Annotated in this window: 47 protein-coding genes (2 of these 47 running past the window's edge); 29 read left to right on the top strand and 18 right to left on the bottom strand. The window is 58.8% G+C overall.

Annotated elements, in window-relative coordinates; genetic code table 11:
- Positions 1–626 carry the 5' portion of a PSP1 domain-containing protein gene (locus Pan189_RS03610; RefSeq protein WP_310821038.1) on the bottom strand. The gene continues 343 nt to the left of window position 1, outside the view, so only the first 626 of its 969 coding nucleotides appear in the window; it begins with the start codon at positions 624–626; its stop codon lies off the left edge, out of view.
- Between the two features lie 247 nt (positions 627–873).
- Complete coding sequence (locus Pan189_RS03615; RefSeq protein WP_310821039.1) at positions 874–1,935, bottom strand: DNA polymerase III subunit; 1,062 nt, start codon at positions 1,933–1,935, stop codon at positions 874–876.
- A 248-nt stretch (positions 1,936–2,183) separates the two neighbouring features.
- On the opposite strand from Pan189_RS03615, the gene Pan189_RS03620 reads away from it, so the two are divergent.
- The 3 genes from Pan189_RS03620 (at position 2,184) to Pan189_RS03630 (ending at position 5,088) form a co-directional block, all read left to right on the top strand.
- Positions 2,184–2,717, top strand: coding sequence for a QcrA and Rieske domain-containing protein (locus Pan189_RS03620; protein WP_310821040.1), 534 nt, complete (start codon positions 2,184–2,186; stop codon positions 2,715–2,717).
- On the top strand, positions 2,714–4,681 hold the full coding sequence (locus tag Pan189_RS03625) for a cytochrome b N-terminal domain-containing protein (protein ID WP_310821041.1): 1,968 nt from the start codon (positions 2,714–2,716) through the stop codon (positions 4,679–4,681). Before Pan189_RS03620 ends, Pan189_RS03625 begins: the two co-directional genes overlap by 4 nt.
- A 173-nt stretch (positions 4,682–4,854) precedes the next feature.
- Positions 4,855–5,088, top strand: coding sequence for a BON domain-containing protein (locus Pan189_RS03630; RefSeq protein WP_145362604.1), 234 nt, complete (start codon positions 4,855–4,857; stop codon positions 5,086–5,088).
- Between the two features lie 22 nt (positions 5,089–5,110).
- Here Pan189_RS03630 and Pan189_RS03635 read toward each other — a convergent pair whose 3' ends face one another.
- Positions 5,111–6,142 carry a zinc-dependent alcohol dehydrogenase gene (locus Pan189_RS03635; RefSeq protein WP_145362605.1) on the bottom strand — a complete coding sequence of 344 codons (1,032 nt, stop codon included), beginning with the start codon at positions 6,140–6,142 and terminating at the stop codon, positions 5,111–5,113.
- Between the two features lie 219 nt (positions 6,143–6,361).
- Here Pan189_RS03635 and Pan189_RS03640 point away from each other — a divergent pair, with 219 nt between their 5' ends.
- Positions 6,362–9,295, top strand: a complete 2,934-nt coding sequence (locus Pan189_RS03640) for a PVC-type heme-binding CxxCH protein (RefSeq protein ID WP_145362606.1) — start codon at positions 6,362–6,364, stop codon at positions 9,293–9,295.
- A 46-nt stretch (positions 9,296–9,341) separates the two neighbouring features.
- Here Pan189_RS03640 and ftsY read toward each other — a convergent pair whose 3' ends face one another.
- Together ftsY and Pan189_RS03650 are read right to left on the bottom strand one after the other, a co-directional pair.
- The gene (ftsY, locus tag Pan189_RS03645; protein WP_310821042.1) at positions 9,342–10,307 is read right to left on the bottom strand and encodes a signal recognition particle-docking protein FtsY; all 966 of its coding nucleotides are present in this window, start codon (positions 10,305–10,307) and stop codon (positions 9,342–9,344) included.
- Positions 10,308–10,363: 56 nt separating this feature from the next.
- Positions 10,364–11,854, bottom strand: coding sequence for a rhamnulokinase (locus Pan189_RS03650; RefSeq protein WP_145362608.1), 1,491 nt, complete (start codon positions 11,852–11,854; stop codon positions 10,364–10,366).
- A gap of 317 nt (positions 11,855–12,171) precedes the next feature.
- Between Pan189_RS03650 and Pan189_RS03655 the strand changes: the two genes are divergently transcribed.
- Both Pan189_RS03655 and Pan189_RS03660 read left to right on the top strand, forming a co-directional pair.
- A complete protein-coding gene (locus Pan189_RS03655; RefSeq protein WP_145362609.1) occupies positions 12,172–14,514 on the top strand; it encodes a DUF1592 domain-containing protein in 2,343 nt (780 codons plus the stop codon).
- Entirely contained in the window at positions 14,511–15,776 is a 1,266-nt protein-coding gene (locus tag Pan189_RS03660; RefSeq protein WP_145362610.1) for a DUF1552 domain-containing protein, read from the top strand. The genes Pan189_RS03655 and Pan189_RS03660 overlap by 4 nt, the downstream gene beginning before the upstream one ends.
- 31 nt (positions 15,777–15,807) lie before the next feature.
- Here the strand turns inward: Pan189_RS03660 and Pan189_RS03665 are convergent, their stop codons facing one another.
- From Pan189_RS03665 to Pan189_RS03675, 3 genes are all read right to left on the bottom strand, one after another.
- Positions 15,808–19,068: an error-prone DNA polymerase gene (locus tag Pan189_RS03665; protein WP_145362611.1), complete on the bottom strand. Its 3,261-nt coding sequence runs from the start codon at positions 19,066–19,068 to the stop codon at positions 15,808–15,810.
- A gap of 312 nt (positions 19,069–19,380) precedes the next feature.
- Entirely contained in the window at positions 19,381–20,964 is a 1,584-nt protein-coding gene (locus Pan189_RS03670; RefSeq protein WP_145362612.1) for a Y-family DNA polymerase, read from the bottom strand.
- On the bottom strand, positions 20,867–21,601 hold the full coding sequence (locus Pan189_RS03675; protein WP_145362613.1) for a hypothetical protein: 735 nt from the start codon (positions 21,599–21,601) through the stop codon (positions 20,867–20,869). The genes Pan189_RS03670 and Pan189_RS03675 overlap by 98 nt, the downstream gene beginning before the upstream one ends.
- A gap of 524 nt (positions 21,602–22,125) precedes the next feature.
- On the opposite strand from Pan189_RS03675, the gene Pan189_RS03680 reads away from it, so the two are divergent.
- Both Pan189_RS03680 and Pan189_RS03685 read left to right on the top strand, forming a co-directional pair.
- A complete protein-coding gene (locus tag Pan189_RS03680) occupies positions 22,126–22,479 on the top strand; it encodes a hypothetical protein (protein ID WP_145362614.1) in 354 nt (117 codons plus the stop codon).
- A gap of 24 nt (positions 22,480–22,503) precedes the next feature.
- The gene (locus Pan189_RS03685) at positions 22,504–22,959 is read left to right on the top strand and encodes a ribosome biogenesis domain-containing protein (protein ID WP_145362615.1); all 456 of its coding nucleotides are present in this window, start codon (positions 22,504–22,506) and stop codon (positions 22,957–22,959) included.
- On the opposite strand, the gene Pan189_RS03690 is transcribed toward Pan189_RS03685, so the two are convergent.
- Positions 22,956–23,372 carry a hypothetical protein gene (locus Pan189_RS03690; protein WP_145362616.1) on the bottom strand — a complete coding sequence of 139 codons (417 nt, stop codon included), beginning with the start codon at positions 23,370–23,372 and terminating at the stop codon, positions 22,956–22,958. The genes Pan189_RS03685 and Pan189_RS03690 overlap by 4 nt on opposite strands.
- Positions 23,373–23,557: 185 nt before the next feature.
- Entirely contained in the window at positions 23,558–26,329 is a 2,772-nt protein-coding gene (locus Pan189_RS03695) for a matrixin family metalloprotease (protein ID WP_145362617.1), read from the bottom strand.
- Positions 26,330–26,800: 471 nt separating this feature from the next.
- On the opposite strand from Pan189_RS03695, the gene Pan189_RS03700 reads away from it, so the two are divergent.
- From Pan189_RS03700 to htpG, 8 genes are all read left to right on the top strand, one after another.
- The gene (locus Pan189_RS03700; protein ID WP_145362618.1) at positions 26,801–29,647 is read left to right on the top strand and encodes a HEAT repeat domain-containing protein; all 2,847 of its coding nucleotides are present in this window, start codon (positions 26,801–26,803) and stop codon (positions 29,645–29,647) included.
- A gap of 116 nt (positions 29,648–29,763) precedes the next feature.
- Positions 29,764–33,972 (top strand): LVIVD repeat-containing protein, encoded by a 4,209-nt coding sequence (locus Pan189_RS03705; protein WP_310821044.1) that lies wholly within the window; start codon positions 29,764–29,766, stop codon positions 33,970–33,972.
- Positions 33,973–34,083: 111 nt separating this feature from the next.
- Positions 34,084–34,638, top strand: a complete 555-nt coding sequence (locus Pan189_RS03710; protein ID WP_310821046.1) for a hypothetical protein — start codon at positions 34,084–34,086, stop codon at positions 34,636–34,638.
- 399 nt (positions 34,639–35,037) lie between these two features.
- On the top strand, positions 35,038–36,069 hold the full coding sequence (locus tag Pan189_RS03715) for a DUF1559 domain-containing protein (RefSeq protein WP_145362619.1): 1,032 nt from the start codon (positions 35,038–35,040) through the stop codon (positions 36,067–36,069).
- 151 nt (positions 36,070–36,220) lie between these two features.
- Entirely contained in the window at positions 36,221–36,835 is a 615-nt protein-coding gene (nadD, locus tag Pan189_RS03720) for a nicotinate-nucleotide adenylyltransferase (protein ID WP_145362620.1), read from the top strand.
- Positions 36,835–37,083, top strand: coding sequence for a hypothetical protein (locus Pan189_RS03725; protein ID WP_145362621.1), 249 nt, complete (start codon positions 36,835–36,837; stop codon positions 37,081–37,083). Before nadD ends, Pan189_RS03725 begins: the two co-directional genes overlap by 1 nt.
- Before the next feature lie 146 nt (positions 37,084–37,229).
- The gene (locus tag Pan189_RS21205; RefSeq protein ID WP_310821047.1) at positions 37,230–37,406 is read left to right on the top strand and encodes a hypothetical protein; all 177 of its coding nucleotides are present in this window, start codon (positions 37,230–37,232) and stop codon (positions 37,404–37,406) included.
- Between the two features lie 52 nt (positions 37,407–37,458).
- On the top strand, positions 37,459–39,393 hold the full coding sequence (htpG, locus tag Pan189_RS03730; RefSeq protein WP_145362622.1) for a molecular chaperone HtpG: 1,935 nt from the start codon (positions 37,459–37,461) through the stop codon (positions 39,391–39,393).
- A 77-nt stretch (positions 39,394–39,470) separates the two neighbouring features.
- Here htpG and Pan189_RS03735 read toward each other — a convergent pair whose 3' ends face one another.
- The 7 genes from Pan189_RS03735 to hslV all read right to left on the bottom strand — a co-directional run bounded on the left by Pan189_RS03735 (position 39,471) and on the right by hslV (position 44,306).
- A complete protein-coding gene (locus Pan189_RS03735) occupies positions 39,471–40,286 on the bottom strand; it encodes a LabA-like NYN domain-containing protein (protein ID WP_145362623.1) in 816 nt (271 codons plus the stop codon).
- Between the two features lie 101 nt (positions 40,287–40,387).
- The gene (locus Pan189_RS03740; protein ID WP_145362624.1) at positions 40,388–40,990 is read right to left on the bottom strand and encodes a nitroreductase family protein; all 603 of its coding nucleotides are present in this window, start codon (positions 40,988–40,990) and stop codon (positions 40,388–40,390) included.
- A gap of 116 nt (positions 40,991–41,106) precedes the next feature.
- The gene (locus Pan189_RS03745) at positions 41,107–41,640 is read right to left on the bottom strand and encodes a hypothetical protein (RefSeq protein WP_145362625.1); all 534 of its coding nucleotides are present in this window, start codon (positions 41,638–41,640) and stop codon (positions 41,107–41,109) included.
- Between the two features lie 67 nt (positions 41,641–41,707).
- On the bottom strand, positions 41,708–43,093 hold the full coding sequence (gene hslU, locus Pan189_RS03750; RefSeq protein WP_145362626.1) for an ATP-dependent protease ATPase subunit HslU: 1,386 nt from the start codon (positions 43,091–43,093) through the stop codon (positions 41,708–41,710).
- 48 nt (positions 43,094–43,141) lie between these two features.
- A complete protein-coding gene (locus Pan189_RS03755) occupies positions 43,142–43,423 on the bottom strand; it encodes a type II toxin-antitoxin system RelE/ParE family toxin (RefSeq protein ID WP_145362627.1) in 282 nt (93 codons plus the stop codon).
- Positions 43,420–43,662 (bottom strand): hypothetical protein, encoded by a 243-nt coding sequence (locus Pan189_RS03760; RefSeq protein WP_145362628.1) that lies wholly within the window; start codon positions 43,660–43,662, stop codon positions 43,420–43,422. The genes Pan189_RS03755 and Pan189_RS03760 overlap by 4 nt, the downstream gene beginning before the upstream one ends.
- Positions 43,663–43,718: 56 nt before the next feature.
- Entirely contained in the window at positions 43,719–44,306 is a 588-nt protein-coding gene (gene hslV, locus Pan189_RS03765) for an ATP-dependent protease subunit HslV (RefSeq protein WP_145362629.1), read from the bottom strand.
- Positions 44,307–44,468: 162 nt separating this feature from the next.
- On the opposite strand from hslV, the gene Pan189_RS03770 reads away from it, so the two are divergent.
- From Pan189_RS03770 to Pan189_RS03820, 11 genes are all read left to right on the top strand, one after another.
- Positions 44,469–45,401: a FliM/FliN family flagellar motor switch protein gene (locus tag Pan189_RS03770; RefSeq protein ID WP_145362630.1), complete on the top strand. Its 933-nt coding sequence runs from the start codon at positions 44,469–44,471 to the stop codon at positions 45,399–45,401.
- Positions 45,402–45,469: 68 nt separating this feature from the next.
- Entirely contained in the window at positions 45,470–46,075 is a 606-nt protein-coding gene (locus Pan189_RS03775) for an anthranilate synthase component II (protein WP_145362631.1), read from the top strand.
- A gap of 179 nt (positions 46,076–46,254) precedes the next feature.
- Entirely contained in the window at positions 46,255–46,905 is a 651-nt protein-coding gene (locus tag Pan189_RS03780) for a CDP-alcohol phosphatidyltransferase family protein (protein WP_310821048.1), read from the top strand.
- Between the two features lie 177 nt (positions 46,906–47,082).
- Positions 47,083–47,694 carry a riboflavin synthase gene (locus Pan189_RS03785; protein WP_145362633.1) on the top strand — a complete coding sequence of 204 codons (612 nt, stop codon included), beginning with the start codon at positions 47,083–47,085 and terminating at the stop codon, positions 47,692–47,694.
- 23 nt (positions 47,695–47,717) lie between these two features.
- A complete protein-coding gene (locus Pan189_RS03790; protein WP_145362634.1) occupies positions 47,718–48,071 on the top strand; it encodes a four helix bundle protein in 354 nt (117 codons plus the stop codon).
- A gap of 43 nt (positions 48,072–48,114) precedes the next feature.
- Positions 48,115–49,029: a 16S rRNA (adenine(1518)-N(6)/adenine(1519)-N(6))-dimethyltransferase RsmA gene (gene rsmA / locus Pan189_RS03795; protein ID WP_145362635.1), complete on the top strand. Its 915-nt coding sequence runs from the start codon at positions 48,115–48,117 to the stop codon at positions 49,027–49,029.
- 6 nt (positions 49,030–49,035) lie between these two features.
- Positions 49,036–49,809 (top strand): phytanoyl-CoA dioxygenase family protein, encoded by a 774-nt coding sequence (locus Pan189_RS03800; protein ID WP_145362636.1) that lies wholly within the window; start codon positions 49,036–49,038, stop codon positions 49,807–49,809.
- A complete protein-coding gene (locus Pan189_RS03805) occupies positions 49,802–50,086 on the top strand; it encodes a hypothetical protein (protein ID WP_145362637.1) in 285 nt (94 codons plus the stop codon). Before Pan189_RS03800 ends, Pan189_RS03805 begins: the two co-directional genes overlap by 8 nt.
- A gap of 11 nt (positions 50,087–50,097) precedes the next feature.
- Complete coding sequence (locus Pan189_RS03810) at positions 50,098–50,421, top strand: type II toxin-antitoxin system RelE/ParE family toxin (RefSeq protein WP_145362638.1); 324 nt, start codon at positions 50,098–50,100, stop codon at positions 50,419–50,421.
- 117 nt (positions 50,422–50,538) lie between these two features.
- Positions 50,539–52,029, top strand: coding sequence for an IMP dehydrogenase (gene guaB, locus Pan189_RS03815; RefSeq protein ID WP_145362639.1), 1,491 nt, complete (start codon positions 50,539–50,541; stop codon positions 52,027–52,029).
- A gap of 16 nt (positions 52,030–52,045) precedes the next feature.
- Complete coding sequence (locus Pan189_RS03820) at positions 52,046–52,885, top strand: hypothetical protein (RefSeq protein ID WP_145362640.1); 840 nt, start codon at positions 52,046–52,048, stop codon at positions 52,883–52,885.
- Between the two features lie 6 nt (positions 52,886–52,891).
- Here Pan189_RS03820 and Pan189_RS03825 read toward each other — a convergent pair whose 3' ends face one another.
- Positions 52,892–55,018 carry an ATP-binding protein gene (locus Pan189_RS03825; RefSeq protein ID WP_145362641.1) on the bottom strand — a complete coding sequence of 709 codons (2,127 nt, stop codon included), beginning with the start codon at positions 55,016–55,018 and terminating at the stop codon, positions 52,892–52,894.
- Positions 55,019–55,417: 399 nt separating this feature from the next.
- On the opposite strand from Pan189_RS03825, the gene glgA reads away from it, so the two are divergent.
- The gene (gene glgA / locus Pan189_RS03830) at positions 55,418–56,962 is read left to right on the top strand and encodes a glycogen synthase GlgA (RefSeq protein WP_145362642.1); all 1,545 of its coding nucleotides are present in this window, start codon (positions 55,418–55,420) and stop codon (positions 56,960–56,962) included.
- A 67-nt stretch (positions 56,963–57,029) separates the two neighbouring features.
- On the top strand, positions 57,030–57,671 hold the 5' portion of the coding sequence (galT, locus tag Pan189_RS03835; protein ID WP_145362643.1) for a galactose-1-phosphate uridylyltransferase. 357 nt of this gene lie beyond the right edge of the window; 642 of the gene's 999 nt are visible here — the first part of the coding sequence; it begins with the start codon at positions 57,030–57,032; its stop codon lies beyond the right edge, outside the window.

The raw sequence follows: 57,671 nt of genomic DNA on the forward strand, positions 1-57,671 counted from the left end.
AATTTGGCCATCTTCATCGAAACCGGGGGCATCTCGGTCAGATGCGTATTGCAACAAACCGGCTTACCGCAGTCGCCGTAATCGGCGAGCAATTTCGCTTCGTCCCGGACGCCGATTTGCCGCAGTTCGATGCGGCACTTGAACCGCTTCGCCATCGCCTTGACCAATTCCCGAAAGTCGACCCGCTGCTCGGCGACGTAATAGAACAGGAGGCGTTCCCCGCCGAGTATCCGCTCGCATTCGACGAGCTTCATCTGCATCTTCCATTCGCGGATCATCTCATCCGCTTCACGAAAGAACTGGGTTTCGATCGGTGCAGCTTCATCTCGCGATTGCCGGTCCTGAACCGAGACTTCTCTCAGGATTTTCCCACTGCCGGAGTCGCCCCCGAGAAACTTGCGGGTGCGTTTTCCCGCCGGGCAGAGAACCTCACCCCATTCGACGCCGCGGTTGGTTCGAACGACGACCTCGTCGCCGCGACGATAGCGATCGGCTCCGCGGACGGAGAATTCCCCAAGGTGCCGCATGATCCCGTAGCGAACGACGTAGGCGGTGGGGGCCCGCTCCGGGGTCGCGGTCGCAACGTCGGCATCCATCGCGGTTGTAGTTGTGTCCGGTTTCGACATCCCGCTGGGCAATTTCTGGAAAGGGTTCAGCCACTCAATCGGGCGGAGGAAAAAATCAATTTGGCAACCCGACCGCATTTGGGGCCGAGCGAGATACCCGTTCGTTGCGATAATTACGTTACACGACGGAGCCTCACTCAGGGAAACGAGCGGCGTGCGAGTTTGTGCGAACTTCGATTGAAGTGACGATCGAAAAGCGAGCGGCGTCTCGCCGACATCAAACGTGATTCTGCGAATGTCGTCCGCGTTACGCGATCCGCCGCATGGCGCGCGCGAGATCGGCAAACAAGGTCTCGACGCACAGGGGCAGCGACACATTCCGCGAAATCGAAAGGTCGGCTTCCGCCAATCGTTCAATGCAATCACCGATGAAATCGGCCGATTCAACCGAATTGTTCCGAAGTTGAGTGCTCAGTCGTGAAGAATCAACGGCCCCGTCCGTCGGCGAACCGGACGCAGCGCGGAGAACGCGACGGTAGTGGTCGACGGCAAAGCGAATCACCCAGGACATCGCCGCCCGCTGGGCGGGCGTATCGCCGACGGCGTCGAGCTTCTCAGTCACCATTTTTGAAATGCTGGCCGCGTCGATCGGAAATTTATCGAGGGAGCGGTCGAGATCTGATTTGAGTTCTCGTAAGCCGGGGTCGAGCAAGGTTGCGGCCGTGTCGAGACTGCCCTCACAGAGCCGTCCGATCGAGATCGCTTCGTCACGGTTGTCGACCGTCTCGCTTTGAAGCAGTAGTTCCGCGACGATTTCGGCGGTCAGCGGCGGGAAAAGCACCGTTTGGCAGCGCGAAAGGATCGTCGGCAGGATCGCCGAGGTCGATTCGGCGATCAGAAACATCAACGCGTCGGCGGGCGGTTCCTCGAGCGTTTTCAAAAAGGCATTCGCCGCCTCCTCGCCCATACGATCGGCCGCATCGATCACGGCAACTTTGCGTCTGGCTTCCGTCGGAGAGAGGGCGAGTTCGTGGCACAAACCCTGTCGGCCCCGCGATTCCCGATCTCCCACGAACTGTTCGATCAGCAGTTGACGTTTTCCGTCAGGCAACCCGATCTCGACGAGATCGGGATGCGTCCCGGAGGCCATGCGCACGCACGACGGGCAATGGCCGCAGGCCTCCAATTCGTCCGGAGGCGTTTCCGTGCAGAAAAAACACTGCGCGCAAATCCGGGCGAACAACCGCTTACCAATTCCGCCGGGGCCGACCAGCAAATACGCTTGCGCGATCCGACCCCGAGAGGCCGCACGGCGAAACTGTTCGATGCGGTCATTGTGACCGCGGAGTGTTTGCCAGGGAGAGTTCACGAGTCGCAGTCAATCAAAATAGGCCGCATGATCGAATCCGTATCATCGATTTCGCGTGTCGATCTTTCGCTGCTTCCGACCGCCCGGTTGACGATCGACCGCATCGCTTCAAATAATCGATCAGTGATACGACGTGAGTTTACAAACGCCCCGCCGTTTTGTCCCTCCCTCGAATTGAATCGAGAGGTCTTCGACCCCTCGCACCTCCTATGACACGTCGCAACCTTCTCGTCTGGCTGAGCCGCGCGATGGCAGCCGCTTGGGCCGGGATGATCGGCATCCCGCTGTTCCGCTACGTTTCGTCGCCGCTGTTCACACAAAAGCCCGGCGAAACGGCGGAGAATTTTACCCGCGTGATCCCCGTCTCAAAGCTGACACCCGGTCAATTCGAGACGGTCTCCGTGCGAGGGGATCTCACCGACGCCTGGTCGGTCACGCGCGATCGCGCGATCGGACGCGTATTCGTCCGCCTGCGGGAACCGATCCCGAAAGGTGATCCGACCGAAGCAGTGATTGACGTCTTCACCACGATTTGCCCGCACAGCGGATGTGCCGTGCAATCGCGAGATGAGAAACCCACCTTCTATTGCGGGTGCCACGGAGCCTGTTTCGCCAACGACGGTTCGCGGGTCGAAAAGCCCGGCGGCGGTCCGAATCCGAGTCCTCGTGATCTCGATCAACTTCCGTATCGCGTGGAGCGGGACGAAGCGAGCAACACGCTTTGGGTTGCCGTCGATTATCGAGAGTATCTTCCCGGCACACCCCAACAGATACTCGCTTGAAACAGTTTCTCGCCCGATACCGGCGGCATGAATTGGATGACAACGTGAATTTTCTTGCGACCTGGATCGACGACCGCACCGGGTATCAGTCGGCATGGCAGTGGTGGGTCCGGCACTCCACTCCGGTCCGCCCGTCGTGGTGGAACGTCACCGGGCCCCTTCTGATCAGCGTCGCCCTTTTGGTTGCGATCACCGGGATTGGACTGGCCGCCACTTACAGCCCATCGAGTGATCACGCCTGGGCCAGTGTGCAATTTATTGAGTCGATCCCCGGGGGCGGTTTCCTGCGGGGTCTGCACTACTACGGCAGTCATGCACTGGTTGTGCTGTTCGGAGTTCACCTGATTCGATTGATCCTCACCGCGGCGTATCGCTCGCCGCGCGAGATCGGATGGATTGCATTCTTGCTGCTCATTCCGATCGTTGCGACCGCGGCCGTGACCGGAAATCCGCTTTCGGCATCGGGCAAAGCCGTCGCGCAGATCGAGGTCGAAGGCAACATCATCGGCGCCGCCCCCGTCGTCGGTCCGATCCTCCGGACCTTGTTGCACGGCGGCAGTTCGGTCGGACATCTGACGTTCATCCACTTGTATCTGTTGCACGTGCTCCTGCTGCCGCTGATCGGGATCGGGATCGGCAAGCTGCATATTTACCTCTGGCTGAGGAACTCACGGGCGGCTGAGCACCTCCCCGATGAAGAGCGGTCCGAAATCCGCGCGACGCAACGGTTCATGACCGCAATCGCTATTACCATCATGTTCGCCGCACTCGGCCATCTGGCGTACCACTATGGAGCACCGCTCGATGCCCCGGCTGATCCTGATCTCGCTCAGGAACCGCGCCCTGAGTGGTACTTCTTCGCGTTGTTTGAGTTGCGAAGCTACTTCACGGGCACCACGGAGTTCCTCGCCACTCAAGTGCTGCCGGGCGTGATTCTCGGGTTCCTGATCGTCCTTCCATGGATTGATCGGATCCTCGCGCGACCGGTGGCCAAGGGAATGCGAATGCTGTTAGTGATCATCGGGCTGGGCGGATTCGCCTACTTCACTTATTTGCCGATCTCTCGGGATCACGCCGACGAACACTACCAGGAGTTTCTGGTGGAATCGGCTGAACTCGGCAAGCGGGCCGACTTTCTTGCCAAGGCAGAGGGCATTCCTCCCGGCGGACCGGTCGAACTGTTGCGGAATGATCCTAAAACGCGAGGCCCCGCTCTATTCGTAACGCACTGCGCGAGCTGCCATTCGCACATCGGCAAAGACGCCCTCGATATCGTGGCGAAAAAGCCATCCGCCCCCAATCTGGGCTTCGTCGCCTCGCGAGAGTGGATCGCGGGTCTGCTCGATCCAGATCGTATTGCCGGACCGGAGTACTTCGGCAACACGGCGTTCGGCAAGGCTTATCGCGACGACGGCTACGACGAGATGATCAGCTACGTGAAGGAAGATTTGTACGGAGATCTCGAGGGGGACGAGTTAGCGGCTCGCAAGGAAGAGGTTCGCAAAATCGTACTGGCGCTCTCAGCCGAAGCCGAACTCCCTTACCAAGCGGGTGCAGATGCCGACGACATCGATGCGATCGGCGACGGACGCTTGCTGCTTTCCGGGGAAAAAGGCGAGGTCGGCTGTGCCGACTGCCATCCGTATCGCGGGGCGGGCTACGAAGGATATCCCGACCTCAACGGGTACGGCTCACAAAATTGGCTGGCTGAGTTCATCGCTAATCCGTCGCACGAGCGGTTCTATGGCGACCGCAACGACCGGATGCCCGCCTTCAAGCCGGAGCAGGGAGACTCGCCGCAGAACGTGCTGTCCGAACAGGAACTACTGCTGATCGTCGACTGGTTGCGACGCGACTGGCTCATGGAGCAACCGGACACGTCGGAATCCCCTTCGACGGACAAGAGCGAACCCTCCGGTTCGCCGCCGCCCGACGAAGCCGGGTCATCGACCGAAGCGGCATAATCGGCCGAGTCGCCTGCGATCGGCAAAGTCTTCGCCGTCTTCCCCGTGTTCGGCTCCTGTTGCTCCGCGCGCGAACCGATATCGAACTGTGCAGGGATGCGCGAGTCTCCCCCGGCCCGCGAAATATTCGGCGAACGTTTGCTCGTCTCGCCCCGATTGCGAAAGCGTTACCTATGCCCCCACAGTACGAAACCCATCAGCGACACACCCTCCGCGATCTCGTCCAGTCGACGTTGGAGCGCAACCCGCACTTGGCTCGACGCCGACTCCGCGTCGACCAGACCGACGACCGACTCGTCCTTAGCGGCAATGTCGATTCGTTTTACCACAAACAAGTGGCCCAAGAGTCGATCCGCGCGGCCTCCGGCGGACTCAGGATTGTCAACGATCTGACAGTCGCGGATTAGAGCGTTACGCCCTCATCCGACTTCAACCCGGCTCGACAATCACTTTCATCGCGCCCTTTTCGCCGGCGTAGAGACGCTCGAACCACTCGGGTGCTTCTTCGAGCGATGATTTCGCGGTGATCAGCGGCTCGACGCGGATCGCGCCTCGGCTCATTAGGTCGAGGCACTCCGGGTATTCGCCGGCCGAGGCGCAGCTCCCCAGCAGGTTAAGTTCCCGCGAGACGACGGCTTGCAATGGAATCTCGACGTGTGGGCTGACGTTGCCCACGAGCGTGACGGTGCCCCCTTTGCGAACGCAGTCGATCGCGGTCTGAATCGTACCGGTCGCTCCGACAACTTCGAGCACGACATCGGCTCCGCGACCGTTGGTGAGTTGCCGGACTTCCGCAGCGACGTCGACGTCGTCCGCTTTCAGTACGACCTCGGCTCCGAGTTCCTTCGCCAGCGAGAGTCGATCAGCATTCAGATCGACCGCGAAAACCGTCGCCCCCGCATGCTTCGCCGCTTGAATAGTGAGCAAACCGATCATCCCACTGCCGACGACCACGACGGTGTCTCCCTCCCTGATCGACGATCGCTTCACCGCGTGAACGGCAACCGAGACGGCCTCGACCATCGCGGCGTGATGAAAGGGAAGATCGTCGGGGAGCCGGTAGCAAATGTGTTGCGGGATGCTGACGTACTCGGCGAACGCTCCGTGCCGTCGGTATTCACCGCACGAGACACCGAGCACCATGCGGTGATCGCAGAGGTTGATTCGGCCGTCCCGACAAAATTCGCACTTCCCGCACGAGACCGTCGAGTCGAACGTCACTCGATCGCCCGGCTCGAAGTCGCTCACGTTGCCACCAACTTTCGACACAACGCCGGAGGCTTCGTGCCCCATCACGAGCGGCGGCACACGTCTTCCGGTGCTGCCGTCGTAACCGTGGATGTCGCTGCCGCAAATGCCGCAGGCTTTGACCTGCACAAGCACGTCATCGGGACCGCAGTCCGGCTCGTCAAAATCGGTGACGTCGAGCTTGCGGTACTTGGAAAGAAGCAGGGCTTTCATCGGATTCTCTGACGGAAAGACTCAACAGGCGGCTTGGAAAAGACGAGGACCGGTCCCTCCGATTCGAGGCGGCGAACAGTGCCGATTCGGTCGAGCAAAATAACGTGCGTCATTCGACCGATTGCACAGACACGTCCATCCGCCTTAAATAGAATGTCGCCGATATGATCGGACTTCTCAAACCACTCTTGGTTCACACGGTCTCACCCGCGCTCGCCGATGAAGACATTGCTTCGATTCTCCCCGCTGCTCCTGCTCTCGCCGGTGCTCGCGCTGCCGCTCTTGTTCGCTGCTGAAGAGCCGCAAAAACTTCCGAACACGGAAACCGATCTCTCCGCTCCACTGATGTCGGCTCAGGACGCCGCGTCAGGGATGAAGGTGCCCCCCGGCTTCGACGTCACGGTCTTCGCGTCAGAGCCGGACGTGCAGAATCCGATCGCGACGGCGTTTGACGACCGCGGCCGCTTGTGGGTTGCCGAGAACTACACGTATGCCGAGAAATCGCAGCGGTTTGACCTCTCGCTCAATGACCGCGTGCTGATCTTCGAGGACACCGATGGCGACGGCCGGGCCGATGAGCGAACAGTCTTCACCGATCAGGTGCAGATGCTCACGAGCGTCGAAATCGGCAAAGGGGGCGTGTGGCTGATGTGCCCGCCGCAGGTGCTCTTCATTCCCGATGCCGATGGCGATGGCGTGCCCGACGGGCCGCCCCAGGTCGTGCTGGACGGCTTTACGGTCTCAGATTCCAACTATCACAACTTCGCCAACGGCCTCCGCTGGGGCCCGGACGGATGGCTCTACGGACGCTGCGGGCATTCCTGTCCCGGCAATCTCGGCGTGCCGGGGACACCGGACGAGGATCGGATTCCGATGGATGGCGGCATGTGGCGCTTTCATCCCGAGAAAAAGATCGTCGAAGTCCTCTGCCACGGCACCACGAATCCGTGGGGGCACGACTGGGATGAAAACGGCGAACTGTTCTACATCAACACCGTTAACGGCCACCTGTGGCACGTGATGCCCGGGGCGCACTTCAAGGAGCACTTCGGCCAAAGCCGCAACCCCGGCGTCTACGAGCGAATGGACATGATCGCTGATCATTACCACTTCGACACGTCAGGCAGTTGGATGGATAGCCGGGACGGCGCCGCCAACAGCTACGGTGGCGGGCACGCCCACAGCGGAATGATGATCTATCAGGGAGGCCGTTGGCCCGAGCGATTTCACGGCAAACTGTTCACAATCAATTTCCACGGACGCCGGGCAAACGTCGAACGATTGGAGCGACAGGGCGCAGGATATGTCGGCAAGCATGAACCTGACACGTTCATCATGTCCGACCCGTGGTTCCGCGGCTTGGAGATTCGCGTCGGCCCCGACGGCAACGCCTATATTGCCGACTGGAGCGACACCGGCGAATGCCATGAGCACACCGGCGTGCATCGCGAGAGCGGCCGCATCTATAAGGTCTCTTACGGAAAGGCCGAAGACGCCGCGCCCTTTGCGAAACCCTTCTGCCTCGCCAACGACAATGCGCTGGCCGCCCTGTGGCGCGAGTATCAAGCCGGCGAGACGACACCCGAAATGCTTCGCGCGTTGCTCGACGATCCCGATGAACACGTCCGCGTGTGGGCGATTCGCCTGCTCACCGACTTTTGGCCGCTCGATACCGTAATCGGTCCGCGGGCAAACGCGATTTATCCGCAGGATGAGAAGTCGATCGCAAAGTTTATTGAAATGGCCCGCGACGATGAATCCAGCTTAGTGCATCTCGTCCTCGCATCGACGTTGCAGCGGTTGCCGATTGATCGCCGTGCGGAACTGGCAACCGAACTCGTTAAACACGAGCGTTACGCCTCCGACCGCGATCTGCCGATGCTCGTGTGGTACGGGTTGATTCCCGTCGGCGATCAGTCTCCGGAAACTCTGGCCGGAGTCGGTCTGCATTGCACGTGGCCTACGTCGCTGAGATATGTGGCCCGTCATCTGGCGGTTCAATCGGAGAGAGAATCGGGCCCTCTCAATTCATTAATCGCCGGCTCGAAAGACCGCTCATCCGAATTGCAGGTGAGCATCTTGAAAGGGATGAGCGAAGCCTATAGCGGTTGGCGCAAAGCGCCTGAGCCGGCGGCATGGGATGCCTTCGTGAAAGCCGGGCCGAAAGAGCACAGCCCGCAACTGGTTCGCGAATTAAACATCCTGTTCGGCGACGGGCGGGCGTTGGACGAGGTCAAGCAAATTGCTTTGAGTAAAAAAGCGGATTTCAAGTCCCGCAAAGCCGCACTGCAAACGCTGATCGAAGCCCGTCCGACCGATCTGCGCGAGATCTGCGAATCGCTGCTCGATACAAAAAGTCTTAATGCAGTCGCGGTCCGCGGATTGGCTCTCTATTCCGACCCGGACATCGGAAAGAAACTTGCGACGCGGTATCGTCGTTTCCACCCGGAAGAACGACCGGCGGTCATCGATACGCTCGTCTCCCGGCCTACATTTGCGAAGTCACTGTTGGAAAACGTCGGCACCGGCAAATCGCAGGTTAATCGGGCGGATATCACCGCCTCGCACGCCCGGCAGATTTTAAGCTTCAAGAATGACGAGTTGTCGGACCTGCTGGCCGAAGTCTGGGGTGAAATTCGCGACACTCCGGCTGACAGAAAAGCCGTCATGGATAAGCTTCGCGGCAACTTCACGCCGGAAGTCGTCGCGGGGGCCGACCTTGCCGCCGGCCGGCTGCTCTATCGCAAGTCGTGCGCGAACTGCCATGAACTTTACAACGAAGGCAAGAAGGTTGGGCCGAACCTGACCGGATCGCAGCGTTCGAATCTCGATTACCTGTTGCAGAATATCGTCGACCCCAGTGCTGTCGTCTCCGCCGATTACAAGGTGACGAGCCTCGTGCTTTTCGACGGACGGGTCTTGAACGGGATCGTGACCTCACGCAACGACCGCACCCTGACCATCCGCACGGCTACCGAGTTAAAGACACTTCCGATTGACGAGATCGACGAAGAATACCCCTCGGCCCTTTCGCTGATGCCGGATAATATTCTGCAAACGCTTTCGGAAGAACAAATCCGCGACCTGTTCGCCTACCTCATGCACCCGGTGCAGGTACAACTAGACGAAGAGGACTCGAGCGAAACGGATTAAGTATTTAGTGACGAGGCCCCATGCCTCGTTACTCACCTCTCACCTTTTACAGCCCCAACGCCGTCACAAAGTCGCGTGGGTTGAACATCGACAGGTCGTCGACGCCTTCCCCCGTGCCGATATATTTGACCGGGATGCTCATTTCCTTGGTAACAGGAATGACGACGCCGCCTTTCGCGGAGCCGTCGAGCTTGGATAGCACGATTCCGGTGCAGCCGGCTGCTTCGGAGAAATTCTTCGCCTGACTGATGCCGTTCTGCCCCGTCGTGGCGTCGATGACCAATAGCGATTCGTGTGGACCATCGGGGATTTGTTTGCTGATGACCCGGCGGATTTTACCGAGTTCGTCCATTAAGTTTTTCTGCGTCTGAAGTCGGCCCGCGGTGTCGATAATTAAGACGTCGACATTCTTTGCCAAAGCCGCCTCGCAGCCGCGGTGGGCAACGCTTGCCGGATCGACGTTCGCATCGCCGGTGATGATTTCGCAGCCGAGCCGCCCCGCCCACATCGTCAATTGTTCGACGGCGGCGGCGCGGAACGTGTCCCCCGCGGCGAGCAATACCGACTTATCATTATCCCGCAACAGCCGCGCAAGTTTGGCGATCGATGTCGTCTTGCCGACGCCGTTGACACCGGAGACGAGAATCACCGTCGGCCCAGTCTCCGTAAGATTCAGCGGCGAGAGGGGCCGCTCCATGTCGTAGGTAACGTCGGTGCCGGCGACGAGAATTGACAAAATCTTTTCGCGAATCGTTTCGGAGATCGCGTCCGGATCGACGGTGCGTCCCTTATGGTTGTCGCGGACCTCTTCGACGATTTCATCAGCCGCGATGACGCCCATGTCGGTGCGAATTAATCGAGACTCGAATTCCTCCAGCAACTCTTCATCAACGATTCGCCCCGACTTAAAAATGTCCCGCACATCTGTATTTAGGACGTCACGCGTCTTTTTCAGACCGCCCTGGAGCTTCTCCAACCAACCCATCGATCCATCCTGTGATTTTAAAGTCATAGGGCGGGCTGTCCCCGCCTCAGTTATTTGTTAAGCGATATAAAGGCCGACGATCTTTAAGAAGTCTTCTTGCAAAGCTCGTCAAATCGTCCGTAGGCGTCGTCCCATTTTTCCGGCTCAGACGGCTCGAATGTCCGCACATCGGCCGAATTGGCAACGATCTGTCGCAAGTCGGTCAGCCCGGCGATTTCCCCCCGCGACCGAGCCTGCATCAACACATTCCCGAGAACCGTTGCCTCGTCCGGCCCGGCAATGACCGGGCGCCGGCACGCCGAAGCCGTCATTCGATTTAGCAATGCGTTCTTCCCCCCGCCACCGACCACATGGATGACTTCCGTCGCGACCCCGGTCAGTTCTTCAAGTCCGGCCAGTACCGAGCGATATTTGAGTGCGAGACTTTCCAACGCGCAGCGAACCAAGGCCCCTTCGCTCTCCGGAACCGGTTGATTTGTTTCTCGACAGAACTCCTGAATCTCCGTGGGCATATCTTTCGGGGCGAGAAAGCGATTCGCGTTCGGATTGATCAATGAGCGGAACGGATCTGCGTCTTGGGCGACGTGGACGAGATGCTCATACGAGATCGGTCCGCCCCGTTTTTCAAATGACCGCCGGAGTTCCTGCACTAGCCACAGTCCCATCACGTTCTTTAAAAGGCGATAGGTGTCGTCGACTCCGCCCTCATTGGTCATGTTGAGCGCGAGTGCCTGCGGCGAGACGATCGCATGGTCGACTTCGACACCGAACAGCGACCATGTACCACTACTGATGTAGGCGAACTTTGGTCGGTCGACGGTCGTCGGGACCGCCGCCACGGCTGAGCCGGTGTCGTGCGTTGCCGGGGCGATCACGTCGATCCGCCCCAGCCCCGCCGCTTCGGCGACTTCCGTCCGTAGCTGGCCGAGAGAAGTTCCCGGCGCGACGATCTGCGGGAAAATTTCGACCGGCAGATCGAGGTCACGCAGCAGGTCGGCCGACCAGTCCCGCGTCTTCGGATTGACGAACTGAGTCGTCGTTGCGTTGGTGAACTCGGCCACCTTACTGCCGCACAGGCACCAATTGAAGAAGTCCGGCATCATCAGGAAGCGGTCCGCAGCATCGAGCATGTCGGGTGTCTTCTGCCGCGCCGCCATGAGTTGGTAGAGCGTGTTGATCTCCATGAACTGCGTGCCGGTTTCGGCGAAGATGCGGTCCTTGCCGACCCGGCTGACGGCCTGCGCCTGCATGCCGCGAGTCCGCTCGTCGCGGTGGTTGAACGGCATGCCGAGAATTTCATCCGACTTTGACAACAGCACATAGTCGACGCCCCACGTGTCGACGCCGCAGGAGACGATCTTCGAGCCGTACTTCTCGGCGGCCTGTCCGAGCCCTTCCCGAATGCCCTGCCACAGGCCGATCACATCCCAGCGGAGCGAATTGTTCAGATCGATCGGCCCGTTGCGGAAGCGATGCAATTCATCGAGCCGAACCTTTTGGCCGTCGAATGCCGCAGCAATGACCCGTCCGCTCTCGGCCCCGAGATCGATCCCCAAATAGACCTGTTCGCCCATGATGCTTCCCTATTCCGACCGCGTGCTTTCGTCGTGAACACGCCGATCGTAACGGACGCCGCCAGCTTGCACGAACGAACGACCGTCCGGATCGCTTTCGCCTCGCCGAACTCTCGGAATCCGTGCCGAAGAAATCGGCGTTGCCAATACAGAACAAGTCGGCGTCAACACAGAACAAGTCGCCCGGTTTGTTCGACAAACGGCCCATCGCTTTCCGGGAAAGTTCTACTATTGCCGATCGCGACGGAGTAAAATTTGATTGCGGTTACCCACCCATCGCGGTCCCACCTTCTCCTCAGATTCTATCTGACGATCCCATGAGAACGAGACTCCTGCTCACGTCGCTGTTTGCAGCCTTTGCATTCTCACCCCTTTGCTACGGTGGCGAGATTCCGGCGACGGCCCGCACGTTTCTGTCTGGTCACTGCATCGATTGCCACGGCTCCGTCGAGCCCGAAGCCGGTCTGAACTTAACGGCCATTGATGCGAACCTGGCCGATGAAAAGACCTTGGCTAAGTGGATCGCGATTCACGATCGTGTGCAGGCGGGTGAAATGCCGCCGGAAGAATCGACGCAGCCGGTGGAGTCGGAGCGACGGCAATTTCTAAATTCGCTGAAGCAACCTCTCGCGACCGCCGACGAAAAGTCGTCCGAGGTGATGTTGCGACGGCTGAATCGACGGGAGTACGAGTACACCGTCTGCGATCTGTTCTCGATCGACGTCGACGTCAAAGACATGCTGCCGGAAGACGGTAGTTCGCACGGTTTCACCACGGTCGGAGAATCGCTGTCGATTTCAACCGAGCAGATGGAGGCCTACCTGGCTGCGGCAGACGTGATCTTTGATGCGACGATTGGGCCGCCCAAGCCTCCCACCTCTCAATTGCGGACGGATCTCTTGACGGACAACGTGCCCAGTTATCTCAAGGACAAAAAAATCCGCATCATGGATGACGGCATTGTGATGTTTAATCGCAACCAAGCGGCCGGAAAGTTCAGCGACCTCAGCACGAAACAGCCCGGCCTTTATCGCGTTAAGATTCGGGCCAAAGCGTTTCAATCCGACCGCCCGCTGTCCGTCAGCGTGCATGTCGGCGACGTCATTACCAACCGACGCGGAAAACACCTCGTCGGCTATTTTGACGTCCACCCGGGCGACGACTGGACCATCATCGAGTTCACTGATCGATTTGATCGATATGACGCGTTCGAAGTGAAGCCGTACGGAACAAGCCTTGGCTATAAGAGTGATGCGAATACGACCACGATCCCCGGGGTCAAGGTCGGCGAGACTGAAATAGAGGGGCCGCTTAATCCGGTCTGGCCGCCTGAAAGTCGGGCGAAACTACTTGACGGCATCGATCCGACAAAAGCGACCGTGTCCGATATCGAGCGGATTCTCACCCGGGTGTTGCCGCAATTGTTCCGTCGCGACGCGACACAAAGTGAAATTGCCGCGTATGTCGGACTCGCGAACGAGGTCCTCGCGAAGAAGCGGCCATGGATCGATGGTTTAAAAGTCAGCTTGAAAGCAGCGTTGTGCTCTCCGGAATTTCTGTTTCTGGAAGAGCCATCCGAAGGTGAACTCAGCGACGTCGCCTTGGCGTCTCGACTATCCTACATGCTGTGGCGATCGCTGCCGGACGAAGAACTTCTCGCATTAGCTGAGCAAAATCGGCTGGGCGAACCGCAGGTGTTGCGCGATCAGGTCGAGCGGATGCTCGCCGACAAGAAGGCCGAGCGATTCGTCACTGATTTTACAGGGCAATGGCTCGAACTCTACGAGATCGATTTCACCGAACCCGACGGTTCGCTTTATCCCGAGTACGACGAATTGCTCCGGATGTCGATGCTCGAAGAGACTCACCGATTCTTTGAAAAGATACTGACGGAGAACCTTTCGGTTAGTAATTTCATCGATTCTGATTGGCTTATTATTAATGAGCGACTCGCGACCCTCTACGACATCGACGGTGTCGAGAGCGTGGAACTTCGCGAAGTGAAATTGCCGTCCGACAGTCTCAGAGGCGGGCTCCTGACGCAGGCTTCGATTTTGAAAGTGACGGCGAACGGAACCAATACCTCGCCGGTTTTGCGTGGGACCTGGGTCCTCGAACGGATCGTTGGTAAACCAGCACCTCCTCCGCCCTCGAACGTCGCGGCGGTTGAACCTGATACCCGAGGCGCGAAAACGCTGCGGGAATTGCTCGCGAAGCATCGGGACGATCCGTCTTGCGCCCGTTGCCATGATGCGATCGACCCACCCGGTTTCGCATTGGAGAGTTTCGACGTCATCGGCGGCTATCGAGACTGGTATCGCTCTTTAACCAGCGGTGATCGCGTCAAAGCCACCTACGGGCCTGCGGGCGTGAAGCGCGTTGCCTACCGAAAAGGACTTGATGTCGATCCGACCGGCGAACTGAAAGGGCGTGGCCGATTTTCTGACATCCGGCAGTTTAAAGAACTTCTAATGCAAGACCCCGATCAAATCACGCACTGCCTGATCGAGAAGTTGCTCGTCTTCGGGACGGGGCGGGAACTCAGCTTCTCCGACCGCGACGAAGTGGACCGCTTGGTCGCGGCGGTTCGTGCTGACGGAAACGGTCTTCGAACGCTCCTCCATCACGTTACTCAAAGCGAAGTTTTCCAATCGCCATGAAACGCACACATCGCCGCCAATTCTTAAAAGCCGCCGGCGTTTGCATGGCGCTGCCCACATTAGAGTCGATGAGCCTCGGAGCGGGCACGAGTTCTCAGCCGAAGCGCCGCATGGTGGCGATCAACTTCGGCCTCGGCCTGCACGGCCCGCATTTGTTTCCGCAAGCCGCCGGTCGCTCTTTTGAAGAGACGCCTTACCTGAAGGTCCTCAGCGAGTTTCGGGATCAATACACGATCTTCTCCGGGACATCGCACCCACAGACGGGGGGTGGACACCTCTCCGACAAAGCTTTTCTGACCGCGGCGCCTAACCCGGGAAGTGCTTCTTTTAAGAATAGTATTTCGATCGACCAATTGGCGGCGGAATCGATCGGGGATCAAACCCGCTTCGGTTCGCTGGTGCTCGGCATGAGCGGTAATCGTGGGCTCTCCTCGTCACGAAACGGCGTCGCCATCCCGGCGATGACGCGGGCATCTTCCGTCTTCGACAAAATGTTTATTGAGAGTAAGCCGAGTCAAAAGGCGCAGGTGCTGCAACAAATTCAGGACGGCCAGAGCATCATGGACTTCGTTCTGGGTCAGGCGTCTTCCATGCAGCGACGTGTCAGCAGGCTCGACCGGCAGAAACTGGATGAGTATTTCACGGCCGTCCGCGCTGCCGAGCAGCGTCTGCAAAAGGCCGAGGCGTGGGAGCAACGCCCCAAGCCTGATGTCGACGTCAAGCCGCCGCGCGATGTGGCCGACCGTAGAGACATCGTGGCCCGGGCCTCGCTCATGTACGACATGATGCATTTGGCTCTGCAGACCGACTCGACCCGGCTGATCACCTTCTTTGAGGAGGGCATGAATGCGGTGCCGGTCATCGACGGCGTGGTCCACGATTACCACAACCTTTCCCACCATGCGAAAGATGCCGCGAAGATCGCGGAATTGAAGGTGATCGAAGAAACGCAGCTTACAATGGTCGCGGAGTTTCTTAAGAAGCTGAAAGACACGACGGAAGACGGGCATTCGCTTCTCGATGTCACTCAGGTGCTGATCGGCTCGAACCTGGGCAACGCGAGCAGCCATGACTCGAAGAACCTGCCGATCATTTTGGCGGGCGGGTCGTATCGGCACGGTCAGCATTTAGCATTTGACCGATCTGACAATTACCCGCTGCCGAATCTTTATGTCACCATGCTGCAGCAACTCGGCTTGGAACTCGACACCTTTGCATCGAGCACCGGCACGATGAGCGGGCTCGAAACGCGGAATCTGTAAGTCGTTCGCCAGCCGGTTAAACGACGGCAGGTCAATGAAAGTCACGCGACCGCACCGCAGCGGCGACCGTTTCGGAAAGGTCTTCGAGCCGGTCCACGACAACGTGAATGACGTAACCAGTTTTATCTCGCTGTAACTTACCGTGCGCGATCACCGCGGTCGCCGTGCGGGCGATGCGGTGAAATTTCTCCCACACATCGGGCCAGACGATCAGATTCGCATGGCCGGTTTCATCTTCAATGGTCATAAAGGTCACCCCCTTCGCGGTTCCCGGTCGCTGCCTGAGCAAGATTAAACCGGCGACCTTTATCGACTGCCCGTCGTGACGTTCTTGAAGCAGCTCTGCGGTCGTCACTTGCAGGTGATCCATTTCATTTCTTAAAAACTGCAGCGGATGCCCTTCGAGTGACAACCCCGTCGCCCGGTAGTCGGCGGCAACCCCTGCTTCTTTCGATTCGAAGGGCAATGTCGGCGTCTCCTCCGATTGATCGACGCGATCGGTCAGCGGGGCGGCCCGGCGCGACGGCATTGCCTGCCAACGCGCTTCTCTTCGTTTTAACTTTAGTTCTCGAAACGCATCGGCTGCGGCCAACCGGTCCAAGGCCGACGACGCGAGCCCGGTCCGCCGCGCGAGTTCGTCGAACGATGCGAAATTACTTGCTGTCCGGGCCGCGAGAAGCCGCTCGGCATCGGCTTGCCTCAAACCGCGGACCATCCGCAGCCCGAGCCTGATTGTCGAGGAGCCCCCTTGTGTTTGAACGCCGTGCCGCGGCGGTTCGAGATTATCGGCCAGCTCAAGCGTGCAGTCCCACTGTGAGCGATTCACGCAAACGGGTCGGACTTCCACATCGTGCTGCCGCGCATCGCGAATTAATTGGGATGGCGAATAAAACCCCATCGGCTGGCTGTTGACCAAAGCGGCGCAAAATGCCGCCGGATAGTAACATTTCAGCCAGCACGAATAATAAACCAGAATCGCAAAACTCGCCGCGTGCGATTCGGGGAAGCCGTATTCACCGAACCCGCGAATTTGTTTAAACAGCCGCTCCGCGAATTCGCCGGTGTAACCGTTACGACTCATGCCCTCTTTAAGACGGTGTTCGAACTCATCAATCTTTCCGGTGCTGCGCCACGCCCCGATCGCGCGGCGGAATTCGTCGGCCTCACCCGGTGAAAATCCCGCCGCCACCTGCGCGAGCTTCATCGCCTGTTCCTGAAAAATCGGCACACCGAGCGTCCGCTGCAAGACGCCGCGAACTTCATCGCTCGGATAGGTTTCTTCTTCCAAACCATCACGCCGCCTTAGATAGGGATGTACCATGTCTCCTTGAATCGGCCCCGGTCGCACGATCGCGACTTCAATCACAAGATCATAAAACGTGCGAGGCTTCAGGCGCGGCAGCATCGCCATTTGCGCCCGACTTTCGATTTGAAAGACTCCCATCGTATCTGCCCGCTGAATCATCTCATAGACGGTGGGGTCCTCCTTAGGAATCTCACAAAGGGATTGAGGGCTCATCAAGCCCACGGGCACCGCCCCGTGGGTCCGCGCCGACTTCAATAACTCAAAACACCGCTTCAAAGCCGTCAGCATCCCCAAGGCAAGGCAATCGACTTTAAGGATTCCTAATGCCTCAAGATCATCTTTCTCCCACTGCACGACGGTGCGATCCTTCATGGAAGCATTCTCGATGACACACAACTCGTCGAGACGCCCGCGGGTCATGACCATCCCGCCGACATGCTGTGACAGGTGTCGCGGGAATCCGAGAATTTGATCCATAAAATAGACAAGCTGCTTCGCCGTCCGGCTCCCCGGCTGTAAACCCGCTTCAAGAAAGCGGTCATTAATATCGCCCTCCACGCCGTACCGTCCGATATGTCGGGCAAGTGTGTCGACCCGGTCGAGGGACAGACCGAGCGCCTTGCCGATGTCGCGAATGGCCGAGCGGGCGCGATAAGTCACTACCGTCGCCGCCAGCCCTGCCCGCTCCCTTCCGTATTTCTCATAAAGATATTGCAGTACCTCCTCGCGGCGTTCGTGTTCGAAATCAATGTCGATATCGGGAGCCTCATCGCGTTCTTTGCTGATGAATCGCTCGAACAACAAGTCGTGCTGGTCGGGATCGACCTCCGTCACGCCGAGGCAATAGCAGACTGCCGAGTTAGCTGCCGACCCGCGCCCCTGGCAAAGAATCTCTTTACTCCGCGCGAACCGTACGATGTCTTGCACGGTTAAAAAATACGCCTCGTATCGGAGCTCACGAATTAGCTTTAATTCGTGATCGAGCAGCCTGCGCACGCTGCCTGGAATGCCGTGCGGATACCGCCGAGAGGCCCCGACTTCTGTCAGTTCTTTTAAGTAGGAATAAGGCGTGTGCCCCGCGGGGGTTAGTTCTTCTGGGTATTCATAGCGAAGTTCGTCGAGATTGAAATGACAGCGGTCGGCGATCTCGACGGCTCGCCGTAGCGCATCGGGACGATCTTGATACAGGCGGTCTAGTTCGTCTCGTGATCGTATATGATGATACCCATTGGGGGGGAGATGCGACGCCAGTTCGGCAACGGGCTTGCCCAGGCGGATCGCCGTTAAGACGCCGTGCAGATGGCGCCTCTGCTGCTCGTGATAGCGAACATCGTCGCCGGCCGCCAGCGGAAGGCCGGCCTGCTTGGCGAGCGAACTCATCCGCGTCAGGGTCAATCGGTCTTCCGGTCCGCGGCTCAGTTCGGCGAGCGTATAAAGTCGACTGGAGAAAATGTCTCGATAGGCGGACAGAGATCTTAATGCGTGGTCCGGATCGCCGATTAAGGCTGCAAGTGGCACTCCGGCAATCAATCCGGCGGAATATCGCGAGACGTTTTCCAAGGTGAGTCGACATTCCCCTTTCTTCGCCGCCCTTCGCCCGGTGGTCAGCAATCGACACAGTTGCCCGTACGATTTGCGGTCAGTCGCCCAGACAATCAATGGCGGGGTATCAACCAGATGCAATTCGGTGCCGATGATCAGTTTCAGCCCGACCTGCTTTGCCGCGACATGAGCGCGGACGACACCGGCGAGACTATTGCGATCTGTGACCGCCAACGCCTCATATCCTAGTGCGGCTGCCTGTCCGATTAATTCGTCGGGATGAGATGCGCCCTCCAGGAAGGTAAAATTCGTCAGGCACCGCAGCCCGGTGATGCGAGTGTTTTTTACGGCGCGGGCTTTTCGCTTCGGTTGCGGCGCAGCATCGATCCGCCCGGCTATTGCGGGGTGAGACTCACGGGCTTTGGGCGGCGGTTCGTCAGGCATTGATTCTTAAAGAGTTATCGTGCTTTTAATGTATTAGAGCCGGTGTCAATAAGCACTGCGTCCTGAGACGCGGTGGTCGAGCGCGCGATGATGTGATAGAGAGGGACGAGGTTCCTCCCCGCGCTCGGTCCGCGGTTCTTTCGAACGCGCGGTTTGTAAATCGAGTACTTTCTGCGATTTTCACTGGGGGTGTTTCCAAGTCGTGTGAAATATAAGCCCGAGGCGCCAGCCGTCGGGCAATCGCTAGTTGATCGACCATCGACTTGCGGCTCTGGCCGGTATTAATATGCTTCAAGCATGAGCAAGTTTGCGCTATTCGAAGAGGCCGTGCAGGAACCATTCGCTGCGGGCGTGCTTTAAGTCTTGAAATAGCCAGTACCGCTCTCCCTGAACGGTTTCGACGCGCCAGTAGTCCCGCCGAATTTCATGACCGGTCCACCAAGCCGACTCAATTCGTTCCGGCCCCCAGCGACGTCGGATGTCGAACGTGCGTCCCCGCCGGATAAAGCGATAGGGCGGCCCGTCCGGGACAATCGACCACACGCGAATCGCTTCAGGTTCTTTCAGCAGACAGGTCGGTCGCGCGGTAGGGCTAAGGTACTTCGTTGTGGGCAAAAATGGCCTTAAACGAGGTGATTTCACCGCTGGTTCTTCCTGAAAAGCGCGTTCCGGAATCGGGTGGCCGGTCGAAACCGTGCGAGAGACACACAGGTCTCCGAGCCGTCCGCTCAGGCATTCGATGAGGTCGGCGAATTCTCTGTCGCGATCTTGCTCGCCATCGCCGAATAGATCGCTTTGTTTCCGCTTGAGCGGTTCCCGGACGGTGACTTCGCCTGCAATGCGTTCAATTTCTTCCGGCAGCCGCATCCGTTCGAGTTTCAGCCGCACGAGATTCATGAATCGGTCGGGATCGACCGTCGGGCGGGCGGTGCCGACGTTAAAAGAGAGTGGTGTTCCCTCCGGCGGAAGGACTTCCCAGCGTACTTCGCGCATGCCGATTCCCGGTCGCAGGCGTTTCAACAGGCGCTCGGTCAGCTTCTTTAAAATTTGTTCGACGATATGACCGCCTTCAATTGGCACGTCAAATTCCCAGTTCGCTCGTACCGGTTCGGGGGGTGGCGTGGGATGAACTTGCTCGGCGATGTCGCCCGTTGCCTGATCCAGCCGTTTTAATAACTCGGGACCGAACCGTGACGGCAAAGTCTCCCGCGGCAGCGTGCGCAGGTCGCGAACGGTCCGGATATCAAATTCTTTTAATTTGTCGACGGAGGTGCTGCGAACTCTTAATGCGGCCAGTGGCAGCGGATCGAGATGCCGCAGGGTGTCGGCAGCGGAGACCGCGATCACGTGGCCCGAGGATCGCGTGAACCTCGCTGCGGCCCATGCGACGCCGACCGTTGCCGCGATCGCAACGCGGGCCTGGTAGTCGTACTCGGCGAAGAACTGAATGACCGCCTGCCCTAGCGGCCGCTCTCCGCCGAACAAATGAGTGCAGCCGGTGATGTCTATTAAAAGACTGTCCGGCTCTGCGACATTTTCTTCGACAGGAGGAACTCCCGTCACGGGACTGAACCGCCGACAGGCGAGCGCGAACTGCTCAAGCACTTCTCGATCTGCCGTCGGATCCGCCGCGGTGAAAATCGCGGCGGGTTGGACACCGGTTAACAGGGCCTGCGCCTCGGCGAGTGGCAACCCGGGTCGCACCCCATAGCGCCCCGCCGATTGCGAGCAGGCCGTGACCTTCAGCGCGCCACCCCCGGCCGGGGCATGCAGCACGATTGGCGGGTCAGGGCGGCTCTCAGGCCCGTCGTTCGTTCGCGGCAGTTCGGAACGCTCGCATTGGCGAAATCGCTGGACGGGCCAGTTGGGCAGCCACACGGACAAGATGCGTTTCATCGTTCAACATCACTTCGATCCCCTGTTCCCCCTCCCTGCCCGCGGCCGTATCTCGCAAGGGATACAGCGACCGCACCCGCCAGTGCGGGCGTAGCGTCTCCTCATTAATGTTTTGCCCGGCCATCGTGCGGACTTCCAGCCGCATGTCAGACCAGCAGACATCGCGTCGCGTCGAATCGGGCCGCAGAAAGAATCCGCAACCTCCCCCGACCTGAGCCGCCCGTTTAAGCCGCTGCATCGCGGTGTCGGATGTCCGCCCCAGTCGGGCGAGCACCGTTCCCACCGCCCGACAGCGCAGCGCCTGTTCCAGCGACCACAGTAAATCTTTCTGCGAAGACGGTCGGACGATCAGCAGTCGCGTCGGCTCGATCCCGTAGCCGCATAGTCCCGCCGGAAAGAACCGCTCCTGGTCCTGTTTCGGTTCGACGAGTACCACTTGAGAAGTCGCTCGCGCTTCGGCCAGCACCGACGACGCACACACCAACGCCAGCCCCGTGGCGGGTCCGACCAGTTCGACCGTGCCCCCCGGCTGCAATCCACCACCAAGCAGTGTTGCCAGCGGCGCCAGTTGCGGTCCGACCGCCACCGGCTCCTCAGTCCGCTCGCTCACGCCCCGTGTTTTGGTGAGTTGTCGCATCTGCTGCCGCAGTGCGCGCACCGTGTCTTCTCGTCTGCACCCCTCCATTTCCCCCGCTCCGCTTCGGATTGGGACCTCAAACACCCGGGCGACTGTAGCAGTGTGAACGCATGTTTCAATAGGCGTTTGGCAAAGTGGCGAAGATGTTTGAAAATGTCCGGGCGCCGCAGGTCTGATTTGAACGTCATGCCGAACCCGCATTGACCGCGAAAGGCGACATTTCGGATGCTTCGCCGACTCACACACATTTCGAGGGGCAATCCGGTGCAACCGAACGAACTGCCTGACCGACCACGCCTTGTCGCCGGAACGATCACCGCTTCGCTCAAACCCTCCGACAGTGGTTTCGACGGCCGACGTGGGCGATCTGGATCGCCCTGTCCCTGCTGACGAGCGGGATTCCCGCCACCCTCGAAGGCGGCATTCGCAAACTCGGCGGCACCTTCGCGCTGGGCGATTTCTGGAGCCTTCTGCAAACGACGGCTCCACTGACGCTCTCGCTCGCCCTCCTGACGCTGGGTTGGATGCGAAACTGGTGGCAGGACCGCACCGGCCCGCTGCCGCCGCTGATGCTGTTCGCCGGCATCGGGCTGGCCGGTTCCCTGTGCGACATCCCCGGCTTTCCGCCCCCCGCGAATATCTTCCCGACCGAGACGGGCGGCATTGTCGCCGTCACGCTTGCCGCGTGCGTTAACGTCGCCGTCGGCTACTTCCTCGCGTACGGCTGGGCAGGCTTCAGCGCCTCAATCGTCCTCGGCATTTGGCTGGGCACCCGCTGGCAACGCTTCGCCAACCGAGTTGATCAAGCGGCCGCGGAGCGGGATGATACTCACCGCTTTGATGATTCGACGGGGCAACCCCAAAAGCTTGCCGCGTAATTCATAATTAACTGAGTCACAGATTTGACCCCCCCCACGATTATCGTTGTCCACCCGAAAGAGCGTCGTAGTAAGTGCAGTGTGGAGCCGCTGCGGGGGCGGGAGGGGTTTGTATTCTGGAAATACCCCGGTCGCGGCGTCGAATCGTTGGACCGGTACGTGCGTTTGGGATTCGGGGGGCCGGAGATTGGGCCTGCCGACGCGGAAGCCGGGCTGCTCTTAATTGACGGCAGTTGGCGTCACGCCGAGGCGATGGAGCAAGATTACGGCGACGTACCGGTGCGGAGCCTGCCCCGCTGGGAGACCGCCTATCCGCGGGTCTCGAAGATGAACAGCGATCCGATGGGCGGGCTCGCGACGATCGAGGCCCTCTATGCAGCGCATTATCACATGGGACGCGACACGCAGGGATTGCTCGACGAGTATTATTGGCGCGACGAATTTTTAAATCTCAATCGCGAGCGGCTCGCCAGCAATTAATGCTTTTCAGTTTCGCCGCCGTGAAGTTCGGGGAAGGCGCGGACCTTGTGGTCGGCTTCGTATACTCCGTAGCCGTTCTGCAGTCTGCGGCCGTGCAGCCAACCGAGCGACACGCGTGAGTACCATGGGTCGTAGTCGACGCCGAAGGTGCCTTCATTGCGGTACCGGCAGCCGTTGCCTTTAGAATCACCGCCGCCGACATAGTAGCCGCTGTATTTCTCGTCGTAGGTGCAGTCGGCCCACGGGAAGAGCCGGTTGGGATAGCCGGTATTGCGGAGGCGACAAAGTGGGCCGGTCGAGTGATGCACGATCGGCAGGCTGAGTGCGAATCGTTCAAACTTCCCGGCGTCGGCCGAACCGGAGAATAACCCGCAGATCGCGAGAGACAACACGGCGAATCGCGTCTTAATCATGGTCTCATCCGTGGCACACGGGTTCCGGCCCCAATTCCATCTACGCCCGGCGGCGCTGAGCCTTGAATCGTATCGAACGTGCCATCGACCTGTGATCAGTGCCGCTACGGCCCGGATGAAAAACCTCGCTGAATTTATCGAATCGACCGTTAAGGTTGACCAAATCGAACTCGCCACGTCATCGATCAGCCGAACGGATTGCGAAGAAATTTGACATAGGGCAGGCGGACGCCGCGGACGAACGTCTGATCGGCGAAGAGGACCTGCTGACCGTCCGGCAGGAAGTTTCGCGCGCCGAGGAACGTGACCACATCGTCCTGGTCGACGCCGTCACCGCTGATCCCGTATCCGCCGATCAAATTATTTCCGTTCTCATAGAGCGGGGTGCTGCCGGGGAAGAAGACGATGCCGTTCTGGTTCGCCTTATTTGTCGTGCCGACGGCCGGAACGCTGCCGGCGACGACGCCGGGGTCACCGGGGTCGCGGAAGTTCGTTTGCGGATTAAAGGCATCGAATCCGAGCACGCTCGTAAAGGTTGAAGCGGCCGCCGGGGCACCGAGATTTTCCCCGGTTCGCGGGTTGATACTCGGATTGTTCATGATCGAAAACGGCCCGGCCGGCGTTCCATCAATCCCGTCCGGGAATCGTGGTTCCGAGACGAAGCGGAATGTCCGGTTGGTGAAGGCGGTCCCCGCCGGGACACCATTAATTTGATCGATCGGCTGCAATGCATTCGGGTCGGCGTAATACGAAGTGTTTCGCGCCTTCGCGACGGCGACGTCGATCGAGAAGACGGTCGCATCTTTCATTCGGAACAGACCGAGCACTTCGCCGGAGGTGTCGGTCACGGCGATGACCATACGCGTTCGCACGCCGGGTGAGGCGTCTCCGGCGTCGAGTCGAACGGCTGCGCGAACATTTTTGGCCGCTTCGACCGCGTCAAAGATTAATTGGTTGACACGTTCGGCGGTTAATTCGGGGTCGACCGTGGAGGCGTGCGGAGTGACGAGCATGCCTTCGGGCACGACCAAGCCCGCCTGAGCAAGATCGCCGCCTGCGTTAATTTGCTGATCGGCGCCACTGGCGGCACCGGCTCTGATATTCTGCTGCGCGAAGTCGCGGAGTTGAAGCAGGCCTTTCGTACCGGCAACCGGCCCGATCACCTGCAACTGAATTCCGACGAGATCAAGACGGCCGAACGGAACGTCGAGAGTTGGTACCGGGTGATTGGTGGGCTTGAATCCACCGACCTCGTTGTTGGCGAGGTTACTTCCCCCGGCGGCCATCACCGCAATAAATTCGGCCTCAAGAACTCGAGACGCGTTTGTCCGCTGTGTTTCAGTCTGTCCGATGCCCGGGATGAAGCCCTGCTCGTGGGTCGCGAAGCCATCGGGACCGGGGAAGAAGACCCCGATGCCGCCGATTAATGTCTCGCCGATGCCGTCGCCATTGGAATCACGGTAAAGCGGAACTCCGCCGGGCAGTGTCGCAATTCCGCGAGATTGCCAGTCGCTGGGATCGGTCGCTCCGGCAGTGATACCCGCCTGCGTTCCGTATGACTCCGGTGCGAACAGGGTCTGGCCCGCGGGAACGAAGGTGGGGTCGATATTAAATCGGCCTCGGAGGGTGAAGTCGTCCGCCGTCCCCTTAATGCCGTCGTCGCCGGGATGGAATATGCTGTCGCGGTTGGTGTGCTCAATTCCGAACAGGTCGACCGGCGGGGTGTTAGCAACTTCAGGCGGAAAGTGGGCGCCGAGGCCGATCGGTGCGACGAAACCGGGGCCTCGGACCGTCGAGTTCGGATCGGTGATGTTCGGATTGGATTCGACTTCGCGCTCGGTCACGGTCGACTGGCTGACAAATCGCACGAGTCGCGAGGTCAGGGGAGCGAGCGTGCCGTTCGGGGAGTAGGCATCAGTATTGTTCGGATCACCGTTGGAGAAGAACGCGGCGGTACGGGCTTTCGCGACGGCTCCGTCGATCGCGAACACAAGCCCCGCCGGGTCTCCCGCGAAGTTGTCAAGGACTTCCTGTTCGACTCTCACGCCCAAGATTCGCCCGTTGCGATCGACGATCGCGATAATCGCATCATTAGTGTCGGAGACCTGCGATGCGAAGTCGAGCGTCTGCGTGACTTCGTTGGCCGAGAGTTGCTGGGCGGCGATATCGACGAGTGGTGAGACGGGAAGCCCGTTGGCCCCGCCTTCGGTCAGTGGCAGGAACATCGCCTGCTGAAGCGCCCGATCGATCGCCTGAGTCGAACTCTCGCCGTCATAGGTGCCGCCCATGATCTCGTCGGTCACATGTTGCAGCGTATCGGCGAGACCGAGCACGTGGCCCGCTTCGTGTGCCGCGACGGTGAAGAAGTCGACGGTGCCGGCCGGGTCTCCGTTGCCGATCGTGTTATCCCAATTCTCAGATCGGTCGAGCCAGATGATCCCTTGGATTTCCGGCTGGCCGGAGGACGTATTAAGAACTGAGCCTCCGAGGCCGAGCGTGCCGCCCTGTGCGGTTTCGTGACCGAGCGAATCGAGCGAGCCCACGCCGACGTTGACGATCTGAGATGCGTCGGCGTTCGTGTCCCTTAAGAACTGAACGCGACCGCCGGTTGCCCGCTGCCATTCGGCGAAGACCTGCTCAGCCAGTGCCATTTGACGAGCGGTGATTTCGTTGGCTTCGCCATTGAGACCGCGAAAGTCGTAACGAATTGTGATCGGCTGTTCGGAGTTGTGCCACAGGTCGGCAATGCTGCCTGGCGCCGTTTTCGACGAAGCGCCGGTGCCGTCGAATGATCCGACCGCGGCTTGCTCATCTATTTCGCTGCCCCCGTCGAAGCCGCCGACGGGCATGACCATGCCGAGGTACCGGCGGTCTTCGAGTCGCTCGACCGGTTGACCGGAGGCCCGCTCGCTACGGCGCTGCTTCTTGGCCTCAGCGTTGTGTGTTCTGCCGAACATCAACCGGCTCCGTTTATCTTCGTGGCAATCGTAAGTTCGCGGCGAGAGTGATCCTCAACTCATCGCTCCGGCTGCATTGAGGCAACGGGCGCAGTTCGAGTTGTGGGACCCTGAGAATCGTTTCGGTCGACAGACGCTTCCGATCGCATCAAATTTCGGCCGGAATCGTCGATTTGATCAAAAAAGTCGGAATAACCGGAAATTTCGGCACAACCGTCAAATTTCCCCCAACTTGTCATCACTTCGCAGCCGAAACAGTAGCAGGGGAACATCCGATCCGACTTCCGGTACCCCTACTCGAGGGGGCATCCCCGATGACTCTTCGCTAGTCGATTCGGGTACTGCCGGGGACGGCTCTCAACAAACGACATTGCACAATACCGCTGTTCGCAGACTCACCCGCGTTCCGCACCGCATTCCGTAGATAACTCAAATTTTGTCGCGACGTTCACTAAGAGCGAGTCCGATCAGATGAATGACGCTCATCAAATCGCAACGCGGAACGGCGCGAACGGACGCACGGAAAGATTCCGTTCGAACCGAAGGCCGCATCCGCCGTCATTCGTGGAAACCTCCCGGTCGATTCGTGATGAACGCGCATTTAACGGCAAGAGGTCCGGCCGGAATCTTTGGGCGATCTACGCCTTGGCCGCGCTGATTTTCCCCTCGATCGCAATCGGCGGCGATCAATTTCTGATTCCTGACGACACATGGGCGAGTCTGCCTGAGTCGACTCAGTCGGTTAAGGCAGTGAAGTCAGAAGTAACGACTTCAGAAGTGTCGATCTCAAAGAACGAGGAAGTCCGCCCGGACCGCACGTCGACCGCTGACAAGATCAGCGGCCCGCCTCGAAGTTTCAGTCGTCACCGAGAAACTAACGCGGCTCTTCCGGCCCCTGAGACCCCGGCCGTGTCGTTCGATGTCATGAAGCTCTTGGACTCCGAGTCTGCAAACGTCCGACGAACGGCGGTCCGGAGTTTGAAGCAGTTTACGCCGACCCCGGCCTTGATGCGTCGAGTCGAAGAACTCTCAGACAATGATCCCGACGCCATCACGCGCGGGACAGCTCGCCTGCTTCTATCGGACTGGGAAGACCGGCTCGAGTCGACGACCGCTTCCTCGGATGCTGAATCGATCTCATTTGAATTCGGCGGTCGATCACGTCGGGCAAATCCGTTCGCTGATCCGATTCGCTCTCGAACGGACACCGCTGTTTCAAATGCGAGTGCATCAGCGGCGAGAGCGCGAGCGAGTCACCAATTCATGAACCAACCAACCGATGACGCCGGGCGATCGGGTGCGGCGGTGTTACGGCTTGGTGATTCAGGACGACCGGCTGCGGAACACATCCGCAGCGGCGTTTCGCAGACGGCTTACAGCGGCATCGTGCCACCGGCCCCGCGCCGGATCGATGCTCCCGAATACGATCCGACGGCAGACTCCGACGACTTCGAAGCAATCTTCGATCTATCACCGGCATCGACGGTCCCCGCCGGGCGTCCAAGGTTATTAGCGGAAGACATCTTTCCGCCGGTGCTTGACACACCGTTGAATCCGCCCCCTATACAGGACGACGTGTTGCCGTCGTCTATCCTTGATCGGCCCATTCGTTCGATTCCGTTCTTCCCGACGCTCGGCTTTGCCGGGCCGACCGGCGTACAACCGACCGAGCCGCAAACGAGCAGCCACTTCCAACCGGTCGAGGATCGCTGGCGGCATGGTTTTCCGGAGTGGAATCGGTACGCCGAAGAACCTGACACGGTGACACGTTACCCGTACACCGAAGGTCGGTGGTGGGATCCTTACAATCAAAACGTGCTCAAGGGTGACTACCCGATCATTGGCCAGCACACGTTTTTCAACGTGGAAGCCGAACTGCTGATGATCAACGAGTATCGGGAACTGCCGACGCCGACGACCCCTTTCGAGAGCACCGTTGATGCAGGTCAGTTCCAGTTCTTCGGCGACCCGACCCAGTTCCTGACGACGAACTTTCTGTTCCTGCGGACCGAATTGTTCCACGGCAACGCCGGGTTCAAACCGATCGACTGGATGGTCCGGCTTACTCCGGCGGTCAATCTCAACTATCTCGACGTCAACGAACTCGCGGTCGTCGGTCCGGACGTTCGCGACGGAACGACGCGTTATGACGACATCATTACGCTGCAGGAATACTTCGTCGAAGCAAAGCTCGCGGACCTCAGCCCGCACTACGACTTCATGTCAATGCGGATCGGCAGTCAGCCCTTCCAAAGCGACTTCCGGGGGTTCATTTTTAACGATATCAACCAGGGCGTGCGGCTGTTCGGAACTCGCAACGCAAACCGAGATCAGTTTAACATCGTGTTCTTCGACCAATTGGAGAAGAACACAAACGCGCAGTTGCTCAATGAATTCTCTCGTCGCGACCAGCAGGTCTTTGTCGCGAATTATTACCGTCAGGACTTTGTCTATCCCGGCTATACGGCTAACACCAGTATTCACGTCAACAATGACGGGCCGAGCACGCAATTCGATGACAATGGCTTTCTCGTCCGGCCCGATCCGACCGGTATCTTTAAAGAACACCGGGTGACGACGGCCTACCTCGGCTTCACCGGCGACGGCCACATGGGTAAGTACAACGTCTCGAACGCGTTCTACTACGTGTTCGGTGAGGATTCCTGCAATCCTATCGCGGGTACCGAGCAGGAGATTCGCGCCTATATGATGGCATTGGAACTGTCTTACGACCGCGATTGGGTCCGGTTCCGCGGGTCGTTCTTCCACTCTTCCGGTGACGGCAATGCGGATAACTCCACCGCGACCGGCTTCGATTCGATCCTCGATCAACCGCAGTTTGCCGGGGGCGAGTTCAGCTATTGGCAGCGGCAGGAGATTCGCCTTTTCGGAGCCGCGTTGAGCCAGCGGGAGAGTCTTTCCCCGACGCTTCGCTCCAGCAAGATTCAGGGGCAGGCGAATCACGTGAACCCCGGTATCTTCATCTTCAACGCCGGCATGGACTTCGAAATTACGCCGAAGCTCCGGATGATCACAAACGCCAGCTACTTGATGTTCGACAAGACGGACGTGCTCGAAACCTACACGTTCCAAGACGATATCGCCCGCGAGATCGGTGTTGACCTGAGCATTGGTATCGAATATCGACCGCTCCTGAGTGACAACATTATCATCGAAGCGGGCTGGGCGTCTCTCGTTCCCGGGAACGGAATGAAAGACCTGTTCGGAAAGTATGATCCATTCACACTTGAGAACAGTTCCGATCCGGAACTCGATCTGCTTTCGATGGCCTTCGTGACAGGCATTTTCGTCTACTGATCCGTCGGGTCGGGTTATCTGATCCTGTGGCGGCCTCATCAGGCGGCGTCTGCTGCGCACTGGATTTCGACGACCGCTCTCCCAGCAAGTAATGACTTTCGCACGGATGCCTGGGTATGAAGAGATCAAACCGGCGTGTTCACTTTAAGTTGGCGCTGCTCGGTTTGTGTGCCTGGGCGGCCGTCGTTTGGATCGATCTGCAGTTCCGCAGCCCTGATCTTTCTGCCGCCGAAGAACCGGGGCGAGTCACCGTCGGCGACGGGGGACCTCCTGCGCCGCCCCGTCTGCGAGTCGCTCCTGCGATTCAGCCTCCGGCCCCCGGCCCCGCGAACGGGGAACCAGACACCGGCAGTGAAATTCTTCTCCCGGAAGTCGTCAACGACGACGCCCCGTTCGATGGCAGCTACGACCCCTATCCGATGCCGCCTGAATACGTTGGCATCGAATTAATGAAGCAAACGGCCCAGCAGGCCCACGCAAAGAGCCACGGCTGTATCGTCTGTCACAAGAATGCCCACGATCCGCACAAGCAACCTCATAAACCGCTCAGCTTCCACCTGGGTTGCTGCGATTGTCACGGGGGCGATCCGAACGCACATACGATCGCCGCGGCCCACGTTCGGGCGCGACTTCCGCAGGCCTGGGCCGGCTCGGCGAATCCGGTCCGCTCTTATACGCTACTCAATCACGAGCGGCCCGAGTTCGTCCGCTTCGTGAATCCGGGCGACCTTCGCGTCGCCCATATCAGTTGCGGAACGTCGGGCTGTCACGAGCGCTCGGTACTCGAAGTCCGCAAAAGCATGATGACCCACGGCTGTATGCTGTGGGGGGCAGCCCTCTACAACAACGGCGCTTCACCGTCGAAATGGTCATTGTATGGTGAGAGCTACAGCATGAACGGAGCCCCGCAGCGGCTCCAGACGATCCCTCCGCCGACACCCGAAGAAACCGCATACAAGGGCATCCTGCCGACACTTGATCCACTGCCTCGCTATCAGATCACGCAACCCGGCAACGTGCTGCGAATTTTTGAACGCGGCGGGCGGTTTAAACCCGAGGTCGGCATTCCGGAACGCCTTGAAGAACCGGGACGGCCGCGGCAACGCGTCAGCAATCGTGGTTTGGGAACCCTCAACCGGACTGATCCGGTCTTCATCGGTCTTGCGAAGACGCGACTGCTCGACCCGACGCTTAACTTTTTGGGCACCAACGATCATCCGGGCGATTACCGCTCCAGCGGATGCACTTCGTGCCATATCATCTATGCCAATGACCGCTCGGTCGTGAATTCGGGACCGTACGCTCGGTACGGAAACGACGGCACTCGGGCCGATGCGCCCGATGACATCGTGCAGGTCGTCGATCCGACGATTCCTCCACATGAATCGGGACACCCGATCGAACACCGCTTCACAAGCGGAATCCCCTCCAGCCAGTGCATGGTCTGCCACATTCACCCCGGCACGACCGTCATGAACAGCTATCTGGGCTTCATGTGGTGGGACCTGGAGACCGAAGGCGAGATGATGTATCCGCACGAGCAACCCCATCTCAGTGCGGAAGAAGTCGTCAACGGACAGATGTCCGACCCCAATGAAGCGACGCTGCGAGGCAAATGGCGCAACCCCGAATTCCTTAAGAATCTTACCGACCTGAACCCCTATCTCGACAAGACACAATTCGGTGACTTCCACGGTCATGGCTGGGTCTTTCGCGCCGTCTATAAAAAAGACCGGCACGGTCGGATGATCGACTACAAGAACGACGCAGTCAGCAATATCTCAGCCGAGAAATTGGGGCTCGCCGTCGAGAAGCCGCTTGAAGTGCGTCAGCTTTATAAAGATGTCCCAGACTTGAATCTCGTCAAGCAAGCCGAGGAGGAATTTAAGAGCGCTTGGCATGATGTCCCGGTCCACCTGCTCGACGTCCACCTTGAAAAAGGCCTCCACTGCGTCGATTGCCACTTCGTTCAGGATATGCACGGCAATACGAAACTCTACGGCGAAGTACGGGCTGCCATTGAAATTGAGTGCCGCAACTGCCACGGCACTTCACAGGGCCGGGCATATGAACTCGTCGATGGGAAGCCGGCCCGTTGGCCCGAAGGCCAGCGTCCGAAGATATTCACGTCCGGCCCCGCTGCGAAAGAACGCCCCGGCATGGTGCCCGATGGCCGGGAGTTGACCGCAATGCGAACTCCCTTCGGGAAGCCTAGATTCGAGGTTCGCGGCGACGGCAAAGTCGTTCAGAATTCAATGGTTGAACCGGGTTTGAGTTGGGAGATCAGCCAGGTCGTCGACACGCTTGATCCCGCCCATGAAGATTACAACGCTCGTTCGGCACTGGCGAAAACCGTGCGATTTGATGAAGGAGGCCGCTTCGCCTGGGGCGACATGCCGAACGATCCCGAGAAGTGTGCGCACAGCACCACGCGGATGAGCTGCATCGCGTGCCACTCTTCCTGGAATCCGAGTTGTTACGGCTGCCATCTCCCGCAGCGGGCCAATATTAAGACCCCCGAATTGCACAACGAAGGCGACGTCACACGCAACTACGTGTCTTACAACTTCCAGACGCTCCGCGATGATGTCTATATGCTGGCAAAAGACGGGAACGTCACCGGTAATCGGATTAATCCGTCGCGGTCTTCCTGTGCCATTCATGTGACTTCTTACAACGACAAACGTGAGGCGATTTACACGCAGCAGCAGACGATCTCATCTGAAGGCTATAGCGGTATCGCGTTCAGCACGAACGTGCCACACACTGTCCGCGGTAAGGAAGAGACGAAAACCTGCACCGACTGCCATGTTTCGGCAGCCAATGACAACAATGCCTTAATGGCTCAGTTGACGATGCAGGGGACGAATTACCTGAATTTCATGGGCCGGTACTGCTGGGTCGCCGCGAAAGATCACGGACTGTTCGCGGTCATCGCGACCGAGCGTGATGAGCCGCAGGCCGTCTTCGGTAGCAGCCTCCACAAGCTCGCCTTCCCGGAACATTATAAAAAGCACGTCGAGCACGGCCGCGTGCTTGAAGAAGCCCACGAGCACCCCGGCGTTGACGTGAAGGATGAGTACCTGCGACCGTGGTACGAACCGGAAATTCTCGATGTGCAGCCGCGAGGGGAATATTGTTACGCCGCGTGCGGCGAAGACGGTGTCCGCTTCTTCGACGTCGCCTTCATTGATAACAAAGGATTTAGCGAGCGGATCACGACCGCTCCGTTCTCGCCTCTGGGCCAGCGATTCCACGTCGATACAAAATATGCCACCAGCATCGCCGTGCCGACGACTCTGGCTCCTGATCCGACCCGGAACCACTTCCCGAAGAATTTTGAAGATCCAATCCCGTTGTACTACGGTTTCGTCTACGCGACCGACAAGTACGAAGGGTTAGTCATCATCGGGATCGCAACGTTGATCGACGGTGATCCGCTAAACAACTTCGTGAAGAAGGATGCCGTCTTTAATCCGGGCGGACTGCTGTGCGGGGCGAAGTCGGCGACCGTCGTCGGGCACTACATTTATGTGTGCTGCGATGCCGGGATTGTCGTCGTCGATATAGAAGACCCGTTGCACCCGAAGGTCAAGAAGGTGCTCGGCCACGATGTCGTCGAACATCCGAAGAGCTTTGAGGTCCAGTTCCGCTACGGTTTCGCCGTCGACCACGAAGGATTGAAGGTCTTTGACACGACCTTTATTGATGATCCGAAGCCGGTCGCGTCGTTGGCACTTCCCCACGCTCATTCCGTCTACGTCGCCCGCAACTACGCTTATGCCGCCTGCGGCAAGCATGGTCTCTATATCATCGATGTGACCAATCCAGAGCGACCGTTTGTCGATCAGGTTTATACGGCCGGCGGGTCCATCAACGACCTGCACGACGTGAAGCTCGGCATCACCTATTCGAGTGAATTCGCCTATCTCGCCGACGGCAAGAACGGGATGCGAATCGTGCAACTGACGTCGCCGAACACGCCGGGCAATGGCGGGTTTTACGTCCGGCCGACCCCGCAGCTCGTTGCCACCTATCCGATTCCCGAAGGCGGGCACGCCTACGCGATCGGTGAGGCGCTCGATCGAGACCGGGCTGTCGACGAATCGGGCAACCAGATTGCCGTGTTCGGCCGGGTCGGTGCCCGGCCTTTGAACCTGGCCGAGCAACGCAAGCTGTACCTCGGCCCCGACGGTTGGAATGTGTATCGCGTAATCGACGGCGAACGTGACTACTCGATCGAAGATTCGCGAAAGCGGGAACTCGACCTGCACTTGCAGCTTGAGGACCACTTCGGCCGCACGCGTCACCCTCGGAGAAAATAATCGCTCGACGGCCGCCCTTCACTGCGACCCGCGATCTCCGGCCTTCATCAAATGACGGAAGTTCGAATTCGCCTTCACGTAGATCGCCGAAAGTGCGAAAAACCCGGCACGATGGACCGCTCTTTCCTACCGATCGCGCTGCTTTTGTGCCTATGGGGCTCAGGGTGCGCGCTGTTCGATAAAGAGACGGTCTCGAACCCGGTCTTCGTGCCCTGCGGAAACAGTGAGGTCGCTTGGGAGCGGACCGTCGATGCGATCCATGATTTTCGCTTTCCCGTCGCCCGCGAGAACAAACTCGACGGCGTGATCGAAACGGAGTATCGCATCGGCTCCGGGTTGCTTGAGCCTTGGAACAAAGACTCGGTCGGCTTCACCAATCGACTCGAAAGCACACTCCAATCGATCCGTCGCAAGGCAATTGTGACTGTAGCCCCCACGCAGGGAGGCTATCTGGTCGGGGTCGAATCGATCAAAGAGCTCGAAGACGTTCGTCCCGTCGGGCGATCGACGGTGGGTGGCGAAACCTTCCAGACTCGCCAGGAACTCCGTCGTGACCTTGATCTCGTCGACGACACGACGGTCCCCCGCGGCTGGATTTACCAGGGTCGCGACTTCGCGCTGGAGCAAGCCATGCTCCAACGGGTCCGCAAGCGGTTCGGTCGGTAAGCGGTTTCCGCGAACGCCGGTGACCGGACAGATCAAGCAGCGGCTTGCGACGAGCGTCGCCTCGTCTGCAGTTGGCCGCAGTCATTTTTGCTAGCCCGGCAGCGAGTACCAGCGGAAATCGTCAGAAACCTCGAGGTCCGAGACCAATGCCCCGCACCCGAACACAATCCCGGTCCCTAAAATGATTTAGAGCATTCGAGAATTGGTAAAGGTGTCCCTTGCTGGCGCTGCGGGCTTGTTTTCGATATGAGCGGCCACTACCCTACGATTCCTTGAGACTGAGTCTCAATCCTTGCCGAGTTCGCCAGCCTCCCGCCAGCCACACTACTCCGGCCGTTCCCATACTGACAGTCGATCGATCCGCTCTCCCGGTCGATCGAAGGCCTCCGGAGCCCTGCCATGAAACGTACTGCCTTCACGCTGATCGAATTGCTTGTGGTCATCGCGATCATTGCGGTGTTGATCGCATTGCTTCTGCCTGCCGTCCAGCAAGCCCGCGAAGCCGCACGGCGGAGCCAGTGCAAAAACAATTTGAAGCAGATCGGCCTCGCTCTTCACAATTACCTCGACGTCAACTCATACCTGCCGCCGTCGTTTTGCCTGCCGAACGGCACCTCGACAGGTAACGGCGGGCAATGGTCGGTCCACGCCCGAATCCTGCCCTTTGTCGAAGAGGCGAATCTCTATCGCTTGGCCGACTTGTCCCTTCCCTACGACGACGCCGCGAATGGAAATATCGCGAACACCAAAGTCGGCCTGTTCCAGTGCCCCAGTGATATCGGAGACCGGCCGAGGGGAACCGAGCATTACCCGACCAGCTACGGAGCCAACATGGGCACGTGGTTCGTATGGGACAACGACAGTTTTGCCAGAGGCAACGGAGCCTTCGCTCCCAACGCGAAGTGGTCGACCGCCGAGTTCACTGACGGGACGAGCAATACGCTTTGCTTTTCAGAAGTAAAAGCTTGGACCCCTTACCTACGAGACACCGACGCCTTGCCGGAGCCGACGACCCTCCCAGGTACAGGTCCGGCAACCTTGAGTCTCGTCTCGGGCCAAACGACCGGAGATGCCACCAAGGTCAAAGGCAGTGAAATCGGCAATGGAACGGGACATACCGAATGGGTTGACGGACGCGTCCACCAGACCGGCTTCACGGTCGCGCTGCCGCCGAATTCGTTCGTGCCGATTGAAGGGACCGGAAGTGCGGGCAGCCCTGCGATTCGCGACGGCGACTTCACGAACTGCCGCGAGGGGAAGTCGTGCGATGAGCCCACGTATGCCGCCGTCACGTCACGTAGTTATCACGTCGGCGGGGTGCAATCGCTGCTGATGGACGGCTCGGCCCATTTCATGAGCGAGAACATCGACCTCGGTCTGTGGCGGATCCTCGGTCAGCGAAACGACGGCGACGTCATCGGCGAGTTCTAAACTACGCAATCGTCAGTAAAGCACTGCCGTGTCAGAAAATACCGAAGAAGGCGGTCCGGTTTCGGCGGCGTGTTCTTGTCGCCTGCAACGGCGTTCGTCAAGATGATCGGAATTAACCGGCACTCTTCGACTTCACCCCCTCCGCCACGCGATGAAACTCGGTATCTACGGCGGCACTTTCGATCCGGTCCATTTCGGTCACCTGCTTCTGGCCGAGCAGTGCCGGGAGCAATTGGAATTGGACGAAGTACGATTTGTGCCGGCGGGCGACCCGCCGCATAAGGATCGGCTCGGGCTGTCGGACGGGAAGGCCCGGGCTGAAATGCTCGACTTTGCGACCGCGGGAAATCCCGACTTCGTGGTCGATCGCCGAGAACTGAAGCGGGTGGGGCCGAGTTATACGATCGAAACATTGCGCGAGATCAAGGCCGAGCAGCCAGATGCATCGCTTTATTTTCTGATGGGGGCCGACTCGCTGGCGTATCTGGCGGCGTGGCGAGAGCCGCAGGAAATATTGAAATTGGCGACGGTCGCCGCAGTTGGTCGGCCGGGCGGCATATCGCTCGATCGCGACAAGGTGAAGCAGGTTTGGGGCGATGATCTCGCCGACCGCATTCACATCATCAACATGCCGCAGATCGACCTGTCCGCGACGGACATACGCCGACGGGTACGCGACGGAAGGAGCATCCGGTATATGGTGCCAGCTTCCGTAGAGGCGTATATTGGGGACCGAGAATTGTTTGGCAACGGAGGAAATCCCTGATGACAGTCAGCGAAGAACTACGGCAATTTCACGAGTTTGCCTCGAACCGGCTATTGAACGATTCCGCCGAGCTTTCGTTGGAAGAGTTGCTGGACCAATGGCGCTTCGAGAACCCCAGTTCGATGTCTGTCGGCAAAGATGTTAGTGCGGTCAAAGAAGCGATCAAAGACTACAAAGAGGGCGATCGCGGGACAATAGCCGGTGAACACTCCGCGACGCTCCGAGCGGAACTGGGAATCGGTGAGTGATGGGCCGTCTTCCGGTTGTCGAATTGCGACGTGCGCGAAATGACAAAAGGCAGATTGCCTCATGGATTCATGCAAGGTCACGCCGGGGATCTGCAGCCTGGCTTCGGGCATATGACGAACTTCTCCGTCGCCTTGGCGACGAAGCGATGTCATTCCCAGTTGTCGATCATGCTGAATTCGAGTTTCAGATTCGGACGGCTCCGTTTAAGACCCGCCGCGGAAAAATTTACCAAGTTTTTTTCTTTGTCGACGCAGGGATCGTGCATGTCGCTCGGGTGCGGGGACCGGGGCAGGCACTGCTCGACCCAGACAAACTGAATTGATCGCAAATGTCGAACATTTGACTTTCTGAATTAAGAAATACGAGGAATTGAAATGAGTACAGAAACCACACAGCCTGAGCAGTTTACATTCCAAGCCGAAGTCAGCCGGTTGTTGCACCTGCTGAGCCATTCGCTTTACCAGAATAAAGAGGTCGCGGTTCGCGAACTGGTCTCGAATGCATCCGATGCACTCGACAAGTTTCGGCACGTTGCGCTCTCCGATGAAACAGTGCGGGACGAGGCCGAATTGGCCATTCATGTCGAACTCGATGAAGAAGCCAAAACGCTAACCATCCGCGACAACGGCATCGGGATGACGCGGGACGAATTGGTCGGCAATCTCGGCACGATCGCTCACAGTGGGTCGCTCGACTTTCTGTCGAAGCTCTCGGGTGATGAAGCGAAAGACGTATCGCTGATCGGGCAGTTCGGGGTCGGGTTTTATTCCGCCTTCATGCTGGCTGACCGTGTTGAAGTTCGGACGCGTAGTTTTCAGGAAGACTCCGCCGGCGGGCTGCTCTGGGAGAGCGACGGAACGGGCAATTTCACCATCGAGCCGCTCGAAGGCGAGACCCCGCGCGGCACCGCAATTACATTAAAACTCCGCGAAGACACCGCAGAGTTTCTTAAACCGGAGCACATTAAACACGTCCTCGGCAAGTACAGCACTTTCGTGCCCTATCCGATTTATGTCGCCGAAGAACGTGTGAATGAACAGCGACCGATCTGGGTCGAGCCGAAGTCGCAGGTCACCGATGAACAATACGAAAAGTTCTATCAATACCTGTCGCACCGCAGTGATGAAAAACCGCAGTGGCATTTGCATCTCGCGGCCGACTCGCCGTTTCAGTTTCACGCCGTACTTTATGCGCCGCAATCAAATTTTGAGAAACTTGGCTTCGGCAAGAGCGAGCACGGTTTAAGCCTCTGTGCCAAGCGGGTTCTTGTCGAAAGTGATTGTAAGGATTTATTGCCGGAGTACCTCAGATTTATCTACGGTCTGGTCGACTCGGCCGATTTGCCGCTTAACGTGAGTCGGCAGGCACTGCAGGACGACACCGTCTTCCGCAAAATACGCAAAGTGCTGGTCAAAAAGGTCTTGGACCACTTGGCCAAGATGGCGAAGTCGGAACCGGAACAGTACTTGGAGTTCTGGGGTGAATTCGGCTCGATCTTGCGGGAGGGCATCGCGGGTGATTTTGAGAATCGCGACAAACTCGCTTCACTGCTGCGATTCCGGTCCTCACACGATGTCGATGGGAAGCCGATCTCTCTCGACGATTACGTGAGCCGCGCCCCGGAAGACCAAGAGCAGATCTACTTCATCGGCGGGGCCGACATGGCGTCGATCCGTAATAGCCCGAGCCTTGAAATATTTAAGAAGCGAGGTCTGGAAGTTCTATATCTGACCGATCCGGTCGATGAGTTTGTGGCGGCTCATCTCGGTACGTTTCAGGAAAAACGACTCGTCAGCATTGATTCGGCTGACGTCAAACTACCCGCCGAAAGCGATCAGCAGAAAGCGGAGAGTGAGGAAGGCGACGACGAAGCGCAAAGCAGTGACGGCGACGAAAAGAAGCATCCGGCCGGGTTCGAGAAAGTCGTCGAACTCTTCCAAGCGGGGATCGAAAATGAAGTCGAAGATGTCCGGGCGACGGAACTTCTGGCCGACAGCCCCTGTCGGCTCGTTACGCCCGAAGGTGCGCTTTCGACGCAGATGCAGAAAATCCTGGCGATGTCGAACGCCGACGGAATGCCGCCGATGAAAAAGATATTGGAGTTAAATCCGAATCATCCGTTAATCGAGCGGCTCAGTGTGCTAGCAGGAAATGAACAGAACGCGGCGTTCGTGAAAGATTGCGGTCGACAACTCTATGACAACGCTCTGCTGTTATCGGGGCTTGCTCCGAATCCCGAAACGCTGACCCGACGTACTCAGCAGTTCATGGAAGATCTCGCTGAAAAGCGGTCGTCCCTCGTGCTATAGAGATTAATGCCTAAAAAGCATGGGACATCAGGCTGAATGTCGGCGATGAGGTTTGCGCGGGCAATTCTCCGCCGACATTAAACTTCGACTTCGACCGGTCGTGGCGTCGGGGCCTGCCGTTGCGGAACGTATTCGACGGCGTCGACCGCGCGAACTTTACCGTCTCCTTGCTCCTCCAGATCGAATTCAATAATTGAACGACGGTCGCGAAGCCCGGCAAATCGGGCGTTCGTGGTCGGTTCGCCGTCCTCGCTAAACTCATTGATGTGCAGGAAGACGTCGTCGCGAAAATCGGTCTTTCCGAAGCCGGTCAGGATCGTCAGAAAGCCGAAGCCTCGTTCTTCATCGACATGGTGCATAAACCCGCGATGGGTGCCCTCATCGTCCCGAGGCGGCAGCAAATTCGGGATCAGCGGTCCGGAGTAGAAGTTGTCGGCCTCATCACGCAGTTCGTCACTGCAATTCGAGAATGCCATCACGTCAACCCGTTTGCCGCGATCCTGCAGGGCGCGCACGAGCCGCAGAAAGTCTCCGTCGCCGCTGCCTAATAAGACATAGTCGAGGTTGTCCGACTGCATCAGCGCCTCGACGGCCAGTTCGAGGTCAGCGCTCCCCGCGTATCGCTGGTTGCCTTCCGCGTCAAAATATTTCTTGACCGGCTTCAGGACGAGCCGAAACCCCGTGCGGCGGATGACCTGGTGATACGATACTATTTTTGCCCGGTAACGTTCGTCCTCCTCCATCCGCTGGCGGTCGACCGTCATATAAGCGTTGGCCCGCAAAATTGAAGTTCCTTGTGCCGCAACCAGATCCATGGCCGCCTCGTAACGCATGCCCCAACCGCCGTTGCGAGTCAGGTTTTCAATATCAAGAAAAATACCGGCTTTTAACATCGTGCTTGAAACTCCAAAATACTAATAAGTTCAATTGAAAATTGGTGATCGTTCCGCCTTACTTCGCGGCGAACTCGTCCGGTTTCATCTTTAAGACATGACTAGGTGTCGAAGGCAAACGGGCCGGCCAGAACGAAGTCGCCGATCGGGTTTCGTCCGGAAGGTTCTTCTCGTTCCTGCAACTCGGTCGGTAAATCGTCCGGGTCACCCGGTCGACCGATCGCGATCATTGCTTCAACCTCGTAGTCGTCGGGAATACTGAGTTGGGCTCGGGCTTTCCCTCGATCGAATCCGGCCATCGCATGTGCGACGAGATTCATCGAGGCGGCCTGCAGCAGAAGATTCTGCATCGCTGCTCCCGCATCGAGCGTATGGACCGGATTGGGTTTCCCGTTCTTGGCGAAGGTCTTCTTTGATAAGAGCACAATTAAGTCCGACGCGTTGTCGCACCAAGCCTGGTTGGCTTCCATCAACAAGCCGAAGAAGGTCTTCCAGTGCTCGGAGTCACGTCTGGCGTAAAGGAATCGCCACTCCTGCTCGTTATAGGTCGAGGGCGCCCAACGGGCTGCCTCGAACAGCGACGCGAGGTGCTCGTCCGTGACGACGCCGCCGTCCATGGCTCGCGGAGACCAACGCTTGAGCAGCAGTGCTTCGATGGGGTGATCCGCGGTTCTCAACTCGAGCGGATCGGGCAATTCAGCCATGAATCAAACTCCTTATCCAATAATTGATGATCGACCATTTTGCGCCGCGATCTGCCGGTGGGGAAGCGACCCGAAAAAATCGGGAAAGTAACCAGCATCGCCAGAGCGCTTTGTGTTCAGTTAAGAAATCCGCGGTCCCGAAGTTCGCTGAGATTGCCGGGCGCGCTCTCGATCGCCTTTTCGACCGCGTATTTCAGCAGCGCAACGCCACCGAGCCCCATCGGAGCGGTGAGAATTGCGACACGATCTTCGTCCTCATCGTCGAGCCGTTGTTTCAGGCGGGCAACGATCTCGTCGACGCCATCGCCGGAAAGGTCGACGTTGCGAGACTGATTCGAAAATTTGGCATTCGGGAAACTGATCCCGCGTGCCATGAGGAATTCGATCATCGAATCGCCCTCCCCTTCCTCGAAGAAGCCTTCGAACTCGGGATCGGCGTTCTCGGGGGTGATGATCGACGGTCGCGTGATCCGGATTTCTCCCCTTGTCGCGGCGATTGAACCGTCATCGGAGTCGGGGCCGACGATCAGAAAATAAGGCAGATCGGTCGCGCCGAAGGTAAACAGGGTATAGGGCATCGACCGTTCGACCCGCACGGCGTTCCATAACGCGCCGAGCGGCCCGGGAGGGCGAAAATCAGAAAACGACATGGCAAATTGACTGCGTGAAAATTCAAAGTGAGACCGGAACCGCTCGGCTGTGCTGGGAAGCGCGGTGCTACAAAATAAACTTGGTCAGGTCTTCATCCTCCAACACCGGGGCGAGTCGCTGACGCACATAATCGACATCGACCTTTGTTGCTCCAGCTTCCTCCGGTGCGTCGAAACTGACTTGCTCAAGCAACCGCTCCATTACGGTGTGAAGCCGTCGCGCTCCGATGTTCTGCGTCGACTGGTTCACGCGATGCGCGATCGACGCCAATTCTTCCAGCCCGTCGTCGGTGAACTCAAGCTCCACGCCATCGATCTCCAACAACGCCGCGTATTGCCGCGTGAGAGAGTTGCGGGGAACGGTGAGGATACGCAGAAAGTCGTCCCGTGTCAGGTCTGCGAGTTCGACACGAATCGGAAATCGCCCCTGCAATTCCGGCATCAGATCGGCCGGTTTCGATTGATGAAACGCTCCCGCGGCGATGAAGAGAATGTCATCCGTTTTCAGCGAGCCGTAGCGGGTCTGCACGGTGGTCCCTTCGACGATCGGCAGCAAATCTCGCTGCACGCCCTGCCGGGAGACGTCTGATCCACTGCGTCCGCCGTCACTGCCGGTGGCGACCTTATCGATCTCGTCCACAAATACGATTCCACTCGACTCGGCGAGCTTCACCGCCTCTTCGTGAACTGCGTCGGTATCGGTCAGCGCGTCCAGTTCTTCTTCGAAAAGAATCTCCTTGGCGTTTTTGACTTCGACTTCCCGGCGCTTCGATTTCTTCGGCATCAGTTGCTCGAACAGATTCTGCAACTCCATCTGATCCATGCCGGCGTTCGAGAGTACCTGCACGGGCGAGCCTTTTTGCCGGATCGAGATCTCGACCTTGCGTTGATCCAATTCGCCGTTGCGAAGCATCTCCCGAAACTTTTCTCGGGTCCTGTGCTTCGGAGGTACATCATCGGACGATGTCGGCTCCTGCTCGACGTCGTCGTCCGATGCCGAAAGTGGGCGTGGCTCCATCCCGGGCAGGAGGAGATCGAGCAGGCGATCTTCGGCTCTCAAGCGGGCCTCGTCTTCAACTTCAACTCGTTTACTGCGGACCACTAGGTTGACGGCCGCGTCCACGAGATCGCGAATCATGCTTTCGACGTCGCGTCCGTAGTAACCGACTTCCGTGTATTTGGTCGCTTCGACCTTCACGAACGGCGCACCGATAATCCGCGCCAGCCGACGGGTGATTTCGGTCTTGCCGACACCCGTCGGGCCGATCATCAGAATGTTCTTCGGGCCGATTTCCCGCCGCATTTCCGCCGGGAGCTTCGCCCAGCGCCGGCGATTGCGCAGCGCGATCGCGACACTCCGCTTTGCATCTTGCTGACCGACGATGTGGCGATCCAACTCGGCGACAATTTGGCGGGGAGTCAGGTCGGATTCAGAAATTAAATCTTGCGGCATAATTGGTCAGTTAAAGTCAGTTTCTTCGATGTCGTCTTGGGCGACGTGTCAGATTGAACGAATCAGAACCTCGTCGTCACGGACGACAAACAGGATCCGGTGCGTCATCCGTTTCCGGTAACCAAAGTGAAGTTCCCGCAGTTCCATTTGCAGGTGATGATCTTCACGCGCATGTGGAAGGCGGTGCGGGTCGGTCTCCAACGTCGCAATCGATTGCAGTATCGAACGGTACCAGGACTCTGAGAACTGCGGAGCATTGACTTCGTACCATTCGACGGCCTCAAGCAATTGACGTTCGGCCCGCTGAGAAAGCTTGACCCGATACCTCATGAAGCCGACCAACCTCGCTGAGACTCGATATCCGCGGTTACTTCATCGAGTGATCTAGTTCGGCCAGCTGCCTCGTCGGCGAGGCTCGCCTCGACATCTTCCATAACCGCACGAGTTTCGTCGTCAATATCCATACTTCGAAGAGCAGTTCGGATGACTTGGATCGGGTCGGTGAATGCACCGCTCGCAATCGCTCGATTGATCTGTTCTTCGACATCCGACGGTAATTCGATGGTCATGTATCTATCCATAAAGCTTCAGGACCGAAAACAGCGACAGTCGACGGTACTCGAGACTACACAGCCGCATCAGCGGAAGCGCCCAATTCCTCGACCAGAATGTTCTCATTAGTATACACGTCGATCTCCGCGGCAATCCCCAGCGACTGCCGGACGACCTCGGCCGGCGATAATTCGGTGTTTCGCATCAGAGCCCGTGCGGCTGCCGTCGCGTAAGAGCCGCCCGAGCCGATGCCAATGATTCCGTCAGTCGGCTGAACGACATCGCCGGTTCCCGAAAGGAGCAGCGTGACCTCCGGGTTGACGACGACCATCATCGCTTCGAGCTTCCGTAGCGCTCGGTCGGTTCGCCAGTCGCGGGCCAGCTCCGTCGCGGCCCGCACAATGTTGCCGGGAAAGTCTTTCGCCTTCGATTCGAATCGTTCGAGAAGTGCGAACGCGTCCGCCGTCGATCCCGCAAACCCGACGAGGACCTTCCCGTCGAGCATCGGGCGAATCTTTCGCGTGTCCGACTTCAGGACCGTGTTGTTGAATGTCACCTGGCCGTCTCCCCCGAGAGCCACGTGATCACCGCGACGCACCGTCAGAATGGTCGTCGAGTGCCAACCCGCACGTTCGCGTCGGGAGCAATCAGAGCTTTTCATCAGATCAGGCTTTCCGTCCGACCACGACGACAGCGCAGCGAGCGTTGAGCGTGGCAAAGCGGGTGAAGTTTTCCGGTCATCTGGCCGATCCACCATCTTAGAGGCCGATGTCGCTTCGAACGAGGCCGCACGCCTCGAATTTAATCCTTAGCATGCCAACGAATGTCCGATTCGCCCGAAGCCCCCGACCGAGACGCCGACGCCATCGTTGCGGCGTGCCGGGCGAACATCACTGTCATTGCCGAATCGCTCAACCAGTGCTTTGACGAGGAATGGGCTCTCGAAGTATCCGAGACAGCGAGTTTTACGGAAGGCGCGGAAGCGAACATCCCGGCGGAGGCCGGGTTAGTGGTCACGATCGATCTGTCGGACGAGACCGTCGTCGCTTTGGTGCCCGCTTCGCTGCCGCTGCCAGACTGGCTGAGCGATCCGGATGAGAGCCAGTCGGCTCGTCTCCAGACGCTGGCGATGGAGTGGTCGCTCAACCTGCTTCCGAAGGACGCCGAAGCTGAGGCGTCTCAGGCTGAGTCTGTTGAAGACTTGAGGGCCGCGGTCAATGAACGGGCGGGCGAGGCCACGATTATTCCGCTGAACATCGAGGGGAATGAGTCGTCGATCGCCATTCTCTACCCGTGCTCGAAGAGCAGCACGCCGTCGTCAGACGGGGACGACGAGACGACGGAAGACTCGGAAACCGCCCCGGTGGAAAACCATGACCAATCGGCCGAGGTGGAGGCATCGAGCAGCGATGATCCGGACCCCGACGATCAAGCGGCATCTGATCCCGACGAACAGCAATCGGAACCTCCGAAGACACCGGAGCAACTGGCTGGCGAACTGCGCGCAAAACGGCTGCGGAAGCTACCGGTGCAAGTCATCGTCCGCCTTGCCGAAAAAAAGATCGATTTGAGGCAACTGCTCGCCCTATCGCCCGGCTCACTGATCATGTTCAACAAGAGCTGCGAAGACCTGCTCGACTTGTACGTTAACAACCAGCGCTACTGCCGGGGCGAGGCGGTCAAAATCGGCGAAAAGTTCGGCCTGAAGGTCGACGAAGTCGGAATCGTCGAAAAACGTCAGCAGAAAGTGCTGTAGCGCGTTGAGTGTTGAGTCGCCAAAGGTGAGAGTATTCCCAATCTGGACTCTCAACTTTCGACGCCGCAATGCTCTATATCCTCGATAATTACGATTCGTTCACGTACAACCTCGTGCAGCGGTTCGGCGAGATCGACCCGGCCATTGAGCTGACCGTCGAGCGAAACGATCAAACGTCGATCGAGGCGATCGAACGCCTGGATCCCGATCGGATCGTCATATCGCCCGGCCCCTGCACGCCGGCGGAGGCAGGTCTCTCCAAAGAGATCGTGTCACACTTCGGTCCGACGATTCCGATCCTGGGCGTCTGTCTGGGGCACCAGTGCATCTCGGAAGCCTTCGGCGGCAAAGTCGTGCGGGCCAATCGTCTGATGCACGGGAAAACGTCGCAGATTCATCACGACGGGACGGGCGTATTCGCCGGGCTGCCCAATCCCTTCGAAGCAACTCGCTATCACAGCCTGATCGTGCCGCCCGATGCGTTGCCCGACGAATTCGAAGTCAACGCCTGGACCAGAGATGACGAATTCGAACGCGAAGTCATGGGCTTTCGACATCGAGCACACCCGGTCCACGGCGTGCAATTCCATCCGGAAAGTTTCCTGACGCTCTCGGGATACGACTTGCTGAGAAACTTTCTCAAATTCGGAACGACTGAGCCGGTTGCGACGTAGGAATTCTCGCCCGCGCTGAGAACTCGCTATCCGACGCATGGGAGATTTCTCCGCAACGGTACGGTTAGAGCAACGATTGGTTCAGGATGTCGCTGATTCACTCAGAAGGTCGCGATGGCGGCGAAATCCGGCCGCGATGCTACACTTGAGCCATGAGAGGATTGCCCCTAATTCCCGCCATGTTCTCGTTCGCCAATGCAATTTGCGGCGGGGTTGGCGTTTATCTGCTCTGCGGGCCGGTCTCGGTTCACTACGGCCTGTCGATGGCCGTGCTGCTAGGTTCAGTCTGTGCGATTCTCGCTTCGGTCTTCGACGGGCTCGACGGTGCGGTTGCCCGCTGGCTCGATCAGGAGTCGGAAGTCGGGCGCCGTCTCGATGCCGGTTGCGATATCGTGTCGTTCGTCGTCCTGCCGATTGTCGCTTCAGTTTGCGTCTTCATGGTCGCCGCACGCCTGTGGCGTGGCTGGGTCGATCCCTTCAATTGGCTGTTTATTTCGGCCCTTGTCCTTTATTTGATGAGCGGCGTCGCCCGCTTGATTCGAGCGTCCGTCGGACGACCGCAAGCTGATCAGCGATATTTTATCGGGCTGCCGGTACCTGCAGCCGCTAACCTTGTCATGGTGGCGGCTCTGTTCATCGCACTGCGATGCGACCCGGTCTATGTCGCGTCGGTCTCGGTCGCTCACGCGCTGCCGATGGTGACGGATCGAGGGTTGATCCTCCTGCTCGATGCGACACTGTTGCTCACATCGGCGTTCATGGCATTGCCCATTCGCATCCCGCACCCGGTTCGCTGGCTTCAGGACACGCAACACGCGGCGCAGCGTTAGTTGTCGGTCGCCCACTCGCGTTCCAATCCGTGAGCGGTCACAATCACACGTGAAGCAAGCCCGCAGCAAGACGGCACGTAGAATTTCATCCAAACTCTGTTGCAACTTCCAATAGTTGTCGGTTCCGATTTGTCCGACCGGCCGCCTGCCGAATTCAAACCTTAATTGCAAGCATCTATGTTCACAGGTTTAGTGGAAGGCCTGGGCGTCGTTCGCCGACTCGAACGGGGCGGGGAAGACCTTCGCCTCGTCGTCGAATCTCCCGTTTCGATGGGGAACGACTTTTCGATCGGGGACAGCGTCGCATTCAACGGCTGCTGCCTCACGCTTGTTGAACATCACGCAATGGACTCCGGCGGCATGTCGATCGTCGTCGAAGCGGGAGCGGAAACGCTCCAGAAGACGAACCTCGGCGATCTCGAAGTGGGGCATGCCGTTAATTTGGAGCGAGCCCTCAAAGCCGATGCCCGGCTCGGGGGGCATTTCGTCCAAGGACACATCGACGGCGTCGGCACGATTCAAAAGATTGAGCGTCACGGCGAGTGGATCGATATGACGTTCAAAGCAGCGGAATCTTTAACGCAACTTATGGTGGAGAAAGGCTCCATCGCCGTCGACGGAGTCAGCCTCACCGTCGTTAACGTCGACGCCGATTCCTTCAGCGTTGCTCTCATCCCTCACACTCTTGAAGAAACCACCCTCGGTGATCGCAAGGTCGGCGACGCGGTCAATCTGGAGACCGACGTGCTGGGTAAATACGTGCAGAAGCTGCTGGCGCAGCGAGTTTAAAGTTGAGAGACGAGAGGTGAGAGATGCTTAATTTCGAAAAACTGAAGGCTTGGCAGGACGCGATTCGATTCAGTCGGTCGATTTATTCCGTGACACGGACAATCCCCGACGATGAGAAGTACGGGTTGACCAGCCAACTTCGGCGTGCTTCCGTCTCCATTTCGGCGAACATTGCGGAAGGTAACGGTCGTCGTTCGAAAGCCGACTACCTTCGCTTTGTGGAGATTGCCTACGGCTCGTTGATGGAAACCGTCTCCCATTTGGCAATCGCCGTCGGCGAAAACTATTTGGCGGAACACGACCATGCTCGACTTTATCGTCAGGCGGAAGAGCTTGCCCGCATGCTAAGCGGCCTGAGATCCAGTCTCAAAGGGTAGTCCTATCCTAACCTCTCATCTCTAAACCCTAAACTGTCACGAAGTGTCCGACCCAATTCGCCAAACTCGTACTCACCTGATGGCGCTGCTAAAGCAGCACGGGCTGAATCCGCGCTCGGACCTCGGGCAGAATTTTTTAACCGATGTGAACATCATCGATTTCGTGGTGGCGGAAGCTCATCTCGGCCCGAAGGACGTTGTCCTTGAAGTGGGCGCGGGGACCGGCGGAATGACGGCGTTTATGGCTCAGCAGGCGGGCGCGGTGGTGTCGGTCGAACTCGATCGTCACCTGCACGCGATCGCCACCGGTGTGATTGAGCCGTACGACAACGTGACGCTGCTGCAATGCGACGCATTAAAGAACAAGAACAATTTTCAACCGATTGTTCTGGAAACCCTTCGCAATCAATTGGATGCCATCGAAGGCTCGCAATTAAAACTGGTAGCGAATCTACCCTATGCAATCGCGACGCCGGTGATCAGTAACCTAACTTTGACCGGCCTGCCGTGGACGCGGATGGTCTGCACAATTCAATTGGAGTTGGCGCAGCGGATGACCGCGAGTCCACAAACGGGTAATTACGGTTCGCTCGCCGTCTGGCTGCAGGCGCAGTCGTTCCCGTCGATCTTAAAAAAGCTTGGCCCGCAGGTCTTCTGGCCCCGCCCGAAGGTTCACAGCGCAGTCATATGTCTTACGCCCGCCCCCGAGCGGTTTGGCAAAATTGAAGACCTGCTGTTCTTTCAAGACTTCCTGCGCCGGCTGTTTCATCACCGCCGCAAATTAATGCGCGGCGTTTTGAAAGGCATGTATCGCAAGCAGATGCCGAAAGAACGGGTCGACGACCTCTTCGAAGAATTCGGCTTTGGTGTGAATCAACGCGCTGAGGAGTTAGAGCCGGAAGTGCTGGTTCGAGTCTCTAACCGATTGTTTGGGATGATGAATGAGGGGACTGATTAATTGAGTGTGGCCGAACGAATTGCCGCCGATGGCTACTTCACTTTGGCCGGACCGATGAGTTCGAATGACGTCTCTCATTGGAATGACGTCATCGATGCGGTGATGGAAGAAGCGGTAGCAGGTCACCATCAAACAGTCCGCACACAGGCAAACACTCCCTACGCGGTGCGGGATGTGTTCTCCTTAATCCCTCAGTTAACGGAATTGGCGGCGATACCGGCACTGTTCGACCTCGCCGCCGAAGTTCTCGGTCCCGAAACACGTTGTGTGCGGGCGACGATCTTTGAGAAGCCGATTGACCTACCGTGGGGGCTGCCATGGCATCGCGACATGACGATCGGCGTGCGGCAAAGAGCCGACGTGCCCGGATTTACGGCGTGGTCGGTGAAGTCAGGCATCCCGCATGTCCGTCCGCCACGTGAGGTTCTCGACGGCATGCTCGCGCTGCGGCTGTCTCTCGATGCGAACGATGACGACAACGGGGCGTTGCGAGTGATCCGCGGATCGCACCGGGACTTCGACGTGTCGGCAGACGCCCCGCCGGAATCGGCGATCGTTACCTGTGCGACGGAGGCGGGCGGGGTCGTCGCGATGCGGCCGACGATCATGCATGGTTCGCTGGAGCCGCGCGAGCCGCGACGCAGGCGGATCGTGCACTTCGAATACGCCGATCGCGATTTACCGCAGCCGCTTGAGTGGCGGCATGACATCCGTCCAAGCAACTCATACGATACTGATACACCGGACCCTTTTCCTGTAACGGAGCCGTCTGATGGCTGAGCAAATCGCCGAGCAAGCCGCAACTGCCGAAGCGAACACCTCGCTCACGCAGCAATCGCTCGATTCGTTTCACAAGTACGCATCTCGCCTTCTTGCTGAGGCAGGCGACCCGTTGCATGAGAGCGATTTACCGAAGATCGCCCGAGTGTGGCTTGAGGATTTGGAGGCAGTTCGCGAAGGGATTTCGAATCGGGTTGCGGGTCGCGGGATTCCGCTGACCGACTTTGACCAGAGGTTCCGCGAGGAGCACGGCCTTTCGCGCAACTCAAAGAGTTAAGATCAAAATCGATGGATGCTTCCATTCCTGTCGCAATTGATCCTGTAGTGTACGACGAAATCAGCAAGATGTTCTGGTGGTGGTCCGAGCATCGATCGGCGGAAGCGGCAGCCCAGTGGTACGAGCGGATCATCGCAGAAATCGAGTCGATAGGTTTCGCCCCAGAGTCGTACGCGATCGCGTCCGAGATCGATTCTGCGAATGAAGGCATCCGGCAGAAGCTATTCGGTCTAGGGTCGCGACCGACTCATCGCGTGCTGTTTACCGCGACTGCGGAACAGGTCTACGTTTTCTCCGTCCGGCATGTGGCACAAGATCGGTTGAAGGAACTCTGAGAGGTCGGCGAGCGGCGGGTTTGAAGAACTTCCGGCGACGTTGACTTCCACTTTTCAGCGAGTCGTTATACTGGACGCGAACGGAGTCCTCGCCCCGCTCAAGGTTTATTCACCGTCATGCAAAGTCGCATCGCCTACCAAGGAATTACTTTCGACGACGTCCTGCTGGAGCCCGCCTACAGCGAAATCATGCCTTCGGAGGTCTCGGTCGCCTCCCGGCTGAGTCGGCACGTACCGCTCAATACGCCGATCGTCTCCAGCCCGATGGACACCGTCACCGAGGCGGAGATGGCGATCGCGATGGCTCAGGAGGGCGGCATCGGCATGATTCACAAGAACATGCCGGTCGAGGAGCAGGCGGGGCTGGTCGAACGGGTCAAGCGAAGCGAAAACGGCGTGATCGTCGATCCCGTCACGCTGCCGCCGTCGGCCACGGTCGCCGAGGCTCGAAAATTAATGAAAGATCGCAATATCGGCGGGGTGCCGATCACCGAAGGCCGCAAACTCCGCGGAATCCTCACAAGCCGTGATCTGAGGTTCCTCGAACGGCAGGATATTCCGGTTGAGCAGGTTATGACGAAGGAGAATCTCGTCACAGCTCCGGAGAATACGACGCTTGAAACGGCTCAACGCATTCTACTGGAAAATAAGGTCGAGAAGCTCCTGCTGGTTGACGATCGGTATGAACTGAAGGGCTTGATTACGATCAAGGACATCGACAAGAACCTTCAGTTTCCTTCGGCCAGCAAGGATGCGCGAGGGAGGCTGCGGGTCGGTGCGGCGATCGGTGTTGGCGACTTCGAGCGCGCCGAAGCACTGATTTCCGCCGGGGTCGACGTCCTGACCGTCGATAGCGCTCACGGACATTCACGAAACGTCGTCGAGACCGTTCGCGGCATCAAGCAGCGATTCGACATCGACGTGATCGCCGGCAACGTCGCCACCACCGACGGAGCGGCCGATCTCGTGAAAGCCGGGGCCGACGCGGTCAAGGTCGGTATCGGGCCCGGATCGATCTGCACCACTCGGATCATCTCCGGCGTCGGCGTTCCGCAACTTTCTGCGATCGCCGCGGCGGCCCGAGCGGTTCAGGACACGGACGTCCCCATAATTGCCGACGGAGGTATCAGATACAGCGGCGACATCGTCAAGGCCCTCGCCGCCGGGGCTCACATCGTTATGCTCGGCGGACTGCTCGCCGGACTCGATGAATCCCCCGGCGAAATGATTCTGTACCAGGGACGCTCCTTCAAGCGGTACCGCGGGATGGGATCGATCGGGGCCATGTCGAAAGGTAGTAGCGAACGCTATCGCCAATCGGCACTCGATGACGAAGGTCGTGCCGACGCACGCAAGCTCGTCCCGGAAGGGGTCGAGGGTCGCGTCCCCTACAAGGGCCACCTCAACGCGCTGCTTTATCAGCTCGTCGGGGGGCTTCGCAGCGGGATGGGTTACCTCGGCGTCAAATCGATCGACGAACTGCGAACGGAGGCTCGCTTTATCCAGATCTCCGCGGCTTCGGTTCGGGAGAACCATCCGCATGATATCGCGATCACTCAAGAAGCTCCAAATTACTCCGTCGAGCACTCGGGGATGGACTCTCCGTAGTCGTCTGCTCTCGGCAATGACGATCGCGCTGACCTTCGCGCCGGCCGGAGCGTTTGCCCAGCAGTCTTGGACTCAGCCGCGGACCCTGTCGGACGGCCAGTGGCGTCGGGCCACGCAGGACGAGCCCGCCGTTGGCCGTGTTGCCCTCGCGGAAGTCTCCGACGCTCAAGTCGCTGACCACGGGGCCGAGAAATTCCAACGGCCGAAGGTCAACCTGTCGGTGGCTAATAAATTTGCTCGCGTTGGAAGCTCGGTCACGCCTCTGAAGACCGCCTTCCAAAACGACGAGTTCGGACAAGATGCTCCGTACGGATTTGATAGCGAAATCGAAGATGCCGCCCGTGACCCGCGTCAGCTCAAGGGAATCGCCGACATCAAACCCTACTGGGACTACGATGCGACGATCCTCGGAGACGACCCGTGCCTGTATCTTTGCCCGCGACCGGAAGGCATCGCCTGCAAAGAGGGCGAAGAGTTCACCCCGGCCTGCCCGGACGAAGTTGCGATCGGGCAGGACTACTATGGTGAGCGCCTCATGCCCGGTCTCACGTTTCAGTGGCGGGCATCAAATCTGCATCACAATCCGGCATACTTTAATGACGTCACGCTCGAACGATACGGTCACACCTACGGCGACATTGCCCAGCCGATCGTTTCGCTCGGACTGTTCAGCACCCAGTTGATCGGGTTGCCCTATCAGATGGGTCTCGATCCGGTCTACAAGAAGATGTACACGCTCGGCTATCACCAGCCGGGTGATCCTGTGCCTCACAAGACCTATCAGATTCCGCTGAACGCTCGGGCCGCGGCGACGCAGGCAGCGACGGTTTCAGCGATTGGCGTCATCCTACCGTAGCGCGACTCACGACGTGGCGGGGGTGTTGATCGAGTCGAGATGCTGCCGCAGTACGGGTCGGAACCGGTCCAACTCCCGTCGGACGGCGTCTCGTAGTGCCGGCAGTTCATCGACGGCTTCATCACCTGCTTTGCGTTCCAATTCGAACGCCGTTTCGTAAGTCGCTTGGCCGCCGACGTTGTCAGCGCTGTTCTTTAAGGTGTGCGCAGCCCGCTTGAGCGTCGCGAGATCGCCAGACGCAAGGGAGGAATCAATTTCGTCCATCCATTCGGTGCTGTACTCAAGAAAGACTTCACCAATATCGACCAGCAAATCGGCTTCCCCCGCCACCCGCTCGAGGGCGGTTTTTTCGTTGAATACAGGATGCGAACCGCTGCCTGACGCCGTTTCGTCCGCTCTTTCGTCCGAGGATGTCGACGGTTGGTCGGCCATTGCATCTTCCTCCGAGGATGTCGTCAGGTCGCCGTCGCGTTTCGGCAATTGGGCCTGAATTTGTCCGATCAGTTCGTCCCGCCGAATCGGCTTGGTCGCGTAGTCGTTGCAGCCGACTTCGAGGCAGCGTTCGCGGTCACTGCCCATTGCGTTGGCGGTCAGTGCGATGATGGCCCGCTGGTAGCTGTATTCTCGTAATTTCTTCGTGGCGTCGTAGCCGTCCAGGATGGGCATCTGCATGTCCATCAGGATCAGATCGAACGGTCGTCCGTCCTGTTCGTGCATCAGGGCGAGGTCGACGGCTTGCTCGCCATTTTCGCAGACGACGACTTCGGCACCACACTTTCGCAGGAATCCGGCGATGAGAATCTGATTGTCGGGGCTGTCTTCGGCGAGCAGCAGACTGCAGTTGAGAATTCCGCTCCCGGAATTGATCGAAGGTGTCTCATCGGCCTCGCCGAGTGCTTCGAGCGGGTCACTGAGCATCGTGGCACTGGGGACCAGTTCCGTTTTGACGCGCACGGTAAATGTGCTGCCCGATCCGTAGTTGCTTTCGACGCCTACGTCACCGCCGAGCATCCGAGCAAGACGCCGCGAGATCGTCAGCCCGAGGCCGGTCCCGCCGTATTGTCGCGTCGTCGAGGCATCGCCCTGCGCGAACGCATTGAAGAGCTTGCCCAATTGCTCCGGCGTAAGACCGATGCCGGTATCGACGATGTCGAATCGCAATTCGGGACCGCCGCGAGCGCGCGGGTCGAACGACGAATGCAGCGTCACGCTGCCTTCCCCCGTAAATTTGACGGCATTACCCACGAGGTTGAGGAGAATTTGCCGTAATCGGGTCGGATCGCTCCGGATCATCGACGGCATGGCTGAGCCGAAGGTCAATTTCAGCGGAAGGTGCTTGGCATCCGCCCGCACCCGCATGATCGAGACGACATCGGCGGCGACCTGCACCGGGCTGCATTCGATCTGCTCAACCTCCAGCCGGCCCGCTTCAATCTTCGACAGGTCCAGGACGTCGTTGATGATTTCGAGCAAATGCTCGCCGTTGCGAAGGACCGTCTTGACGGCCATCCGGCGGTCCTCGTCGCCCAGTGCCGGGTCGAGGAGATTCTCCGCGAACCCGATGATTGCGGTCAGCGGCGTGCGGATTTCGTGACTCATGTTGGCCAGAAACTGACTCTTCGCGACGTTGGCCGCTTCGGCAGACTGCTTCTGTTTTTGAATCGTTTCATTGGCGAGCGCGAGCAGACCCGACTGTGCGATCAGCAACGTGTGGATGTCGAGCAGCCGAAGGATCGAGGGGTCATCCGGATCGGCAATGACGATCGGCTCGTAGAACGTATCAGCGGCGCGAGAAAGGGCGGCCGCGGCCGCCTCCGGAATGCTGCATTCGCGGGACAGAACCATCGGCTGAATGCCGATGTGCTCGAGCATCACGCGGATCGGTCGACGCAGAAAAACCTCGACGCCGAAGGGGCGGCCTAGTTGTTCCAGGAACTTCCCACGCGACACGACCCCGACAAGTTTATCTTGCGATGTCACGATCGCGCCCGGCAAGTCCTGCTGCGCGTCGAACTCATCGGCGACGACTTGAGCCGGCGTCTCCAGCGACACGACGACATCGTGAAGCGACAACCCCGACAGTGTCATGTCGTGCGTCAGCTTCGACGGAAGAGAGCGAACGTTTATCGACATGGGTTCGAATCACAGAAACGGACGTTTCGCCGGACGCGAGAAGACTCAGAGAATCCAGGACGCGCGGCGAGCAAAATGCGAACGAAAGCCGAAACCGGGGCAAGCTCTTCGATTGTGAGACTGTCAGTCTCTCGACTCAAATTAAGAATTGATGAAGAACCCGATTCTTCGAACGGCGGGCCGGAAAAACGCCCGTGAGATCGACAGCGCAAACCCGGTCGGTCGTGCCGGATTGGCAACGTCACGACGACCCGCTAACTTGGCATTGTGTTGAGCGTCGGCCGATGAGGACCTCGTACAGAACTGGCTCGGCGATGCGGTCGTTAGCCGGATCGATCGGCAGCCGGATTGTTCGACAGCTCAGCGGGTTCGCAGTTCCCTCAATGATCGACATCCTGGATGAGAATCGTACTGGCCGCTTCCGAGGCGGTGCCCTTTGCCAAGACCGGTGGATTGGCTGATGTGACGACGGCGCTCGCCAAGGCGCTGACGGATGCGGGGCACCAGGTTTGGATCATTCTCCCCAATTATGAGCGGATCATCCGACGCAGTGTGGCCGGGCCGTTCGAGTCGACGGGAATTCGCCTGGAGATACCGGTCGGCCAGAATCTGGTCGAAGGCAGCGTCGTTTGGTCGACCGTGCCGGATACCGACATCCCGGTCCTCCTGATCGATCAGCCCGAATATTTCGACCGCGACGGACTCTACGGCGACAAAACCGGCGAATTCACCGACAACAGTGCCCGCTTCATTTTCTTCAGCCGCGCTGTACTCGAAACCTGTCGAATGATGGCTCTGCGTCCCGACATCGTCCACGCCAACGACTGGCAGACGGGGCTGGTACCGGCGCTACTGGCGACGGAATTCGGGGACCGTCCCGGCTTCGACAAGACCGGCAGCGTCTTCACGATTCACAATCTGGCGTATCAGGGGAACTTCGCCCACTGGGATATGCAGATGACCGGCCTGAGTTGGGAGTACTTCAACTGGCGGCAGATGGAACACTTCGGCGGTCTGAATCTCCTGAAGACGGGGATCGTGTTTGGCGATGTCGTCACGACCGTCAGCCCGACCTACGCGTGGGAGATCACGACGCCCGAAGGTGGGTGCGGCCTGGACGGCGTTCTGGACGAACGAGGTGACGACCTCGTCGGCATTCTCAACGGCATTGACGAGACGATCTGGAACCCGGAAACCGATCCCCACCTGCCGGCAAACTTCGACGCAAAGACGTGGCACGTCGGCAAAGGCACCTGCAAGACGGCATTGCAGCGGGAATTTGGCCTGCCCGAACGATCCGATGTGCCGCTGTTCGGGATGATTTCGCGAATGGCAGACCAAAAAGGGTTCGATTTAATCGCCGGAGCGGCCGAGGAGTTGGTCGAACTCGATTTGCAAATGTGCTTCTTGGGTACGGGTGACCCGCGCTACGAAACGCTCGTGCGACATCTGTCGAACTCTTATCCGGACAAAGTCGCCGCGACTGTCGGCTTCAATGAGGCCCTCGCGCACCGGATCGAAGCCGGATGTGACGCCTATTTGATGCCCAGCCGGTACGAACCCTGCGGCCTCAACCAGATTTACAGCCTCGCTTACGGAACGATCCCGATCGTGCGGGCGGTCGGGGGGCTCAAAGACACCGTGGTCGATGCAACTCCGGAGGCGCTGCGGAACGGCACGGCGACAGGTTTCCGCTTCAATGATTACACCAGTGCGGGACTTCTTGACGCGGTGACTCGGGCGGTTGCCGCCTTCAGCAAGCCCGAGGCCTGGCGACAACTCGTGCAGAACGCGATGGGACGCGACTTCACTTGGAGCCGCAGTGCGCAGGAGTATGTCGGCGTTTACCAACGGGCCCTCGCCGCGGCGACCGGGCAGGAAGCGGCTGCACCGTTCACACCGTCGGCGGGCACCACGTCGACCCGACCGGCATCGGCCAATTAAACACTCTTTTTACAGGTCGGCCGTCGCTCGCTGCCGATGATCAGGTACCGGCGGCGGAGTGTCAGATATGCCGGAATTTCGAAAGGATCCGCTGCTCGATCGCTGGGTCATTATTGCCCCGGAGCGATCGCAGCGCCCGATCGAATTTGAGCACGAGACGTATCGTCCCGATGGTTTTGATCCGTTTGCCGAAGGCAATGAAAGTTCGACACCGTCGGAATTACTTGCCGTGAGGTCGCACGACTCTTCGCCTGACGGTCCCGGCTGGCGAGTCCGTGTCGTCCCCAATAAGTTCGGTGCACTCGATCCGGCAGGCGACCCCGTCATTCGCAATGACGGCCTCTATTCGGCAGTGGATGCGGTCGGCTCGCACGAGGTCGTCATCGAGTGCCCCCACTTCGAAGTGAATCTGTCGCGGCTGAGTGCAAAAAATGTCGAAGAAGTGCTGGGCGTGTACCGAGACCGACTGCTGACGCACGAACGTGACCCCCGGCTCAAGTACACCGTCATATTCAAGAATAAGGGACCGGCCGCCGGGGCGAGTCTTGCGCACGCTCATTCGCAAATTATGGCGATCGGCTTCGTCCCCAAGGACCTCAGCGACGAACTCGCCTCCGCTCGGCATCACTTCGAAACGACCGGGCAGTGTCCCTACGCCGAAGTATTGGCGCAAGAACTCACAACCGCATCGCGGATCGTGTTCGAGACA

Origin of the sequence: Stratiformator vulcanicus (genome assembly GCF_007744515.1) — a bacterium.
GTDB lineage: Bacteria > Planctomycetota > Planctomycetia > Planctomycetales > Planctomycetaceae > Stratiformator > Stratiformator vulcanicus.

What these genes read in the sequence shown, in the direction of transcription:
- Pan189_RS03695 (WP_145362617.1), bottom strand. Translation starts at nt 26,329, where the DNA reads ATGTTCGGCAGAACACACAACGCTGAGGCCAAGAAGCAGCGCCGTAGC.
- Pan189_RS03640 (WP_145362606.1), top strand. Translation starts at nt 6,362, where the DNA reads ATGAAGACATTGCTTCGATTCTCCCCGCTGCTCCTGCTCTCGCCGGTG.
- Pan189_RS03820 (WP_145362640.1), top strand. Translation starts at nt 52,046, where the DNA reads ATGACGATCGCGCTGACCTTCGCGCCGGCCGGAGCGTTTGCCCAGCAG.
- Pan189_RS21205 (WP_310821047.1), top strand. Translation starts at nt 37,230, where the DNA reads ATGTCATTCCCAGTTGTCGATCATGCTGAATTCGAGTTTCAGATTCGG.
- ftsY (WP_310821042.1), bottom strand. Translation starts at nt 10,307, where the DNA reads ATGACTTTAAAATCACAGGATGGATCGATGGGTTGGTTGGAGAAGCTC.
- Pan189_RS03665 (WP_145362611.1), bottom strand. Translation starts at nt 19,068, where the DNA reads ATGCCTGACGAACCGCCGCCCAAAGCCCGTGAGTCTCACCCCGCAATA.
- guaB (WP_145362639.1), top strand. Translation starts at nt 50,539, where the DNA reads ATGCAAAGTCGCATCGCCTACCAAGGAATTACTTTCGACGACGTCCTG.
- Pan189_RS03650 (WP_145362608.1), bottom strand. Translation starts at nt 11,854, where the DNA reads ATGGGCGAACAGGTCTATTTGGGGATCGATCTCGGGGCCGAGAGCGGA.
- Pan189_RS03740 (WP_145362624.1), bottom strand. Translation starts at nt 40,990, where the DNA reads ATGGCTGAATTGCCCGATCCGCTCGAGTTGAGAACCGCGGATCACCCC.
- Pan189_RS03690 (WP_145362616.1), bottom strand. Translation starts at nt 23,372, where the DNA reads ATGATTAAGACGCGATTCGCCGTGTTGTCTCTCGCGATCTGCGGGTTA.
- Pan189_RS03755 (WP_145362627.1), bottom strand. Translation starts at nt 43,423, where the DNA reads ATGAGGTATCGGGTCAAGCTTTCTCAGCGGGCCGAACGTCAATTGCTT.
- Pan189_RS03635 (WP_145362605.1), bottom strand. Translation starts at nt 6,142, where the DNA reads ATGAAAGCCCTGCTTCTTTCCAAGTACCGCAAGCTCGACGTCACCGAT.
- Pan189_RS03715 (WP_145362619.1), top strand. Translation starts at nt 35,038, where the DNA reads ATGAAACGTACTGCCTTCACGCTGATCGAATTGCTTGTGGTCATCGCG.
- Pan189_RS03705 (WP_310821044.1), top strand. Translation starts at nt 29,764, where the DNA reads ATGAAGAGATCAAACCGGCGTGTTCACTTTAAGTTGGCGCTGCTCGGT.
- hslV (WP_145362629.1), bottom strand. Translation starts at nt 44,306, where the DNA reads ATGAAAAGCTCTGATTGCTCCCGACGCGAACGTGCGGGTTGGCACTCG.
- Pan189_RS03735 (WP_145362623.1), bottom strand. Translation starts at nt 40,286, where the DNA reads ATGTTAAAAGCCGGTATTTTTCTTGATATTGAAAACCTGACTCGCAAC.
- Pan189_RS03805 (WP_145362637.1), top strand. Translation starts at nt 49,802, where the DNA reads ATGGCTGAGCAAATCGCCGAGCAAGCCGCAACTGCCGAAGCGAACACC.
- Pan189_RS03655 (WP_145362609.1), top strand. Translation starts at nt 12,172, where the DNA reads ATGAGAACGAGACTCCTGCTCACGTCGCTGTTTGCAGCCTTTGCATTC.
- Pan189_RS03790 (WP_145362634.1), top strand. Translation starts at nt 47,718, where the DNA reads ATGCTTAATTTCGAAAAACTGAAGGCTTGGCAGGACGCGATTCGATTC.
- Pan189_RS03745 (WP_145362625.1), bottom strand. Translation starts at nt 41,640, where the DNA reads ATGTCGTTTTCTGATTTTCGCCCTCCCGGGCCGCTCGGCGCGTTATGG.
- Pan189_RS03780 (WP_310821048.1), top strand. Translation starts at nt 46,255, where the DNA reads ATGTTCTCGTTCGCCAATGCAATTTGCGGCGGGGTTGGCGTTTATCTG.
- Pan189_RS03680 (WP_145362614.1), top strand. Translation starts at nt 22,126, where the DNA reads ATGCGAAACTGGTGGCAGGACCGCACCGGCCCGCTGCCGCCGCTGATG.
- htpG (WP_145362622.1), top strand. Translation starts at nt 37,459, where the DNA reads ATGAGTACAGAAACCACACAGCCTGAGCAGTTTACATTCCAAGCCGAA.
- Pan189_RS03710 (WP_310821046.1), top strand. Translation starts at nt 34,084, where the DNA reads ATGGACCGCTCTTTCCTACCGATCGCGCTGCTTTTGTGCCTATGGGGC.
- Pan189_RS03700 (WP_145362618.1), top strand. Translation starts at nt 26,801, where the DNA reads ATGAATGACGCTCATCAAATCGCAACGCGGAACGGCGCGAACGGACGC.
- nadD (WP_145362620.1), top strand. Translation starts at nt 36,221, where the DNA reads ATGAAACTCGGTATCTACGGCGGCACTTTCGATCCGGTCCATTTCGGT.
- Pan189_RS03770 (WP_145362630.1), top strand. Translation starts at nt 44,469, where the DNA reads ATGTCCGATTCGCCCGAAGCCCCCGACCGAGACGCCGACGCCATCGTT.
- Pan189_RS03775 (WP_145362631.1), top strand. Translation starts at nt 45,470, where the DNA reads ATGCTCTATATCCTCGATAATTACGATTCGTTCACGTACAACCTCGTG.
- Pan189_RS03630 (WP_145362604.1), top strand. Translation starts at nt 4,855, where the DNA reads ATGCCCCCACAGTACGAAACCCATCAGCGACACACCCTCCGCGATCTC.
- Pan189_RS03825 (WP_145362641.1), bottom strand. Translation starts at nt 55,018, where the DNA reads ATGTCGATAAACGTTCGCTCTCTTCCGTCGAAGCTGACGCACGACATG.
- Pan189_RS03785 (WP_145362633.1), top strand. Translation starts at nt 47,083, where the DNA reads ATGTTCACAGGTTTAGTGGAAGGCCTGGGCGTCGTTCGCCGACTCGAA.
- Pan189_RS03670 (WP_145362612.1), bottom strand. Translation starts at nt 20,964, where the DNA reads ATGAAACGCATCTTGTCCGTGTGGCTGCCCAACTGGCCCGTCCAGCGA.
- Pan189_RS03660 (WP_145362610.1), top strand. Translation starts at nt 14,511, where the DNA reads ATGAAACGCACACATCGCCGCCAATTCTTAAAAGCCGCCGGCGTTTGC.
- glgA (WP_145362642.1), top strand. Translation starts at nt 55,418, where the DNA reads ATGAGAATCGTACTGGCCGCTTCCGAGGCGGTGCCCTTTGCCAAGACC.
- Pan189_RS03810 (WP_145362638.1), top strand. Translation starts at nt 50,098, where the DNA reads ATGGATGCTTCCATTCCTGTCGCAATTGATCCTGTAGTGTACGACGAA.
- Pan189_RS03620 (WP_310821040.1), top strand. Translation starts at nt 2,184, where the DNA reads ATGGCAGCCGCTTGGGCCGGGATGATCGGCATCCCGCTGTTCCGCTAC.
- hslU (WP_145362626.1), bottom strand. Translation starts at nt 43,093, where the DNA reads ATGCCGCAAGATTTAATTTCTGAATCCGACCTGACTCCCCGCCAAATT.
- Pan189_RS03725 (WP_145362621.1), top strand. Translation starts at nt 36,835, where the DNA reads ATGACAGTCAGCGAAGAACTACGGCAATTTCACGAGTTTGCCTCGAAC.
- Pan189_RS03760 (WP_145362628.1), bottom strand. Translation starts at nt 43,662, where the DNA reads ATGACCATCGAATTACCGTCGGATGTCGAAGAACAGATCAATCGAGCG.
- Pan189_RS03675 (WP_145362613.1), bottom strand. Translation starts at nt 21,601, where the DNA reads ATGCGACAACTCACCAAAACACGGGGCGTGAGCGAGCGGACTGAGGAG.